General features: G+C 64.9%; 53 protein-coding genes and 1 tRNA gene (2 of these 54 cut by a window edge). 35 read left to right on the top strand and 19 right to left on the bottom strand.

Translation table 11 applies throughout. The annotated features are described in order from the left end of the window. Positions 1-279, top strand: the end of a protein-coding gene (locus K3148_RS02450) for a hypothetical protein (protein ID WP_221425757.1). The gene continues 603 nt to the left of window position 1, outside the view; 279 of the gene's 882 nt are visible here — the last part of the coding sequence; its start codon lies beyond the left edge, outside the window; it ends in the stop codon at positions 277-279. Here K3148_RS02450 and K3148_RS02455 read toward each other — a convergent pair. Then, positions 276-1,217: a glutaminase gene (locus tag K3148_RS02455; RefSeq protein ID WP_221425758.1), complete on the bottom strand. Its 942-nt coding sequence runs from the start codon at positions 1,215-1,217 to the stop codon at positions 276-278. The genes K3148_RS02450 and K3148_RS02455 overlap by 4 nt on opposite strands. A gap of 94 nt (positions 1,218-1,311) precedes the next feature. On the opposite strand from K3148_RS02455, the gene K3148_RS02460 reads away from it, so the two are divergent. Next, positions 1,312-1,387: transfer RNA gene (locus tag K3148_RS02460), tRNA-Thr, on the top strand. 81 nt (positions 1,388-1,468) lie between these two features. Here K3148_RS02460 and K3148_RS02465 read toward each other — a convergent pair. Together K3148_RS02465 and K3148_RS02470 are read right to left on the bottom strand one after the other, a co-directional pair. Next, on the bottom strand, positions 1,469-1,729 hold the full coding sequence (locus tag K3148_RS02465) for a hypothetical protein (RefSeq protein ID WP_221425759.1): 261 nt from the start codon (positions 1,727-1,729) through the stop codon (positions 1,469-1,471). A 46-nt stretch (positions 1,730-1,775) separates the two neighbouring features. Next, positions 1,776-2,402 carry a TetR/AcrR family transcriptional regulator gene (locus K3148_RS02470; protein WP_221425760.1) on the bottom strand — a complete coding sequence of 209 codons (627 nt, stop codon included), beginning with the start codon at positions 2,400-2,402 and terminating at the stop codon, positions 1,776-1,778. A 113-nt stretch (positions 2,403-2,515) separates the two neighbouring features. Here K3148_RS02470 and K3148_RS02475 point away from each other — a divergent pair, with 113 nt between their 5' ends. After that, positions 2,516-4,843, top strand: a complete 2,328-nt coding sequence (locus tag K3148_RS02475; protein ID WP_221425761.1) for a TonB-dependent receptor — start codon at positions 2,516-2,518, stop codon at positions 4,841-4,843. Between the two features lie 59 nt (positions 4,844-4,902). Here the strand turns inward: K3148_RS02475 and K3148_RS02480 are convergent, their stop codons facing one another. Then, a complete protein-coding gene (locus K3148_RS02480) occupies positions 4,903-6,207 on the bottom strand; it encodes a sulfotransferase family protein (RefSeq protein ID WP_247711619.1) in 1,305 nt (434 codons plus the stop codon). A 131-nt stretch (positions 6,208-6,338) separates the two neighbouring features. Here K3148_RS02480 and serS point away from each other — a divergent pair, with 131 nt between their 5' ends. Genes serS through K3148_RS02495 form a run of 3 tightly spaced genes read left to right on the top strand, consistent with a single transcriptional unit; the run spans position 6,339 to position 9,551 of the window. Next, a complete protein-coding gene (serS, locus tag K3148_RS02485) occupies positions 6,339-7,619 on the top strand; it encodes a serine--tRNA ligase (RefSeq protein WP_221425762.1) in 1,281 nt (426 codons plus the stop codon). Further along, positions 7,616-8,380: a 5'/3'-nucleotidase SurE gene (gene surE / locus K3148_RS02490; RefSeq protein WP_221425763.1), complete on the top strand. Its 765-nt coding sequence runs from the start codon at positions 7,616-7,618 to the stop codon at positions 8,378-8,380. Before serS ends, surE begins: the two co-directional genes overlap by 4 nt. A gap of 43 nt (positions 8,381-8,423) precedes the next feature. Then, positions 8,424-9,551 carry a potassium channel family protein gene (locus K3148_RS02495; RefSeq protein WP_221425764.1) on the top strand — a complete coding sequence of 376 codons (1,128 nt, stop codon included), beginning with the start codon at positions 8,424-8,426 and terminating at the stop codon, positions 9,549-9,551. 3 nt (positions 9,552-9,554) lie between these two features. On the opposite strand, the gene K3148_RS02500 is transcribed toward K3148_RS02495, so the two are convergent. Next, positions 9,555-9,923: a DUF1761 domain-containing protein gene (locus K3148_RS02500; protein WP_221425765.1), complete on the bottom strand. Its 369-nt coding sequence runs from the start codon at positions 9,921-9,923 to the stop codon at positions 9,555-9,557. A gap of 66 nt (positions 9,924-9,989) precedes the next feature. Between K3148_RS02500 and rimO the strand changes: the two genes are divergently transcribed. The 7 genes from rimO to eda all read left to right on the top strand — a co-directional run bounded on the left by rimO (position 9,990) and on the right by eda (position 19,945). Further along, entirely contained in the window at positions 9,990-11,366 is a 1,377-nt protein-coding gene (rimO, locus tag K3148_RS02505; RefSeq protein WP_221425766.1) for a 30S ribosomal protein S12 methylthiotransferase RimO, read from the top strand. 365 nt (positions 11,367-11,731) lie between these two features. After that, a complete protein-coding gene (locus tag K3148_RS02510; protein ID WP_221425767.1) occupies positions 11,732-13,951 on the top strand; it encodes an EAL domain-containing protein in 2,220 nt (739 codons plus the stop codon). 213 nt (positions 13,952-14,164) lie between these two features. Next, positions 14,165-14,962 carry a transglutaminase-like domain-containing protein gene (locus tag K3148_RS02515; protein WP_221425768.1) on the top strand — a complete coding sequence of 266 codons (798 nt, stop codon included), beginning with the start codon at positions 14,165-14,167 and terminating at the stop codon, positions 14,960-14,962. Between the two features lie 106 nt (positions 14,963-15,068). After that, positions 15,069-16,517, top strand: coding sequence for a glucose-6-phosphate dehydrogenase (zwf, locus tag K3148_RS02520; RefSeq protein ID WP_221425769.1), 1,449 nt, complete (start codon positions 15,069-15,071; stop codon positions 16,515-16,517). Beyond that, a complete protein-coding gene (gene edd / locus K3148_RS02525) occupies positions 16,510-18,324 on the top strand; it encodes a phosphogluconate dehydratase (protein WP_221425770.1) in 1,815 nt (604 codons plus the stop codon). Before zwf ends, edd begins: the two co-directional genes overlap by 8 nt. A gap of 35 nt (positions 18,325-18,359) precedes the next feature. Beyond that, a complete protein-coding gene (glk, locus tag K3148_RS02530) occupies positions 18,360-19,334 on the top strand; it encodes a glucokinase (protein ID WP_221425771.1) in 975 nt (324 codons plus the stop codon). After that, positions 19,331-19,945 carry a bifunctional 4-hydroxy-2-oxoglutarate aldolase/2-dehydro-3-deoxy-phosphogluconate aldolase gene (gene eda / locus K3148_RS02535; RefSeq protein ID WP_221425772.1) on the top strand — a complete coding sequence of 205 codons (615 nt, stop codon included), beginning with the start codon at positions 19,331-19,333 and terminating at the stop codon, positions 19,943-19,945. The genes glk and eda overlap by 4 nt, the downstream gene beginning before the upstream one ends. Here eda and tilS read toward each other — a convergent pair. The 5 genes from tilS to K3148_RS02560 all read right to left on the bottom strand — a co-directional run bounded on the left by tilS (position 19,942) and on the right by K3148_RS02560 (position 25,412). Beyond that, positions 19,942-20,919 (bottom strand): tRNA lysidine(34) synthetase TilS, encoded by a 978-nt coding sequence (tilS, locus tag K3148_RS02540; RefSeq protein WP_221425773.1) that lies wholly within the window; start codon positions 20,917-20,919, stop codon positions 19,942-19,944. The two genes, eda and tilS, sit on opposite strands and share 4 nt — an antisense overlap. A gap of 1 nt (position 20,920) precedes the next feature. Beyond that, positions 20,921-21,814, bottom strand: coding sequence for a tetratricopeptide repeat protein (locus K3148_RS02545; RefSeq protein ID WP_221425774.1), 894 nt, complete (start codon positions 21,812-21,814; stop codon positions 20,921-20,923). Between the two features lie 109 nt (positions 21,815-21,923). After that, the gene (locus K3148_RS02550) at positions 21,924-22,754 is read right to left on the bottom strand and encodes a helix-turn-helix domain-containing protein (RefSeq protein WP_221425775.1); all 831 of its coding nucleotides are present in this window, start codon (positions 22,752-22,754) and stop codon (positions 21,924-21,926) included. A gap of 142 nt (positions 22,755-22,896) precedes the next feature. Then, complete coding sequence (ptsP, locus tag K3148_RS02555) at positions 22,897-25,167, bottom strand: phosphoenolpyruvate--protein phosphotransferase (RefSeq protein ID WP_221425776.1); 2,271 nt, start codon at positions 25,165-25,167, stop codon at positions 22,897-22,899. A gap of 89 nt (positions 25,168-25,256) precedes the next feature. Then, complete coding sequence (locus K3148_RS02560; RefSeq protein ID WP_221425777.1) at positions 25,257-25,412, bottom strand: YdcH family protein; 156 nt, start codon at positions 25,410-25,412, stop codon at positions 25,257-25,259. A 150-nt stretch (positions 25,413-25,562) separates the two neighbouring features. Here K3148_RS02560 and K3148_RS02565 point away from each other — a divergent pair, with 150 nt between their 5' ends. Together K3148_RS02565 and K3148_RS02570 are read left to right on the top strand one after the other, a co-directional pair. Next, on the top strand, positions 25,563-25,769 hold the full coding sequence (locus tag K3148_RS02565) for a YdcH family protein (RefSeq protein WP_221425778.1): 207 nt from the start codon (positions 25,563-25,565) through the stop codon (positions 25,767-25,769). Positions 25,770-25,851: 82 nt separating this feature from the next. Then, a complete protein-coding gene (locus K3148_RS02570; protein WP_247711620.1) occupies positions 25,852-26,304 on the top strand; it encodes a DUF1465 family protein in 453 nt (150 codons plus the stop codon). Here K3148_RS02570 and glpK read toward each other — a convergent pair. Beyond that, a complete protein-coding gene (gene glpK, locus K3148_RS02575; protein WP_221425780.1) occupies positions 26,301-27,764 on the bottom strand; it encodes a glycerol kinase GlpK in 1,464 nt (487 codons plus the stop codon). The two genes, K3148_RS02570 and glpK, sit on opposite strands and share 4 nt — an antisense overlap. 48 nt (positions 27,765-27,812) lie before the next feature. Between glpK and K3148_RS02580 the strand changes: the two genes are divergently transcribed. From K3148_RS02580 to K3148_RS02605, 6 genes are all read left to right on the top strand, one after another. Further along, positions 27,813-28,688, top strand: a complete 876-nt coding sequence (locus tag K3148_RS02580; protein ID WP_221425781.1) for an MBL fold metallo-hydrolase — start codon at positions 27,813-27,815, stop codon at positions 28,686-28,688. Then, positions 28,673-29,359: a DUF4230 domain-containing protein gene (locus tag K3148_RS02585; RefSeq protein WP_221425782.1), complete on the top strand. Its 687-nt coding sequence runs from the start codon at positions 28,673-28,675 to the stop codon at positions 29,357-29,359. The genes K3148_RS02580 and K3148_RS02585 overlap by 16 nt, the downstream gene beginning before the upstream one ends. Positions 29,360-29,455: 96 nt before the next feature. Then, entirely contained in the window at positions 29,456-30,235 is a 780-nt protein-coding gene (locus tag K3148_RS02590; RefSeq protein ID WP_221425783.1) for a hypothetical protein, read from the top strand. A gap of 81 nt (positions 30,236-30,316) precedes the next feature. Then, positions 30,317-31,303, top strand: coding sequence for a quinolinate synthase NadA (nadA, locus tag K3148_RS02595; protein WP_221425784.1), 987 nt, complete (start codon positions 30,317-30,319; stop codon positions 31,301-31,303). Between the two features lie 52 nt (positions 31,304-31,355). Next, positions 31,356-32,672 (top strand): DUF2254 family protein, encoded by a 1,317-nt coding sequence (locus tag K3148_RS02600; protein WP_221425785.1) that lies wholly within the window; start codon positions 31,356-31,358, stop codon positions 32,670-32,672. Beyond that, positions 32,669-33,991 (top strand): DUF2254 domain-containing protein, encoded by a 1,323-nt coding sequence (locus K3148_RS02605; RefSeq protein WP_221425786.1) that lies wholly within the window; start codon positions 32,669-32,671, stop codon positions 33,989-33,991. Before K3148_RS02600 ends, K3148_RS02605 begins: the two co-directional genes overlap by 4 nt. Here the strand turns inward: K3148_RS02605 and K3148_RS02610 are convergent. Further along, positions 33,972-34,892 carry a DMT family transporter gene (locus K3148_RS02610; protein WP_221425787.1) on the bottom strand — a complete coding sequence of 307 codons (921 nt, stop codon included), beginning with the start codon at positions 34,890-34,892 and terminating at the stop codon, positions 33,972-33,974. The two genes, K3148_RS02605 and K3148_RS02610, sit on opposite strands and share 20 nt — an antisense overlap. Before the next feature lie 49 nt (positions 34,893-34,941). On the opposite strand from K3148_RS02610, the gene K3148_RS02615 reads away from it, so the two are divergent. Beyond that, positions 34,942-36,054 (top strand): alkene reductase, encoded by a 1,113-nt coding sequence (locus K3148_RS02615; protein ID WP_221425788.1) that lies wholly within the window; start codon positions 34,942-34,944, stop codon positions 36,052-36,054. A gap of 50 nt (positions 36,055-36,104) precedes the next feature. Beyond that, on the top strand, positions 36,105-36,980 hold the full coding sequence (locus K3148_RS02620; protein WP_221425789.1) for an HpcH/HpaI aldolase/citrate lyase family protein: 876 nt from the start codon (positions 36,105-36,107) through the stop codon (positions 36,978-36,980). A 9-nt stretch (positions 36,981-36,989) separates the two neighbouring features. On the opposite strand, the gene K3148_RS02625 is transcribed toward K3148_RS02620, so the two are convergent. Together K3148_RS02625 and lipB are read right to left on the bottom strand one after the other, a co-directional pair. After that, positions 36,990-37,304, bottom strand: a complete 315-nt coding sequence (locus tag K3148_RS02625) for a hypothetical protein (RefSeq protein ID WP_221425790.1) — start codon at positions 37,302-37,304, stop codon at positions 36,990-36,992. Continuing rightward, on the bottom strand, positions 37,301-37,972 hold the full coding sequence (gene lipB, locus K3148_RS02630; RefSeq protein ID WP_221425791.1) for a lipoyl(octanoyl) transferase LipB: 672 nt from the start codon (positions 37,970-37,972) through the stop codon (positions 37,301-37,303). Before lipB ends, K3148_RS02625 begins: the two co-directional genes overlap by 4 nt. 45 nt (positions 37,973-38,017) lie before the next feature. Between lipB and K3148_RS02635 the strand changes: the two genes are divergently transcribed. Further along, positions 38,018-38,851 carry a hypothetical protein gene (locus K3148_RS02635; RefSeq protein ID WP_221425792.1) on the top strand — a complete coding sequence of 278 codons (834 nt, stop codon included), beginning with the start codon at positions 38,018-38,020 and terminating at the stop codon, positions 38,849-38,851. Here the strand turns inward: K3148_RS02635 and K3148_RS02640 are convergent. Beyond that, positions 38,848-39,450, bottom strand: coding sequence for a class I SAM-dependent methyltransferase (locus K3148_RS02640; protein WP_221426594.1), 603 nt, complete (start codon positions 39,448-39,450; stop codon positions 38,848-38,850). The two genes, K3148_RS02635 and K3148_RS02640, sit on opposite strands and share 4 nt — an antisense overlap. Before the next feature lie 137 nt (positions 39,451-39,587). Between K3148_RS02640 and K3148_RS02645 the strand changes: the two genes are divergently transcribed. Then, the gene (locus K3148_RS02645) at positions 39,588-40,940 is read left to right on the top strand and encodes an MFS transporter (protein WP_221425793.1); all 1,353 of its coding nucleotides are present in this window, start codon (positions 39,588-39,590) and stop codon (positions 40,938-40,940) included. Here the strand turns inward: K3148_RS02645 and arsC are convergent. Beyond that, positions 40,937-41,281, bottom strand: a complete 345-nt coding sequence (gene arsC / locus K3148_RS02650; RefSeq protein ID WP_221425794.1) for an arsenate reductase (glutaredoxin) — start codon at positions 41,279-41,281, stop codon at positions 40,937-40,939. The genes K3148_RS02645 and arsC overlap by 4 nt on opposite strands. Before the next feature lie 166 nt (positions 41,282-41,447). Between arsC and K3148_RS02655 the strand changes: the two genes are divergently transcribed. Then, on the top strand, positions 41,448-43,556 hold the full coding sequence (locus tag K3148_RS02655) for a TonB-dependent receptor (protein ID WP_221425795.1): 2,109 nt from the start codon (positions 41,448-41,450) through the stop codon (positions 43,554-43,556). A 63-nt stretch (positions 43,557-43,619) separates the two neighbouring features. Here K3148_RS02655 and K3148_RS02660 read toward each other — a convergent pair whose 3' ends face one another. Beyond that, on the bottom strand, positions 43,620-44,177 hold the full coding sequence (locus K3148_RS02660) for a (2Fe-2S)-binding protein (protein ID WP_221425796.1): 558 nt from the start codon (positions 44,175-44,177) through the stop codon (positions 43,620-43,622). A gap of 41 nt (positions 44,178-44,218) precedes the next feature. Continuing rightward, complete coding sequence (locus K3148_RS02665; RefSeq protein ID WP_221425797.1) at positions 44,219-44,983, bottom strand: class II aldolase/adducin family protein; 765 nt, start codon at positions 44,981-44,983, stop codon at positions 44,219-44,221. A gap of 124 nt (positions 44,984-45,107) precedes the next feature. On the opposite strand from K3148_RS02665, the gene K3148_RS02670 reads away from it, so the two are divergent. The 9 genes from K3148_RS02670 to K3148_RS02710 all read left to right on the top strand — a co-directional run bounded on the left by K3148_RS02670 (position 45,108) and on the right by K3148_RS02710 (position 56,618). Beyond that, entirely contained in the window at positions 45,108-46,475 is a 1,368-nt protein-coding gene (locus K3148_RS02670) for an MATE family efflux transporter (RefSeq protein WP_221425798.1), read from the top strand. A gap of 49 nt (positions 46,476-46,524) precedes the next feature. Beyond that, the gene (locus K3148_RS02675; protein ID WP_221425799.1) at positions 46,525-48,915 is read left to right on the top strand and encodes a chemotaxis protein CheA; all 2,391 of its coding nucleotides are present in this window, start codon (positions 46,525-46,527) and stop codon (positions 48,913-48,915) included. Continuing rightward, positions 48,912-49,346, top strand: a complete 435-nt coding sequence (locus tag K3148_RS02680; RefSeq protein ID WP_221425800.1) for a chemotaxis protein CheW — start codon at positions 48,912-48,914, stop codon at positions 49,344-49,346. The genes K3148_RS02675 and K3148_RS02680 overlap by 4 nt, the downstream gene beginning before the upstream one ends. A 56-nt stretch (positions 49,347-49,402) precedes the next feature. Then, positions 49,403-49,768: a response regulator gene (locus tag K3148_RS02685; protein ID WP_006834477.1), complete on the top strand. Its 366-nt coding sequence runs from the start codon at positions 49,403-49,405 to the stop codon at positions 49,766-49,768. Positions 49,769-49,859: 91 nt separating this feature from the next. Beyond that, positions 49,860-50,882 (top strand): chemotaxis-specific protein-glutamate methyltransferase CheB, encoded by a 1,023-nt coding sequence (gene cheB, locus K3148_RS02690; RefSeq protein WP_221425801.1) that lies wholly within the window; start codon positions 49,860-49,862, stop codon positions 50,880-50,882. Then, positions 50,873-51,745, top strand: coding sequence for a CheR family methyltransferase (locus tag K3148_RS02695; protein WP_221425802.1), 873 nt, complete (start codon positions 50,873-50,875; stop codon positions 51,743-51,745). Before cheB ends, K3148_RS02695 begins: the two co-directional genes overlap by 10 nt. Positions 51,746-51,903: 158 nt before the next feature. Then, entirely contained in the window at positions 51,904-53,442 is a 1,539-nt protein-coding gene (locus tag K3148_RS02700; protein WP_247711622.1) for a putative bifunctional diguanylate cyclase/phosphodiesterase, read from the top strand. Next, entirely contained in the window at positions 53,439-55,217 is a 1,779-nt protein-coding gene (locus tag K3148_RS13835) for a methyl-accepting chemotaxis protein (protein ID WP_247711623.1), read from the top strand. Before K3148_RS02700 ends, K3148_RS13835 begins: the two co-directional genes overlap by 4 nt. 57 nt (positions 55,218-55,274) lie before the next feature. Further along, positions 55,275-56,618 (top strand): methyl-accepting chemotaxis protein, encoded by a 1,344-nt coding sequence (locus K3148_RS02710; RefSeq protein WP_221425803.1) that lies wholly within the window; start codon positions 55,275-55,277, stop codon positions 56,616-56,618. 57 nt (positions 56,619-56,675) lie between these two features. Here K3148_RS02710 and K3148_RS02715 read toward each other — a convergent pair whose 3' ends face one another. Further along, positions 56,676-56,753: the 3' end of an amidohydrolase family protein gene (locus tag K3148_RS02715; protein WP_221425804.1), read on the bottom strand. Its footprint extends 3,261 nt past the window's final position; 78 of the gene's 3,339 nt are visible here — the last part of the coding sequence; the start codon falls outside the window, past its right edge; the stop codon is at positions 56,676-56,678.

Here is a 56,753-nt window from a genome sequence, read left to right on the forward strand (position 1 = left end):
TCGGTCGTGGTCGAAATCTACACAAGCCTCGCCGCGCTGGAGGCTGGACGGAGCGCGGCCAAGGCGAAAATGCGCAGCTACGAAGCTCTCAACGAAGCCCTGGCGGCCCTTGGCTCTCCGCCGGTCGAGCGAACAGGAGCGGTCGACGACCACGCCACCGACGCCCTTCTCACCGCCGCCTGGCTTCGCAAGGTCGCGCACGATCCCGAGCGCTGGTCGCCCGAGGGGCTCACGCCCGACATCGCGCGCACGGAAGGATGGACCTTCGGCGCGCTCTAGATTTCGGGCAATTTCCCGCTGAACACCGACCACCCCGTGCGCCGCGCGATCTGGGCGAGTGCCTTGGCGCCCAGCAGGCTCGTGCCAGCGCGGTTGAGGCCCGGCGACCAGACCGCGATCGCCGCCCTGCCAGGTACGCTGGCGAGAATGCCCCCGCCCACGCCCGACTTGCCCGGAAAGCCGACTTCGAAGGCGAACTGGCCCGAATTGTCGTAATGGCCGCACAGCAGCATCAGCGCGTTGATCCTCCGCGCACGGCTGGCGCTGCACATTTGCTGGCCGGTGACCGGGTCCGTTCCGTCAAAGGCGAGGAAGAGCGCGCTTTCGGCCAGCTGGCGGCAGCTCATGGCGAGAGCGCACTGGCGGAAATAGACGGAGAGGACATCCTCCACAGGGTTCAGCAGCCGCCCGAAATCGGCGAGAAACCAAGCAAGGCTGCGATTGCGCGAACCGGTCTCGCTTTCGCTGCGCGCCACTTCGGGATCGAAGCGGATCGTCTCGTCGCGGCCCATGCGCTTCAGGCGTGCGAGCAAGTCCTCCACCGCCTCGTCGGGCGAGCGGTCGCCGATGAAGCGATCGGTCGTCACGATGGCACCGGAATTGATGAAAGGATTGCGCGGGATGCCCTTCTCCCGCTCCAGCTGGACGATGGAATTGAAAGCGTTGCCCGAAGGTTCGCGGCCCACCGCATCCCACAGGGCCGGCCCTTCGCGCTCCAGGGCGAGCGCAAGCGCGAAGACCTTGGAAATCGACTGTATCGAAAACGCCTCGTCGGCGTTGCCAGCGCAGAAGACCTCGCCATCGCTGGTCGCCAGCGCGATGCCGAACTTGTTCGGGTCGACCAGCGCCAGCGCCGGGATATAACGCGCAGGATTGCCGCTGCCGCGCTCATCGGCCAGCTCCGTCCAGGTTTCGGAAACGATTGCGCCCAGATCCATAGCGGACGGCGATAGGCGTCTGGACGGCGCGCTGCAATCGGGCTGGACGCGCGAGGCATTTTCCGCCAGAGGCGCCGCACCGTTCCGAAGGTACGCCGGCTTAGCTCAGTTGGTAGAGCAGTTGATTTGTAATCATCAGGTCAGGGGTTCGACTCCTCTAGCCGGCACCAATTCCCCCCACGAAAAAGCGGCCCTCCAGAAGGAGAGCCGCTGAAAATTCCGGGCCGTCTTGGCAGACGGCCATGCGACGATTAGGCTGCAGCGCGGGTTTCCGTTTTCTGCGGAAGCGGCTCGCCGGTCACGATGGACTCGCCGCGCTGCGAACGCTCGTAAATCTTCTTTGCGACATAGCTTCCTGCACCAACGGCGAGCATGGCGGGAAGGCTCATCCGGCGAAGAACCGAAGCCGCCACGACGCCAAGCGCCGCACCGCCAGCACCGCCGATGCCGAAACCGTCAACCTTCTTTGCGAGTTTGTCGCCTGCGTAGGCGCCGATAATCTTGCCGATCATAGAAATTCTCCTTTGCCCTAACAACGGCTTGGAGCGGCAAGCGTTCCTAATCGCGGGCCGGGCCGATGCCTTGCTGTAGCAGGCGATTGGCGAGCCTCGCCACCTCGTCCGGGCCGGGATCGGCCTCGTCCGCCCAGATGGCGTAGCGTAGGCCGAGGAAGACGTTCATGCCCATCAGCGCCCAGGCTTCGACCTCACCGAGCCCGGCGCGCATCGCGCCTTCTTCGCCGCCTGAAGCAAGGCGACCCGCGATACGCTCGGCGATCGTTTCGTAATGGGTGCGATAGCTCAAGGGATCGACGAATTCGGCTTCGTCGATGATGCGATAGACTTCCTTGTTGTGTGCGGCGAACCGCAAGAAGGCCTCGAGCGCGGCCCGCTCGATGGTGAGCGCGTCCATATCGGGTTCGATCGCCTCGCGCGCGGCCACTTTGACCGCCTCGCTCATGTCGGCGACGAGCGCGCGGAAGATCGCGTCCTTGCTGTCGAAATAGGTGTAGAACGTACCCAGAGCCACGCCCGCACGCCGCGTGATCGAGCTGATCGAGGCTTCGTGAAACCCGTGATCGCCGAATTCGCGCGCCGCCGCGTCGAGCAGCTTGCGCATCGTCTTGCGCCCCCTTTCGGTGCGCGGCGTCTTCACGTCCTCTGGCGCGGTCGCGTCCATTCCCATCCCCTCTTGAACTCATGGCTAAGCGAAATCCGCAGGCCGATGCAAGAACAAACTTGAAAGGTGGTTCAGTTTTCAATATTGAGGGCACGAGAGAGATATTGGGAGGGAGTTTCATGAAGTTTCGCACCATGCGTCCGGCCGCTGTTCTTTTGGCGGGCACTGCCGGCCTGGCTTTTGCAGCGCCTGCCGCAGCGCAGTCCTCGCAGGACATCGATTCCGATACCGAGCTGAGCGAGGACGCCTCGCCTGCGGATGATGGCACCATCGTCGTCACCGCGCGCCGCCGGGTCGAGCGCCTGACCGACGTGCCGATCGCCGTCACCGCTCTTTCGGGTGAGGAACTGATCCGCGGCGGCACGCTGGAACTGACCGAAGTGGCGGATGAGGTCCCCAACCTCACGCTCGAAGTCAGCCGCGGCACCAACACCACCCTTACCGCCTTCATTCGCGGCGTGGGGCAGCAGGATCCGGTCGCCGGGTTCGAGGCGGGTGTCGGCCTTTACGTCGACGACGTCTATCTCAACCGCCCGCAGGCCGCCGTGCTCGATGTCTACGATGTCGAGCGGATCGAGGTGCTGCGCGGCCCGCAAGGCACGCTCTATGGCCGCAACACCATCGGCGGCGCGATCAAGTACGTGACCGCACGCCTGCCCGATGAGACGCGGGTGAAGGTGCGCGGGACCTATGGCTCCTATGACCAGGCCGACCTCGTCGTCTCCGCCTCGACCCCGATCAGCGATAGCTTCCGCGTCGGCGTCAGTGGCGCGCGCCTCTCGCGCGGCGGCTATGGCGACAATCTCACGTTGGGCACGGAGAATTACAACAAGGACGTCTGGGCCGGTCGCGGCACGCTGGAGTTTGACAGCGGCCCGCTCTTCGTGCGCCTCTCGGGCGATTATGTGAAGGACAACAGCGAGGCGCGCCAAGGCGGCCGCCTGCTCGATGGCCGCTTCTCCGGAGCGCCCGTGCTCGACAATCCCTACGACACGCGCGCGGGTCTCGACGTGGTGGATCAGGAAGTCGAAGCCTATGGCGGCGCGCTCCAGATCGCTTACGAACTCAGCGACACGCTGACCCTGAAATCGATCACCGGCTACCGCGAGGACGCGTCTACCACCCCGATCGATTTCGACAGCCTGCCCGCAGCCGATCTCGACGTGCCTGCCATCTATGAAAACGACCAATTCAGCCAGGAACTGCAGCTGCTGGTCGAGGGCGACCGCCTGTCGGGCGTGCTCGGCGCCTATTATCTCGACGCCAACGCCTACACCGCCTTCGACGTGGCGCTGTTCACCACCGGCGACCTCATCGGCCTGCCGGGCCTCAACGCCCAGACGCTGGGCGATGTGGCGACCGAGACCTGGTCGGTCTTCGGCGACTTCACCTATGACCTGACCGACCAGCTCAGCCTGTCGCTGGGCGGCCGCTACACCTGGGATACGCGCAACAGCCGCATCCTGCGTACCACCTTCATCGGCGGCTTCTCCGACCTGTTCGACGGCGACGGCACACCATTCCTGGTGACCAGCGATTTCGAGGGCGAGGCGAATTACAAGGAGTTCACCCCGCGCGCCTCGATCGCGTTCAAGCCGAACGTGGATCACACGCTCTATCTGTCCTACTCGAAGGGTTTCAAGGGAGGCGGCTTCGACCCGCGTGGCCAGAGCACCCAGGCGCCCGATCTGGATGGCAACGGCGAGGTTAGCTACGCCGAAGAGTACGAATTCCTCAACTTCCGCCCGGAGACCGTGGACAGCTATGAACTGGGCTGGAAGGCCAGTCTGCTCGACAACCGCCTCACCATCGCGCTGGCCGGCTTCATCGGCCAGTACAAAGACGTGCAGATCCCCGGTTCGATCGGCTTCGACAGCGATGGCGATGGGGTCAACGACAGTTTCGCCGGAACTACTTCCAACGCAGCGAGCGCTGACCTCAACGGCCTCGAATTCGAAGGCAACGCGCTGGTGGCACGCGACTTTGCCGGCGCCGGCAGCCGCATCGGTTTCAACTGGTCGCTCGGCTATCTCGATGCGAGTTTCAACGAATACGTCGACAAATTCGGCAACGACGTCGCCGACGAACGCGTGATCCAGAACACGCCCGAATTCACCGTCCACACCGGCATCAACATCGGCGTTCCGGTCGGTGGCGGCGTGCTCGACTTCCTCGGCTCGATCACCATGCGTTCGGACAGCAGCCAGTTCGAAGTGCCCGGGCCGCTCGACCAGACCGCTTACGAACTGGTCGACCTTGGGCTCGTTTACACCGACGACAGCGAGCGTTTTGCCATCGGCATCCACGCAAAGAACGTCTTCGACCAGCGCTATATCGTGGCCGGTTACGACTTCGTGACCGGCACCCCGCTTGGCCTCGAAGGCAATCTGACCGGCTTTTATGGCGATCCGCGCCGAGTCTTCGTGACCGGCGAGGTAAAATTCTAACTCACCCTCCAGAGTGAGCTAGGGGGCGGCGGCCGGGACGACCGGTTCGCCGCCTTTTGCTATCCGGCCGCGATCGGCGGACGCGTCACGCCAACCGCGTTGGCGGTGGGGATACGGTAAGTGGAGATGTAGTCGGCGAAGCGTTCGTAGACCTCGCCCTCCTCCAGCCCGAACTCGGCCAGCGAATAGCTGTGCGGCACGCGTTTCGAGGCTGCTGACCGGTCGAGATAGTCCTGCATCGCCGGCAGGGCGGGCGCGATGTCGAGGCCGAGGAAGCGGTAGATGCGCTCCATCGACCCGCGCCAGTCATTGTCCATCGCGTCGTATTGCACATCGATCATCTGTGACTTTTGAATGGCATCGCGGGCCTGCCGCATCCGCTCCACCATCAGCTCGCTCTTGCGCAGCCATTCGCGCCCGTGCGCCTTCGGATCCACATCGTCGGCGTAGATGATCGTCTGGTTCCAGGCGAGCGAGGCGGTGCTGCCGACCACCGATTTGGGATCGCGGTGCGTGAAGATCAGCCGCGCATCGGGGAAGACTTCGAGCAGCGCGGGCAGGTCGAGCATATGCTGCGGCGTCTTGAGGACCCAGGGCCTCAGCGAGCTTTCCTGCTGCGACCAGCCGATGAGCCGCAGGAGGTCGGCCATGTGGCGATAAGCGGACACGGCGCTTTCCTGTTCGCACCAGCGCGCGAAGGTCGGCACGCGCCACTGGGCCTCGAACTTCATGCCGTAGAAGCTGGCGGCGATAAGGCCGAGTTCCTCTTCAGGCTCATAAGGCCCGGTCGGGTGGATCGACAGCGTGCGCGGATTGGCGAGGCGCGCTACCTTCAGAATACGCTTCGCCAGCACGGGGCGGAAATCCTCGCGCTTGCCTTCCAGCACCTCTTCGAAATCGGGGCGCGGCACCGGGCTGATCGTCTCGAAGCTGCGCAGATTGGCGAAGCGCTGGTCGGCCGAGAGCAGGCGATGAAGCCGCGTCGTGCCCGAGCGCATCGGCCCCACGATCACCACCGGATTGCGGATCGGGCGCGCGAGTATCTCCGGGTGACGGTCGAACCACATTTGCGCATATAGCCTGTCACGCAGCAGGTGGTGGAATTGCTTCATGGCGGAAAAATCGCCCGCGGCGTTGAGGCCCGCCTCCTCCTTCGCCGATTGCAGCAGGACGTCCAGAGCCTCGACGAACCAGCGGTCCCCGAAGTTGTCGAGACCATAAGCGCGGGCGACTTCCTCCATCAGGACATCGCGGTCGAAGCAGGCCTTGTCGACCATGCCGACCTTGCGCCCCAGCCTGATCCCGGCGTCGACCATATCGATGAAACGGCTGCGGCGCGGCGGCGTAAGTGACTGGTCTGGCAAGTGTCTTGGCCCCTTTGGTTGCTCTCGACTGGCGCGCAGGCGCCATAGCCACTCCAACCGTTGCGGGCACAATAGGTGCCTCGAAATTTCCACACTGGAAAAGACCAGCGCCAAACGGCATAGCGCGCCCCATGCACGATATCGCCTTCATCCGAGCCAATCCCGAAGCCTTCGACGCCGCGCTGAAACGCCGCGGGGCAGAGCCCATCGCCGACCGGATTGTCGCCCTCGACGCCAAGAAGCGCGAGGCGCAGACCCGCGTTCAGGAAGCGCAGAGCCGCCGCAACGAAGCTTCCAAGGCAATCGGCCAGGCCATGGGCCAGGGCGACAAGGACAAGGCCGAGGCGCTGAAGGCCGAAGTCGCCGAGATCAAGGCGAGCATGCCCGCGTGGGAGGAGGCGGAACAGAAGGCCGGTGCGGAACTGACCGACCTCCTCGCCCGCCTGCCCAATATGCCTGCCGACGACGTTCCGGACGGCGCGGACGAGAACGACAATGTCGAGGTTTCGGCATGGGGCGAGAAGCGCGACTTTGCCTTCGAGCCCAAAGAACACGCCGATATCGGCCCTGCTCTGGGGATGGACTTCGAAACGGGCGCTTCGCTTTCGGGCGCCCGCTTCACCTTCCTGCGCGGCGACATCGCCCGCCTCCACCGCGCGCTCGCCCAGTTCATGCTCGACACCCAGACGCGCGAGAACGGCTATACCGAGTGCAATCCGCCGGTGCTGGTGAACGACGAGGCCATGTACGGCACCGACAAGCTGCCCAAGTTCGCCGAGGACAGCTTCCAGACCACCGATGGCCGCTGGCTGGTTCCGACCTCGGAGGTGCCGCTCACCGCTTCGGTCGCCGGACAGATCCTCGATGAACCCGTCGAGCCTATTCGCCTTACCGCCCACACGCTCTGCTTCCGCAGCGAGGCAGGCTCGGCAGGGCGCGATACGCGCGGATTCATTCGCCAGCACCAGTTCGAGAAGGTCGAACTCGTCAGCATCTGCCGCCCCGAAGACAGCGAGGCCGAGCACGAACGCATGACAGCTTGCGCCGAGGGCATCCTGCAGGCGCTCGGCCTGCCTTATCGCAAGGTTCTGCTGTGCGTCGGCGACATGGGCTTCGGCGCGAAGAAGACTTACGACCTCGAGGTCTGGCTCCCTGGACAGGGCGCCTATCGCGAAATCAGCTCCTGCTCGAACACGGGCGAATTCCAGGCGCGTCGCATGAACGCGCGCTATCGCCCCGAAGGCGAGAAGAAGACCCGCTTCGTCCACACGCTCAACGGATCGGGCCTCGCCGTGGGCCGCACGCTGGTGGCGGTGATGGAGAATTATCAGCAGGAAGACGGCAGCGTCACCGTGCCTCATGTTCTCGCTCCCTATATGGGCGGCGTTGCAAAGCTGGAGCCGCAGGCGTGAAAATCCTCCTCACCAACGACGACGGCGTCCACGCCCCCGGCCTCGACGTGCTGGAGGCGATTGCGCGGCAGTTTTCCGACGACATCTGGATTTGCGCGCCCGACGAGGAACAGTCGGGCATGGGCCACGCGCTGACCCTCACCCGTCCGGTGCGCTTGAGGAAGCACGGGGAGCGGCGCTTCTCGGTGACCGGCACGCCGACCGATTCCGTGACTATGGGCCTGAGGCAGGTGATGGACGGCGCGCCCGACCTGATCCTGTCGGGCGTCAACCGCGGCGCGAATCTCGGCGACGACATCACCTATTCGGGCACCGTGTCCGCCGCCATCGAAGGCGCGCTGGCCGGCATCCGCTCGATCGCGATGAGCCAGGTCATCGGGCGCGACGATGCGGGGCACGATATGTCCTTCGCTGCGGCCGAGGCGTGGGGCGCGAAGGTCCTCGCCCCGCTGCTGGAGGCCCCGTTGCCCGACCGCACACTGGTCAACATCAACTTCCCCCCGCGCGCTGCCGACCAGATCAAGGGCATCCGCGCCGTGGCACAGGGCTTCCACGATTATTCGCGCGGCACGGTGGTCGAGGGACGCGATCCGCGCGGCTTCAAATACTTCTGGTTCGGCCTGCAGGCGATCGAGCACACGCCCGACCACGGCACCGACCTCGAAGCGATTGCAGACGGTTACGTCTCGGTCACTCCGCTCCAGCTCGACCTGACCCATCACGCCTCGCTGAAGGCCCTGGGGGAACGCTACGGCGCTTGAAGGTGCTTGACCGCCCCCGCACGCTCGCCCACTTGAGGGTGGGATGAGCGAGAGAAAGCAACTCGATCGAATTGCGCCGGGCGAAGGCGGGACGCGTGTCTATCGCGGCCCGCGGTTCCAGCCCCTGCGGCGAGCGACCAAGATCCCTGTCTGGGGAGACCTCGGCATCCGCCTGGGCCTTGCGCTTTTCCTGATCGCCCTCGTGGTAATGATTCACTGGTGGGATCGCGAAGGTCTGGTCGACAATCTCGACGGCGAGGTCAGCTTCCTCGACGTGATCTATTTCACCATGATTTCGATCACCACCACCGGCTTCGGCGACATCGCCCCGATCTCCGACCGTGCGCGCCTTGTCGAGGCTGTCATCGTGACGCCGGTCCGTTTCGCCGTCCTGTTCATCTTCGTGGGCACGGCCTACAACTTCCTCATCAAGCGCAGCTGGGAAAAATTCCGCATGGCCCGTATTCAGGAACAACTCTGCAACCACATCGTGGTCCTCGGCTACGGCATTTCCGGTAGCGAGGCCGTGGCCGAACTCATCGAACGCGGGACCGATCCCAGCACCATCGTGGTCATCGACCCCAGCGAGGAACGGCTTCACGCCGCTGAATCGCTCGGATGCAATGTCATGGCCGCCGACGCGACGCGCGACGAGACCCTGAAAGCGGTGCGGATCGGAGAAGCGCAGAACGTCCTGATTTCGGCTGGACGCGACGATACCACCATCCTCATCACCCTGACCGTGCGCGCGCTGGCACCGCACGTTCCCATCAGCGTGGTGGTGCGCGCGGACGACAACGAATCGCTTGCCCGCCAGGCCGGTGCGAACAACGTCATCAACCCGGTGCGCTTTACCGGTCTCTTGCTCGCCGGCAGCGCCAAGGGCGAGCATATCGCGGAATATCTGGCCGACCTCGCCAGCGTGTCCGGCCGCGTCCAGCTTGTCGAGCGCGAAGTGACGGCGGACGAGTGCGGCTGCGCGATCAGCGAGCTGACGACCGGAGGCCGAGGCCTGCGCGTCTACCGCAACGGCCGTGCCATCGGCTTCTGGGAAGACGAGTGCCAGAACCTGCAGGAAGGCGACATCATCGTCGAAATCATCGCCACGCCCAATGGCGAGAGCAAGGGCGACGGGCACGTGAAGGATGACACCATCCGGCAGGGTGCCTGAGGTTTAGCCGAGCAACAGGAACACGCCGCCCATCGCCAGATAGGCGGCGAGCCAGTAACCCCAGTCGAACAGAGCCTTGCCGATCGGTTCTTCGCGCCTGACCGCTGCGATAAAGAGCGCCGGTCCGATGAAGGTCAGCGCCAGCCCGCCCGCCATCATGAAGTAGAGCCACCACTTCGCATCGAGCGTGGCCGTTCCGACCCGGGCGAACATGTGGCCGAGCATGGCGGCGCTCGCAAACAACAGCAGGCCTGCCATGATATGCAGGAGATATGGCGGGCGCGGAGTAGCTGCCCTGCCATAGAAGGTCACGCCCAGCAGCGCGGCGACACTCCAGGCGGCCACCACCGCGATCCAGTTTACAGGTCCCATGCGGTCCCTCCTAGCGCGAGCCGCCCAGTTCGTGTAGGGGCGCGCGCAAATCCCACGGACATTGACATGAACACCCCCACCACCCCGATCCCCGACCAGAAGAAGGTCGGCATGGTTTCCCTCGGCTGCCCCAAGGCGCTGGTCGACAGCGAACGCATCCTCACGCGCCTGCGCGCCGATGGCTATGCGATGAGCCCCGATTACGCCGGCGCGGACGTGGTGCTGGTGAACACCTGCGGCTTCCTCGATTCGGCCAAGGAAGAAAGCCTGCAGGCGATCGGTGAGGCCATTGCCGAAAACGGCCGCGTGATCGTAACCGGCTGCATGGGCGAGGAAGCCGATGCCATCCGCGCCGCGCATCCCAGCGTCCTCGCCGTGACCGGCGCGCACCAATACGAGGCCGTCGTCGAAGCCGTACACGAGCACGCCCCGCCAAGCCAGGGTCCGTATATCGACCTTATCCCTCAGCCGGACGTGAAACTGACGCCGCGGCACTACAGCTATCTGAAGATTTCCGAGGGCTGTAACCACTCCTGCGCCTTCTGCATCATCCCGGACCTGCGCGGGAAGCTCGCCAGCCGCCGGATCGATGCGGTCCTGCGCGAAGCGGAGAAGCTGGTCGCCGCCGGCACGAAGGAACTGCTGGTCATCAGCCAGGACACCAGCGCCTATGGTGTCGACACACGGCACGAGAGCAAGCCGTGGAAGGGCCGCGAAGTGCGCGCGCACATGACCGATCTCGCGCGCGAACTGGGCCAGCTCGACATCGGTGGCGGTATGCCGCCGTGGGTGCGGCTGCACTACGTCTACCCCTATCCGCATGTCGACGCGGTGATCCCGCTGATGGCCGAAGGGCTGCTGACGCCCTATCTCGACATTCCCTTCCAGCACGCCAGCCCAAAGGTCCTGCGCGCGATGAAACGCCCGGCGAACGAGGCCAAGGTGCTCGAACGCCTCAAGGGCTGGCGCGAGATCTGCCCCGAGATCGCGATCCGCTCCAGCTTCGTGGTCGGCTTCCCGGGCGAGACCGAAGACGATTTCAAGTATCTGCTCGACTGGCTGGAAGAAGCCCAGCTCGACCGCGTCGGCGCGTTCCGCTTCGAACCGGTCGAAGGCGCGCAGGCCAATCACCTGCCCGATCCCGTGCCGGAAGAGATCAAGGAAGAACGTTACGCCCGCGTCATGGAAGTGACCGAGCGGATCAGCGCCGCCAAGCTGCAGGCGAAGGTCGGTCGTTCGATCCCCGTCATCATCGACGAAGTGGGCGAGCCGGACGAGGATGGCGATATCGGCGCGACCGGTCGCAGCCAGGCCGACGCGCCCGAAATCGACGGTGCGGTTTACCTGCGAAACGTGCCCGGAACGCTCGAAACCGGCGATATCGTGACCGTTGAAGTCGAGGATGCCGACGCCCACGACCTTTACGGTGTCGTCGCGGGCTGACCGCTGCCTACCTACCCCTTAACCAAAGCGATTGAACCTTTGGAAAGTTTGGTAAGGGACTGTTTAAAATAGGATATTCCCGCCACCCTAAGGGGATGCCGCGGGGCCATGCTTAACGATCCTTCATCCTATTTCCTACTACGCGATTAACTACTGTTGCGCGCCGATTTCCATGGGTGCGCGAAAAAATCGGCCCCCGCGTCAAAACATTCTTAAACTTAATCGGGGCATAGGGAAGCGCGATGAATATCGTCCGCACCCTGGACCGCGCCTCTGCGCCCTCTGCCAAGTCGGTTTCCGGCTTGCCCCTTGGTGCGGCGAGTCGATTGAAGCATCTGCTTTTCAGTGTCGCATTCGTCTTTGCCTTGTTCGTAATCAGCATACTCGACCCCGTCGACCAGTTCAGCTGGATTGCCCAGTCGCGCATTGCGACCCACAAACCGTCGGGCGATATCGTCTTCGTGGCCGCAGAACGGGATCTGGCCGATCCGGATCTTCCCGGACGTCGTCAGCAGCTTGCCTCCGCCTTGGAAAAGCTCGACCAAGAAGGTGTCGGGCGCGTCTATGTCGACATCGCCTTCCCGCTTGCATCGACCGAAGCGGCGGACGCGCAGCTAGCGCAGGCAATTGCCGACCTTGGACCGCGCGCTACTCTGGTCGACAGGATCGAACAGAACGGAAGCTCTCCCGAACGTATCATAACGACCTCCCCCGCCATTGCGGGCGATGCGAAGCGTGTCGTTTCACGCAGCTCTGACAATTGGCTGGGATTTAGCTGGACCAAGGAGTACGCCGAGAACGTAAAGGGGCGCAGGCTCCCGACCCTCGCTGCATCGATCGCTGGTATCGAGGACACCCGGGGCGGCACTTTCCAGATCGACTACGCCTTCGATTCGAGCGCGATCACCTCCGTCGAACTGTCCGACCTTGTTGCAGGCAACCATGTAGCGGGTTTCGCGGGGCGGACCGTCGTTATCGGCGAGGCTGCAGGCCTTTCGGATCGTCAGCAGCGTGTCCCGGGCGATTACTCGGTCCCGCGTTCCTATGTCGCGATTTATGGCGCGGAAACATTGAAGGCTGGCCGGACAGGTTTCATCAGCGCCCTTCCGGCCCTTGCCGTTTTCACCCTGACCTTCGCACTGCTGCTCGCTTTCGCCAATTCGCAAAAGCGTCGCCGTGTGGCCTATGCGTTTGTCTTGAGCTCCCTCCCCCTGACCATCTATCTGGGTAGCGTTGCCGGTGTTCGGGTCGAGCTGTCCTATTGCGCGGCAGCGCTCATCGCCTACGCCTTCCTGCGCTCGCGCGCTCGCTGGAAGGACCGCATGGCGCTGGTCGACAACGAGACCGGTTTGCCGAAGCTGCGCGCACTCGAAGTCAAGACAGCGCAGGACATCCATGTGCGTGGCCATCTCGTGGTGGCCCGAATTCACGGCTATGAACATGTCTTCAAGACGCTGCCTCGCGCACACCGGGCGCAATACATCCTCAAGCTCGTTGATCGCCTGCGCGCCACCGATGGCGATCTGACGATCTACGCCGAAGGGCATCATCTCGCTTGGCATTGCAAGGAAGAGGATGGCGATCGCCTTGCCGAGCATCTCGAAGGCCTGCGCGCGATGTTCGCGGCACCGCTCAACGTTGCCGGCTCCTCGATCGACGTCGGCATCAGCTTTGGTGTCGCCAAGCTCGACGGCGATCCGGCGGCGCGTCTCGCTGCAGCGGTCGCGGCCGCCGAGGAAAGCTCCGAAGCTCTCCAGCCGATCAAGATCGCCGAAAGCAGTTCGCGCTTCGACGAGCTGTGGGACATTTCGCTGCGCGCCCGCATCGACGAAGCGATGGAAGCGGGCGAGATCTTCTGCGTTTACCAGCCCAAGATCGACACGCGGAACGGCAATATGACCGGGGTCGAGGCGCTTGTGCGTTGGCAGGACCCGGCGCGCGGCTTTATCCCACCTATGCACTTCATCGCCCAGTGCGAGAAGGCCGGGCGTATGGACGCGCTGACCGAATTCGTCTTCGAACACGCCTGCGCGGCGGGACGCCTGATGCACTTCCGCGGACGCTCGATCACCATGTCGGTGAATATCTCGGCCACGCTGCTGTCCGACATGAAAATCGTCGGAATGGTTCGCAACGTCCTCCAGGCCACCGGTTTCGACCCGCGTTTCCTCATCCTCGAAGTTACGGAAACCTCGCGCATCGGGAACCTCGAGACGGCGGAGATGGTCCTCAACGAGTTGAAGGCGCTCGGCACCCGCATCTCGATGGATGACTTCGGCGTCGGTGAGACCAATTTCGAAACCTTTTTCGAGCTTCCTTTCGACGAAGTGAAGATCGACCGGCTGTTCGTGGCCAACATCACCAAAAGCGCCAAGGCCAAGGCTATCGTGACCAGTGTCGTCCAGATGGGCCGCGATGCGCGAATCGGGGTCGTTGCGGAAGGCGCAGAGGATGCCGAGACGCTGAAATTGTTAACGGAAATCGGGTGTACGCACGTCCAAGGTTATATCCTTGCCCGCCCCATGGGTTTGGATAACCTCATGAAATTCAATGAGTTCGGAGAAAGTGGCGCGCGCGAAGCATAGTTAATGCTTTACAAACATGTATGGTTAACAGAAGGTTACTTCCTGTCCGTCAACAGGAGGCGATTATGTGGAACATCTGGAAGTGGCTCATGGGCTAATTGCCCAGCCAGAATAATCTTCACAAAAGGGCTCCGGTTTCGGGGCCCTTTTTCGTTTGCGGTGGGGTGCCCCCATTAGCGCGAAACAGAGCTCTCGCTGCTGCGTTAGGGCGGTATGACCATTTCCATAGAAGCGCGCTTTTCTTTTTCTCTTCCGCGCAAGACGGACCTGCTTCTTCAATTCGAAGCGGCGAGGATCCCGGAACAGCTTGTCCGTTCGGCCGATACCCAGCTCACCGAGTCCGAACATTGCGCCTGGGTCCCTGCCCAGGATGACATTGGCGAGCGCATCTGGATCCGGGCCGAGGGGGACTTCGAAGTCGCCTATCGGGCGGAAGTTGAACTCCAACGCCAGCTCGCCGACCTGTCGTCTCTCACCCGCCTCGCCCCGCATGACATGCCAGGCGAAGCGGTGCAGTACCTCTTCGACAGCCGCTATTGCGCGGCCGACCGCTTCCAGACCTTTGTCGAGGACGAGTTCGGCGGCACCGACGGGGGCGAGCGGATCGTCGCCATCCGTGAATGGATGGGCCGCAAACTCGCCTACACGCCGGGCGCTTCGGGCCCGCAAACGACCGCGCTCGACACCTTCGTCGAGCGGCGCGGTATCTGCCGCGATTACGCCCATGTCATGGTGGCGCTGGCGCGCGCCAGCACCATCCCCGCGCGCTATGTCGCCTGCTACGCGCCAGGCGTCGACCCGCCCGATTTCCACGCCGTCGCCGAAGTCTTCCTCAACGATCCCGAAACCGAGGGCGGCGGCACCTGGCAGCTGGTCGATGCGACCGGCATGGCCGATCCGGCGCAGACGGTGAAGATCGGCGTCGGGCGCGACGCGGCCGATGTCAGCTTCCTGACCAGCTTCGGGATGAATGAATTTGGCGACAAGACCGTGTCGGTCACCGCCTCGTGACCGCGCCCATCCATAGCCTCATGAATAGCAATGCGGCGCTCTGGCCTATCGCTACCCTCGCTGATAACGCCCCGCCAATGGGAGGAAAGATGCCGGTGGACACTGCATGCCAGAGGTAAAGTTCGAAGCCGACCGCCTGCTCCTTTTCGGAGCGACCGGCGATCTGTCGCAGCGGATGCTGCTGCCCTCGCTCTGCGCTCTCCACGCCGACGGCCTGCTCGATCCGGACCTGCGTATCGTTGCCACGGCGCGCTCGGAGATGAGCACGAAGGAGTTCCGCCAGTTCGCGCGCGAGGCGCTGGAAAAGCACCTGCCGAAGAACCGGCGCGGCCCGACCGCGGATTTCCTGAACAAGCTGAGCTATGTCCCCGTCGATGCGACCACGCCTGCCGGTTATGACGAGCTTGCGAAGGAAGTGGGTGAGTACAAGGGCCTCGCGATCTTCCTGTCGACCGCGCCGAGCCTGTTCGAGCCGACCATCGCTGGCCTCAAGCGCGCGGGCCTGACCAACGGCAACGCACGCATCGCGCTCGAAAAGCCGCTCGGCACCGATCTGGCCTCCAGCTGCGAGATCAACGACGCGGTCGCCAAAGCCTTCAGCGAAGACCGCATCTTCCGCATCGATCACTACCTCGGCAAGGAAACGGTCCAGAACCTCCTCGCCCTGCGGTTCGCCAATATCCTGCTCGAGCCGGTGTGGAATTCCAATTACGTGGACCACGTCCAGATCACCGTCGCCGAGACGGTCGGGCTGGAAAGCCGGGTCGCCTATTACGACGACAGCGGCGCGCTGCGCGACATGGTCCAGAACCACATGCTCCAGCTCCTCGCGCTGGTGGCGATGGAGCCGCCGACCAGTTTCGACGCCACTGCCGTGCGCGACGAGAAGGTCAAGGTCCTGCGCGCGCTGCGTCCAGCCCAGTCGAACGAGGTCGTTACGGGCCAGTACCGCGCCGGAGCCGTCGATGGGAAAAGCGTGCCCGGCTACGACGAGGAACTGGGCAAGGACAGCGACACCGAAACCTATGTCGCGCTCAAAGCCCATGTCGATAACTGGCGCTGGCGCGGCGTGCCCTTCTACCTGCGCCACGGCAAGCGGATGCCGCGCCGGGTCACGGAAATCGTGATCCAGTTCAAATGCATCCCGCACTCGATCTTCGAAGGGCGCGGCGCCAAGACCGAACCCAACCGCATGGTGATCGAAATCCAGCCGGAAGAAAATATCCAGCTGACGATGATGGCCAAGGTCCCGGGCCTTGGCAGCGACGGGTTGCGCCTGCGCCCCGTGCCGCTCGACATTGCCATGCCCGATGCCTTCTCCGACGTGGTCCGCCGAATCGCCTACGAGCGCCTGCTGCTCGACCTCATCCATGGCGACCAGACGCTGTTCGTCCGGCGCGACGAGGTGGAGGCCCAGTGGGACTTCATCGACCACATCCGCGCGCTGTGGGCGGAAAACGGAACGCAACCCAAGACCTATGCCGCGGGCACATGGGGACCCAGCGCCGCCGTGGCGCTTGCCGAACGCGACGGGGTGACCTGGCACGATGACTAAGCCGCTTAACGATACCATCCACCGCGTGACCGAGCGGGTGATTGCGAACTCCAGACCGAGCCGCAGCGCCTATCTCGACCTGATGGACCGCGAAGGCGACCGGCAGGTCAATCGCGGTACTTTGTCCTGCTCCAATCTCGCCCATGCCTATGCCGGGGCCGAGGAAGACCAGCAGGCGATCATGGCCGCACGCGGACCTAACCTCGGCATCGTCACCGCCTACAACGACATGCTCTCGGCGCATCAGCCCTATTACCGCTATCCCGAGCGGATGAAGATCTGGGCGCGCGAAGTGGGCGCCACCGTGCAGGTTGCGGGCGCCACGCCGGCCATGTGCGACGGGGTGACGCAGGGCGAGGACGGCATGGAACTGTCGCTCTTCAGCCGCGACACCATCGCGCTTTCGACTGTCGTTGCGCTGAGCCACGCCATGTATGACGGCGTTGCCCTGCTCGGTATCTGCGACAAGATCGTGCCGGGCCTGCTGATGGGCGCGCTGCGCTTCGGGCACCTGCCCGCGATCTTTGTGCCCTCGGGCCCGATGGGGACCGGTATTTCGAACAAGGAAAAGCAGCGCACACGCCAGCTCTATGCCGAGGGCAAGGTAGGGCGGGAGGAACTGCTGGCGAGCGAGATGGGCAGCTACCACTCGCCCGGCACCTGCACCTTCTACGGGACTGCCAATTCGAACCAGATGATGATGGAGATGATGGGCCTCCACATCCCCGGCGCGGCTTTCGTGCCGCCGGGCGCGAAACTGCGGCAGGAACTGAGCCGCAAGGCGACCCATCGACTGACCGAGATCGGCAAGTCGGGCGAAGACTTCCGCCCGCTGGGCCGCGTGGTCGACGAAAAGGCGATCATCAACGCCGCCATCGGCCTCCTCGCCACGGGCGGTTCGACCAATCACGCGATCCATATCCCGGCGATGGCGCGCGCGGCGGGTATTCGTTTCGACTGGACCGACCTTGCTGAACTTTCCAGCGCCGTTCCCCTGGTTGCGCGCGTCTATCCCAACGGCTCGGGCGACGTGAACCATTTCCACGATGCCGGCGGCATGGGTTATGTTATCGGCACGCTGCTCGACGAGGGGCTGGCGCATGGCGACATCCTGACCGTCTGGGCCGGCGGCTTCGAAGCCTACTCCAATGAGCCGGGCATGGATGGCGACGCGCTGACCTGGCGCGATCCCGGTCCCTCCGGCGATCCCGAGATGCTCCGCCCTGCTTCCGATCCTTTCCAGAGCGATGGCGGCATGCGGCTCGTGCAGGGCAATCTGGGACGCGCCTGCTTCAAGTCTTCCGCTGTCGAGCGCGAGCGCTGGACGATCGAAGCGCCGTGCCGGATCTTCGAGGACCAGCCGAGCGTCAACGAAGCCTTCAAGAAGGGCGAACTCGACCGCGATGTGGTCGTGGTGGTCCGCTACCAGGGGCCGCGCGCCAACGGCATGCCCGAACTCCACAAGCTTACCCCCGCCCTCGGCGTGCTGCAGGACCGCGGTTACCGCGTCGCGCTCGTGACCGATGGGCGCATGTCCGGCGCGAGCGGCAAGGTTCCGGCCGCGATCCACTGCACGCCCGAAGCTTTGGGCGGCGGGCCGCTGGCAAAGCTGCGCGACGGCGACATTGTCCGCGTCTGCGCCGAGACCGGTACGCTTTCTACCACCGCCGATCTCGCCAGCCGCGAACCGGCGCCCAAACCGCAGGCCGACAGCGGTATGGGCCGCGAACTTTTCGCCATGTTCCGCAGCAACGCCGACGGCGCCGAACAGGGCGCCTCGTCGATGCTGGCCATGGCAGGACTATAAGCAATGACGAGGCTCGCAAAGAGCCCGAGGGGAGAATGATGGAACTCGTAAGCGTCGATATCGGCGGCACGCACGCGCGCTTCTCGATTGCGACCATCCACGAGGATGGCACGATCACGCTGGATGAGCCGGAGACGATCCACACCAAGGATCACGCCAGCTTTCAGACCGCGTGGGAGGATTATCGCGACCGCAAGGGCGGCAGCCTGCCCTCGCGCGTGGCCATGGCGATTGCCGGGCCCGTGGGCGGCGAGGTCATCCGCTTCACCAACAACCCGTGGATCATCCGTCCGGCGCTGGTGAAGGAAAAGCTCGGCGTCGAGAGCTATTGTATCGTCAACGATTTCGAAGCGGTCGCCCATGCGGTGGCGCGCGTCGGAGACGACCAGTTCATCCACCTGACCGGCCCCGACAAGCCGCTCGCCCCGACTGGCCGCCTCAGCGTGCTCGGCCCCGGCACCGGGCTTGGCGTCGCGCATCTCTATCGCGAGCCCGACGGCACTTATCGCGTGTCGGCGACCGAGGGCGGGCACATCGATTTCGCCCCGCTCGACAGCATCGAGGACGCGATCCTTGCGCGCCTACGCAAGCGCCACAATCGCGTCTCCATCGAGCGCGTGGTGTCCGGCCCGGCGATCTCCGACATCTACCAGACGCTCGCCGCGATGGAGGGCAAGCCGGTCGCCGAAGAGGACGATATCGCCATCTGGACGCGCGGGCAGGAGGGCAGCGACAGCCTCGCCGCCGCCGCTGTCGACCGTTTCTGCCTTTCGCTTGGCAGCGTGGCGGGCGACATCGCGCTGGCGCAGGGTGGCTTCGGCGGCGTCGTGATCGCGGGCGGCCTTGGCTACCGCATTCGCGAGACGCTGGTGAAGTCGGGCTTTGCCGAGCGTTTCAAGGCCAAGGGCCGCTTCCAGGAGCTGATGGCGTCGATCCCCGTCAAGCTCATCACCCATCCGCAACCGGGCCTGTTCGGCGCGGCTGCCGCCTATGCGAGGGAACACGCATGACCCATATCGCCGACATCATGCAGACCGCGCCGGTCATCCCGGTGATCGTGGTCGACGAGGTGGAACACGCCGTGCCGCTGGCCCGCGCCCTTGTGGCAGGCGGACTGCGCGTGCTCGAGGTCACTTTGCGCACCCCTGCCGCGCTCGACGCCATCCGCGCCATGAAAGAGGTCAACGGGGCCATTGTCGGCGCGGGCACCGTGACCAACCAGGAAGAGCTGGCCGCGGCAATCGATGCGGGGAGCGAATTCATCGTCTCGCCCGGCCTCACCGAGCCGCTCGGCAAGGCGGCGATCCGCGAGGGCATCCCCTTCCTGCCCGGCATCGCCAACGCCGGCGACATCATGCGCGGCCTCGATCTCGGCCTTACCCATTTCAAGTTTTTCCCCGCCATGGCCGCGGGCGGGCTGCCGGCCCTCAAAGCGCTCGCCGCGCCCTTCGGCCAGTGCCGCTTCTGCCCGACCGGCGGGATCACGCTGGAGAACGCACCCGACTGGCTCGGTTTCGATCCGGTTCTGTGCGTCGGCGGCAGCTGGGTTGCGCCGCGTGGTGCGGTGGATGAGGCAGCGGTCGAGAAAGTCGCGCGCGAGGCGGCAGCGCTCGGCGGTTAACCCGTCCTTCGCGGATTTTCGGGAGCGAAGGTCCAGACGACATCGTCACCGTCGAGGTTGCGGGCTTGAATCCCGCCAATGTTTACCGCGCGATCGTCGAGCAGTTCGTCCACCATGCGCCGCGCTTCGCTGCGGGTCAGCGTGGCGCCAAGATCCTCGCAGAACAGCTTCACCACTTCGGCAAGGAAGACAGGGCGATGGACGCCTGAGCGCGCAAATGGGCGATAGCGATGGGGCGCGCCGTCCTCGTCCTGCGCCCTTCCCCATTCCTCCAGCGCCATGCCGTCGATGTCGTCCTGCATCTCGGCGAGATAGCGGGCCGATGCGGCCAGTCCCTCGACATCGATGAAGTCGGCCTGGGCCAGCCCCTTGCGCATACGCACGCGGTCGAAGCTCTCGTCGAGGTTGGAGGGGTCGGCGGCGACGGGAAAGCCGCTGGTTCGCGCGATGTCCTCCAGCGCCGAGCGACGCCATGTCAGCAGCGGGCGCAGCACAATTAGATCGCCCTCGCCCAGCGACGTCGCCGACCGCACCCCGGCAAGCCCCGATAGCCCGCTGCTGCGGTTGGCGCGCATCAGGAAGGTCTCGGCCTGATCGTCCGCGTGATGAGCGGTCGCGATATATTCGACCGAGCGCCGCTCCGCCCATTCAGCCAGCGCTTCGTAGCGCGCGCGCCGGGCCTCGGCCTGCAGATTGCCGGGCGGCACGGTCACGGCGAGCGTCTCGTGCGGCACGCCCAGCGCTTCGCAAATCCGCGCAGCGTCCTGCGCCTCTTTAGCGCTTTCGGCGCGCAATCCATGGTCGACCGTGGCCGCCTCTACGCGCCCGGGCAGCGCCTCTGCCGCTAAGAGCAGAAGGGCGAGACTGTCCGGCCCGCCCGAGAAGGCGATGCCCAGTCTCTCGCCCCCTTCGAGCGTCCAGACGCGCGCGAGGTCCTGCCGGAACCGCTCTAACAGTTCCGGCGAGAGCGCCATCTTAGTTGCAGGTGACCTTGCTGCGCGCAGTCGCGTACTGGCCCGACAGGCGGCCGGTGGCGAGCGCCGGATAGGTCTCGCCGAATTCCGACAGGGCGATGCAGGCGCGGCCCGTGTCCTTCAGGGCGATCATCGCTTCGGCGAGGAACAGCAGGCTGTCCCCGGCGCGCGCGCCGTTCTTGTCGGCCTGGTAATTGCGCAGGAACCACGGCGCTGCCTCGGTCGGCTTACCGTCGTCGAGATAGGCGCGGCCGAGCAGGTTGCGGCCGTAGCTCACGCGCGAATGGTTGGGGTGCTGTTCCACGAACAGGGTCAGCTGCTGCTGCGCCTCGGGGAAGAAGCCGGCGTCCCACAGGCGGAAGCCGTAGGAATATTCGTCATCCCCGGCATCACCCGTAGCGGGCTTGGTGATCGCCTGGACAGCCGCGACACGCGCCGGGTCGGGCTTGGCTGCGGGTTCGGGCTCGGGCGTGGTCGTCGTGCCGCTCGTAGCAGGCGCGGGTGTGGGTTCCGGAGCAGGAGCGTTGGCGGCCTCAAGCGCCTCCACCCGTTCTTCGAGCAGGCGCATGGCGTTGGTGCCCACCTCGTACTGCGCGGTCAGCCGTTGCAATTGCATCTCCAGCGCATCGAGGCGCGCGAGGATATCGGTGACCGCCGTGGTCGAGGTCACGGCCGGCTGGGCCGGATTGGCAGTAGCTGCGGGAGCCGTAATCTGCGGTTCGAAGTAGCGTCCGTCGCCGCCCGGGAAGACCTTGCGCTGCAGGGCGCGAACTTCGGCTTCCAGCTTGCGGATGCGCGTTTCGTCATTGTCCTGCGCCACTGCGGGGATGGAAGTGGCGATAAGGGCCATGGCGATCCCGCCGAGGCCGAAGGCGCGTGCGCTGCGTGCGATCATGATAGGTGCGTGCTCCCGTTTGGAGAATTCATACTGACAGAAATGGCCTAGCCCCGCGAAGCTGTCGAGGGGATGAAGGCGGATATCCGCCGCTGGCTATAGGCGCAGATCAGGTCTCGCTGGGCGTGGCGGCTGCCACCGGAGCGGCCTCGGGCTCGTCACGGGCGAGCAGCGCTTCGGCCGTCACCGGGACATCCTTCACCACCGTGTCTTCCTCGGTCAGCTTGGGAACGCTGCGGCCGCCGATGGTGATGGCGAGCGCATAGGGCCGCCCGGTCCAGATCTGCGGGCCGTCGGCATCTTCGGGAATGGTGAAGCTGTCGCCTTCGGCCATCTGCGCTTCGAAGAGGCGCGTGCCACTGGCGTCGTAGAACTTGACCCAGGTATCGTCCATTTCGCTGGTGAAGACGACAGGGCCGCCGGTGGGCTGCGGCGCGGGCGTTGCGGCCTGCTGGGGCGTCTCGTTCGCAGCGACCTGCGCTTCGGGGTCTTCCAGCGGTGCGGGCCCGAGGCCGGGCGCGAAATAGCTCGAATAGAAAGCATAGACGCCGCCGAGCAGGATCACGGCCGCCAGCACGGCGAACCAGGCGAGGCCGCGCCCCGGCACGCGAGCAGGGTCGCCAGGCTCGAACTTGGTCGGCTTTTCGACCGCGTTGGGATCGCCTTCAGCCAGTTCCTCGCGCACGTGGTCAAGCACGTCCTTTTCGTCGAGGCCGAGCGTGCGAGCGTAGGTGCGGGTGAAGCCGATTGCGTAGGTTCGCGAAGGAAGCGCGGAGAAATTGCCCGCCTCGATCGTCTCCAGGTGACGCTTGGGAATGCGCGTTTCGGCAGCGACCTGATCGATGTCGAGACCCTTGGCCTCACGCGCCTCGCGCAGGCGATCACCCACGCGCTGTTTGGGCGCGGACGCGTTTTCGACGATGCCGTCTTCTTCTTCCATGCGAATCCCGAATACCTGAAACCCCGCGGGTGTTCCCGCTCCGACTGGGTTTGTTGAGAAAGACGCTCGCCGCGCTTGTCAACCGGTTCGCCCCCTTGCCATCCGGGGGAAACCGACGAATTGCGCGGCAAAAGAGACGAAATCAGTCGAGATCGATGTCGTTCTTGTCCGCCCATTCCGTCAGCGCACGGCGCATGTCGAGCGGCGGGCTCATCAGCCATTGCTGCATCTGGGTCTTGAGATCGGGCAGATAGACCTTGCGCACCAGCTCCTTGATCGGCCCGACGGCGGCCGGCGTGATCGAAAAGCGCGTGTAGCCGAGCCCCATCAGCGCCAGCGCCTCCAGCCTGCGACCGCCCATCTCGCCGCAGACGCCGACGCGGACCTGACTGCCGACCACTTGCTTCGAAATGCGCGCCATGAAGCGCAAGATCGCCGGGCTGAGCCAGTCGTACCGCTCGGCCAGCTTAGGGTTCGCGCGGTCGGCGGCGAAGAGGAACTGGGTCAGGTCGTTGGTGCCGATCGAGAGGAAGGACACGCGCGGCAACAGCAGGTCGAGCACCTCGGCAAGCGAGGGGACTTCGAGCATGCAGCCGTATTCGATCGTCTCGGGCATGAGCTTGCGCCGGTCGCGCAGCCAATCGGCCTGCTCCTCGAAAATCGCCTTGGCGGCGTCGAATTCCCACGGCTCGGACACCATCGGGAACATGACCGAAAGCTTGCGGCCCGCCGCCGCTTCCAACAATGCGCGCGCCTGCGCCTTGAGCAGCCCTTCGCGTTCGAGCGAGAGTCGCAGCGCGCGCCAGCCCATGGCAGGGTTCTCGTCCTTTTCCGCCGTGTCGTTGGCAAGATAGGGCACCGCCTTGTCGCCGCCGATATCGACCGTGCGGAAGACCACCGGCTTGCCATCGGCGGCATCGAGCACATCGCGATAGAGCCGCTGCTGGCGCTCGCGTGCTGGCAGGGTGGAGGAAACGAGGAACTGGAACTCGGTCCTGAAGAGGCCGATCCCGTCGGCACCGGTCAGCTGCAGCGCGCTGACATCGTCGCGTAGCCCTGCGTTCATCATGACCGTGATCCGCGTGCCATCGCGGGTGAAGGGTTCGACGTCGCGCAGCTCGGCATAGGCAGCGGCGCGTTCCTTGCTCTTGGCGAAGCGCGCGTCAAAGGCCTCGAGCAGGGGCTGAGAGGGACGCAAGGTGACGGTGCCCTTGTCGGCATCGACCAGCACCGCGTCGCCTTCGGACACGCGGGAGCGGACCCGCTCGACCCGGCCCAGCACGGGGATGCCCATGGCGCGCGCCACGATCACCACATGGGCGGTGAGCGAGCCTTCTTCCAGCACCACGCCCTTGAGGCGCCGCCGGTCGTATTCGAGCAGTTCGGCCGGGCCGAGATTGCGCGCAAACAGGATGGTGTCGCGCCGCAGCCCCTGGCTGGCCGCCGTGCCGAGCTGGCCGGAGACGATGCGCAGCAGGCGGTTCGACAGATCCTCCAGATCGTGCATCCGGTCGGCCAGCAAAGGATCGTCGATCTCGCGCATGCGCATGCGGGTGCGCTGCTGCACACGCTCGATGGCGGCTTCGGCCGTCAGACCGCTGTCGATCGCCTCGTTGATGCGGCGGCTCCAGCCTTCGTCATAGGCGAACATCTTGTAGGTCTCGAGCACTTCGACATGCTCACCGCCCTTGCCGAATTCCGGTTCGCGACCCATCGCATCGATCTGGTCGCGCATCTTGTCGAAGGCGCGGTAGACGCGCTGGCGTTCGGCTTCGATATCCTCGGCCACGACCTGGTCGATCTCGATCCGCGGCTGGTGGAACACGGCCTGCCCCTCGGCCAGACCCTTCACCAGCGTCAGCCCTTCGAGCACTTCGCACTCGGTCGAGACCTCGTCGAGATCGATCGCTTCCTGGTCGTCGACAAGTTCCTTGTGGGCAATGAGTTCGCTGAGCACCATGGCAGTGGTCTGCAGCGCCTCGATCTCGACATCCTCATAGCGGCGCGGTTCGACGTGCTGCACGCAGAGCACGCCCACGGACCGCTCGCGATAGACGATGGGCACGCCGGCAAAGGAGTGGAACTTTTCTTCGCCCGTTTCGGGGCGGTAGAGGAAGTCGGGATGCGCCTTGGCCTCGGCGAGGTTCAGCGTTTCGATATTCTTGGCGATGGTGCCGGTCAGGCCTTCGCCCACGCCCATGCGGGTGACGTGGACCGCCTCTGGATTGAGGCCATGAGTCGCGTAAAGCTCCAGCTCGCCATCGCGCAGCAGGTAGATCGAGCACACCTCGCTCGTCAGGCTGTCGGCAATGATGTCGACCACGCGATCGAGCTTGTGCTGGGCGTGATGGCGTCCGGCCATGACCTCGTGCAGGCGCGTGAGGATCTGGCGGGCGGAAGCGGCAGCTGACATGGTGGCCAGCTATAGCAAAAAGTAAGGGCAGCGGAAGCGGGGCGGACGAGGCAATTCTATCCGCCCCGCTAGCGCTATCGCGTGCAGCCCTAGTGAGCGGCTATTTCTTCCTTCAGCCTGAGCTTCTGCTTCTTGAGCTGCTGGATCATCGCGATGTCGGGCGAAGGCCTTGCCTGTTCGCTGTGCAACCGGGCTTCGAGCCCTGCATGCTTGGCCTTGAGTGCGGCGACATGGGATGATTGCATAGGTGAGCTCCTTCTTACGGTTTCGACCCCGTTTGAAGCGACTCGTGCATCGCAGCACGCGCCGCCTTTCAGCATCAAACCATAGCTTGGCGAATTTACAAACCCCCGTAGAAACGCCATGCGACAAAGCGAGATTCGGGGACGACGACGGTGAACGAGCAGGAACTTCGCAAGCGCTTGGAATCGCTGAAGAGCGAGCACCGCGACCTCGACGTCGCGATTGCGGCGCTGAGCGATGCGGGCGATGGCGGTTTCGTCGACCAGCTGCAAATCGCGCGCCTGAAAAAACGCAAGTTGCAACTGAAGGACCGGATTTCGGCGATCGAGGACAATCTCATCCCCGACATCATCGCCTGACCACCGTTTCATCACGGGACACCGCATTCACAAGGCTTAGGCCTTGCGGAGCCTTTGCGGTAACTTCACGTTCTCTATGGATATGGACCGCACGATTCACGAACAGGTCGTCGAAGACCTCTATGCCGAAGCGCTTTCGCTGGCGGACGAGGCGCGCGCCGTATTCGACCTGCGCGATGAGGCGAGCCATGGCAACACGCCCGACGAAGTGCGCATCGCGCTGTCGATCGAGGGGCTGCGCACCACCACGCGGGTAATGCATGTGCTTGCTTGGCTGCTCAACCAGCGCGCCTATCACGCGGGCGAGCTGACCAAGCTGCAATTGCTGCGCCACGGGACCTTGGGCGAGGAGCGCCCCTCCGACCCGGCCAACATGGAAAAGCTGGAGCTCGCCACCCGCGCGTTGATTCGCGACACCGAACGGCTGCATGCCCGGGTTGCGCGGCTCGACGAAGAACAGCGCCAGATCGAAAACGCCAAAGACCCGGTCAGCGATATGCAGGGCCGCATCGCGCAGGCTTTCGCCGGACGTTAAGCGACCGAGAGCGCGCGGGCGTAGCGCGCCAGCCGGTCCTTCCTCACTTCTTCCGCCATATCCGGGGTAAATACCCGCATTTCGCCGCGCATGGCCTGCGCGGCTTCTTCCAGCGTGGCGTAAATCCCCGCGCCGACGCTGGCGCAAATGGCTGCGCCCAGCGCGGTGGTCTCGACGAAATCGGGACGCTCGACTTCGAGGTCCAGAATGTCGGCGAGGTCCTGCGCCATCCAGTCGTTGGCGCTCATCCCGCCATCGATCTTGAGGCTGGTCCACGCCGCGCCATCACCGGCAAAGGCCGTCGCCAGGTCGTGCGTCTGGTGCGCCATGGCCTCCAGCGCTGCGCGGGCGATCTGCGCCCGTCCGCTGGCGAAGCTGAGGCCCGAGATCACCCCGCGCGCATCGGGCTTCCAATGCGGCGCGCCGAGGCCGGCCAGCGCGGGCACGATCACCACTTCGCCGCTGTCCTCGATGGAGCGGGCCAGCTTCTCCGTCTCCGCCGCGCTTCCTATAAGGCCGAGCTGGTCGCGCAGATACTGGACGAGGCTACCGGCCACGAAGCAGGCGCCCTCCAGCGCGTAGGTCCGCTCGCCGCCCGACTGGTGCAGCACCGTGCCGAGCAGGCGATGGTCGGAGCGCGGGATGTCCTGCCCCTTGTTGGTCAGGACGAAGGCCCCGGTGCCATAGGTCGCCTTGGTCTCCCCGAAGGAGAGGCAGCCCTGCCCGATGGTGGCCGATTGCTGGTCGCCTACGAGGCCGCAAATCGGGATCGACCGCCCGAGCCACTCGGCCCCGCAGTCGGCGAGATGGCCATGCGTGTCGACAACCTCGGGCAGGCTCGCGACCGGCACGCCGAAGAGTTCGCACAGCCCTTCGTCAAACTGCGCGCCGTCGAGCGCGAGCAACAACGTGCGGCTGGCGTTGCTGGCGTCGCTGACATGCGCACCGCCCGACAGCTTGTAGACCAGCCAGCTCTCGACCGTGCCGAAAGCGAGCCGCCCGTCGTCCGACGCGCGCTTCACGCCCTCGTCGTGGTCGAGCAGCCAGCGCATTTTCGTGCCGGAGAAATAGGGATCGAGCAGCAGGCCGGTGCGCGTCTGCACCTCGGCCTCGTGGCCTTCGTCCTTCAACTGCGCGCAGAAATCGGCCGTGCGCCGGTCCTGCCACACGATCGCGCGCGCCAGCGGCTCGCCTGTTTTGCGGTCCCATGCGACCACGGTTTCGCGCTGGTTGGTGATCCCAATGGCGGCGATGGCCTCGGCGCCTTCGCCCACCGCCTCGCGCATGCAGCGGAGCGTCTTCTCCCAAATCTCGACCGCGTCGTGCTCGACCCAGCCGGGCTTGGGATAGTGCTGCGTCAGTTCCGCCTGCGCGACGCGTTCCATGCGTCCCGCTGCATCGAAAACCATCGCCCGTGTCGAAGTCGTCCCCGCGTCGAGGACCAGAATTTTCTCTCCCATGCGCCCCTCCCTATCGACAAGCCGCGCCATTCGCTACAGGCTTGCCGCATGGCAGGCCCTCCCCCCAAACCCTGGCCCACGGGCGAAGCGATGCAGCTGGAACCGCTGGTGCGGCGCGTTCTGGCGCCCAACCCCTCGCCCTATACCTATACCGGCACGCAGAGTTACATCGTCGGTATCGGCGATGGCTGCGCGGTGATCGATCCCGGCCCGGACGAAAAGGAGCACCTGCTCGCGCTCGATGCGGCTATTGGCGAGGAACACGTCTGCGCGATCATGTGCACGCACACCCATCGCGACCATTCGCCTGCTGCCAAGACTCTTGCGGCACGCACCGGCGCGCCCGTCGTCGGCTGCGCGCCCCTTGTGCTCGACGATAGCGGTCCCCGCGCCGATGCCAGTTTCGACCGGACCTACGAACCAGACCGGGTGATGGAGGATGGCGAGGCGATGACCGGCCCCGGCTGGACGCTGCGCGCCGTCGCGACGCCGGGCCATGTCTCGAACCATTTGTGCTTCGCCCTCGAAGAGAGCGGCGCGGTCTTTACCGGCGACCATGTGATGGGCTGGTCGACCAGCGTGGTTGTCCCGCCCGATGGCGACATGGCGGACTATATGGCCAGCCTCGAAAAGCTCTACGCGCGCGAGCAGGACACGGTCTATTACCCGGCCCATGGCGAGGCGATCCACAAGCCGCGCCAGCTGGTGCGCGGCATGATCGGCCACCGCCGCCAGCGCGAGAACCAGATCCTGCGCCACCTTGCCGAAGGCCCGCACGAGGCAGCCGATTTCGTGCCCAAGATGTACAAGGGTCTCGACGAGCGCCTGCACGGCGCGGCAAAAATGTCGGTCACCGCCCATCTTATCGATCTGGAACGCCGCGGCATCGTGCGGCGTTCTGGCGATGTATGGCAGATGATCTGAACGAACCCGCGAACCACACCCACTCGAAGGCGGAGCGCAGCCCCTCGCTCGCCCGCGTGCAGGCGGTGCCGTGGCTGATCGCCATCGTGCTCTTCGCGCTGGCCGCATGGCTCGGCTGGCGCGCCTTCATCTACAAGGAGGAAGGCGATCCGGTGGCCAGCGCCATGCTGGCTTTCGAAAAGCAGAACTCGCTCACTGTCTTTTCCAGCCGCTTCGAGGTGGTTGCCGAAAGCGTCGATAGGCGCGGGGTGCTGAACATCGATTTGCTCGAAAGCCGCCAGGCCTCGGTCATCCCGGCGACGGTCGAATACCGGCTCGACCTCAGCAGCATGGACCGCGACCGCTTCGATTGGGACGAGGAGAGCGAGACGCTGGGCGTGGTCCTTCCCGCCCTCAAGATCTCGCGCCCCAATCTCGACGAAGGCGCGGCCAAGACCTTTACCGAAGGCACCTATGTCAGCCGCGATGCGAGCGCGGACCTCGCCCGCAACAATTCGCAGCAGGCCGAACGCAAGGCCGCTGCCTTTGCCAAGAACCCGCAAGTGCTCGCCATGGCGCGCGAGGCGGCTAAGGAGGCGGTGCGGCAGAACCTGGCCATCCCGCTGCAGGTGGCGGGGTATGGCGATGTCACCGTCGAGGTGCGGTTCGATGGGGAAGCCGCGCCCGAATAGCGGCGGCCGATATTGACCTTCTCGCTCCGGCGCGGAATAGTCCGACCATAACAAAAGACATGATGGTCGCTCGTTCCTGAGGGGGAGTTTACGAGTATGGCTACTGCCGCCGCTGCGCCGCACGACACCGCAATCCGCGGAAACACGCGCTTTTTCACCGTCATGGCCTTCGTGATGAGCTTCATCATCGTGGCCGGTTTCGTGGTCAATCTGGCCTTCGCACGCTCGAGCTTCGACGTGCCCTGGCCCTATCATGTCCACGGCATCATCTTCATGTCCTGGCTCGGCATCTATTGCGGCCAGCATGTCACTGCCTCGACCGGAAACTGGTCGCTCCACGCCAAGTTCGGCAAGATCGCCTATCTCTGGGTTCCGCTGATGGTGATCTTCGGGACGACCATCATGATCGTCGTCGCGCGGCGCACGGGCGGCCCGTTCTTCTTCCACGTCAGCGAATTTTTGTGGAGCAACACCATGCTCGTGTGGCTGTTCGGCGGGCTCACCTTCTGGGCGCTGTCCCGCCGCCGCTACACCGGCTGGCACCGGCGGCTGATGCTGTGCGGCATGGCGATCCTGACCGGCCCGGGCCTCGGACGCCTGCTGCCCCTGCCGCTGATGATCCCCAATTCCTGGCTCATCACGACCATCGTCACGATGCTTTTCCCGGTGATCGGGATGATCGTCGACAAGCGCAAGCTGGGCCGCGTCCACCCGGCCTACTGGTGGGGCCTCGGCCTATACATCGCGGTCTTCACCGTCTCGATGCTGATTGCCTTTTCCTCGTTCGGCATTGCCGTGACCGAGCAGATAATTGCCGGAACGCCGGGGGCAGAGCGCCCGATGGAGGCCTTCCTGCCGCCCGGCTTCACCATGTAATAGGGGCCGAGGCAAGGAACCCCCTCGCCTCGCCACCCGTTCCGTCTATAAGCGCCTCAAAGCAATCAGACGGGACCGAATATGACCGCCGAAACCAGCCTTCCGACCGGTGACGACCTGCTCGCCGAGATCGACCGTCTCCGCAAGGAGAAGAACGCGATCATCCTCGCGCACTACTACCAGAGCGCGCAGATCCAGGACCTTGCCGATTTCGTCGGCGACAGCCTCGAACTGAGCCGCAAGGCGGCCGAGACCGATGCCGATGTGATCGCCTTTTGCGGCGTCAAATTCATGGCCGACACGGCCAAGATCCTGAGCCCCGAAAAGATCGTCGTCCTGCCCGACATGGACGCCGGCTGCAGCCTCGAAGACAGCTGCCCTCCCGAAAAATTCGCCGCGTTCCGGGAAGCGCATCCCGATCACATCGCGCTGACCTACATCAACTGCTCGACCGAGGTGAAGGCGCTCAGCGACATCATCGTCACCTCCTCCAGCGCCGAGACGATCATCAGCCAGATCCCCGAAGACCAAAAGATCATCTTCGGCCCCGACCGGCATCTTGGCGGCTACATGAGCCGCAAATTCGGCCGTGACATGCTGCTCTGGCCGGGCGTGTGCATCGTGCACGAGGCTTTCAGCGAAACCGAGCTCCTGAAGCTGAAACAGCAGCACCCCGACGCCCCGATCGCCGCGCATCCCGAATGTCCGCCGACCATCGTCGATCATGCCGATTACGTCGGCTCGACCAGCGGCATCTTGCAGTTCGCCCAGACCTTCGAAGGCGACACGCTGATCGTGGCGACCGAGCCGCACATCATCCACCAGATGGAAAAGGCGCTGCCCGAAAAGACCTTCATCGGCGCCCCCGGCGCGGACGGCAACTGCAGCTGCAACATCTGCCCCTACATGGCGCTCAACACGCTGGAAAAGCTCTACAAATGCCTCGACACGCTGGAGCCGCGCATCGAGATAGAGGAAGGCCTGCGGTTGAAAGCCAAGCAGAGCCTCGACCGCATGCTGGAAATGGCTAGCGGCACCATCGGCAAGGGCGATCTGGGCAAAGTCTAGGCAACCCTTCCCCACCCCGCGCGTTACCCCCCTATCCGCAATCGCAGGGGTAATGCGCGCTTTGGCTGCAACGGGGCCACTCAAGGGAATTCGCGACTGGGTGATTCACCGGCTGGTGGCCAATTACTGGTCGCTGCCGATGGTCGCCGTGATCGCCGCGCCGCTGGTTGGCGCGGCTGTGCTGTGGGCTGACCGCGCCTTTGCCGGGCGCTGGCTGTTCGAGCAGGGGATTACCCCCATGGTCGCGGGCGATACGGCGCAGGACCTCGCCATCGCCATCGTCGGCATCAACGCCGCATTCCTCACGCTCTACTGGTCGGTCACGCTGATCGTGCTGACGCTGGCCACGGGCAATCTCGGCGTGCGGCTGGTGGATCGCTGGCTCGACAAGGGGCTGGTGCGCCTGTCGATGGCGGGCCTTACCTTCTGCCTCGTTTTCTCGATCATCGTGCTGATGCGCGTCGATCCCGAGGCTCCGCTATCACAACTGCCGCATTTCGCGCTGACCGCGATGCTCGCCCTCGAACTGGTCAATATCGCCATGCTGGGCGTCGCCATCCACGATCTCGGGCGCACCATGTTCGTCGACCGCTCGATCGCGCATCTCGGCACCGATGCGGGGAGCGTGGCGATCCCGATCGTCGAGAGGGAGCCGTTTGCGGGCGAGTGGCAGGTGACCATCCCCTCCAAACGCGAAGGCTATATCGAAGGCATCGACTTGGCCGCCATCGCGAAGGAGCTGGGCAACGACCAAGGGGCCGTGCGGTTTTGCGCGGCACCCGGTCAACATGTTTTGGAAGGCGAACCGCTGGTGCGATTTGCCACAGCAAACCCGGACGAGGACTGCATCTACAAGGCCATTCCGATCGGCGAATTCCGCTCCTCCGTTCAGTCCACCGTCTATCAGGTGCGCCTGCTGGTTGAGGTCGCCGCGCGGGCGCTTTCGCCCGGCATCAACGATTTTTACTCTGCCATCGCCTGCGCCGACCAGCTCGCCGCCGCCATCTCTGGCAACGCCAGCCTTTGGGTGGAGGACGGGAAGGTCGCCGCCTGGGAGGAAGCGCCGCGCTTCGAACTACCTGGGCAGGACTTTCGCGGCCTCTTCGGCGCCCCGCTCAAGGCTTTCCGGCAGGCGGCAGCCGACTATCCTTCGGTCTCGATCCGCATGATCGACAATTACGCCCGGCTCTGCGCGCTGATGGCGGAGCAGGATTGCCCCGCCGGCCTGCTGCGTTACCTGCGGCAATGCGCTGAGGAATTGCGCGATCACGCCATGGCGAACGCCGAGCAGGAGATCGACCGGCGCGACATCGCCGACGCGTTTTCGCGGTTCGACCAACCATCCTCCAGTCTGAAGAGTGTTGCATGACCGCACGTCTTAAAGCGATCTGGCTGAGCGTGAATGCCAGCTACTGGTTCCTGCCCGCGCTGTTTTCGCTGGCCGCGCTGCTGCTGGCGAGCCTGACGATCTATCTCGACCGCAGCGGCTGGGCCGATTTCCTCAACGACGTCACCTGGCTCCAGCCCGCTCGGCCCGACGGGGCGAGCAATATGCTCACGGTTATTGCGGGGACCATGATGGGTGTTGCCTCGACTGTGTTTTCCATCACCATTGCCGCTGTCGCATATGCCAGCGGGAATTACGGCCCGCGGCTGCTGACCAATTTCATGGAGGATCGCGGCAACCAGTTCAGCCTGGCGACCTTCATCGGCACTTTCGTCTATTCGATTACCGTCCTGCGCACCGTGCGCGCCGAGGACGAGCGCCCGTCGAATGTCGAGGATGCGGTCGCCTCGGCCCTTCCCGGTTTCGTGCCGCAACTGTCCCTGCTGGTCGCCTTCGGGCTGATGCTGCTGAGCGTGGCGGTGCTGGTCTATTTCCTCAACCACATCCCCTCCTCGATCCGGGTGAACACCGTGCTCAAGGGCATCGGCGCTCGCCTGCTCAAGGAGATCAAGGAGCTGTTCCCGGACGAGAACGGCGGCACGCGCCCCCATTCCGCGCCGGAAGGCACGCCGATCTTCGCGCACGATACGGGCTACATCCAGGCAATCGCCTTCGCCAATCTGGAGCGACTTGCGAAGAAAGAAAACGGGAAGCTGAAGCTGGCCGTGCGGACCGGCGATTTCGTCCATCCCGAAGTCACCATAGCTTACTGGGCCGACATGGACGTAACCGCGGATTGCCCCGACGACGAGGTACGTGCCGGATTCACACTCGGCAGCATGCGCACGCCGAGCCAGGACATGCAGTTCCTGATCGACGAACTGGCGGAGATCGGCCTGCGCGCCCTGTCGCCCGGCATCAACGATCCCTTCACCGCCGTCACCGCCGTTCACTGGCTGGGCGCCGCGACAGCCGAGCTTGCGCGGCGGGATCTGACGCGCAGCTATGCCAGCGAGGACGAGGAGCCGCATCTCATCCTGCTCGAAGATGATTTCGCGCATTTCGTCGCGCGAGGTTTCGGTGCGATGCGCAGCGGGGTGGCGACCAACCGGATTGCCGCGCTGGTGACATTCGATGCGCTGGTCGACGCGACCTCAACACTGGATGACGAGAGCCGCCGCGCCATCATCAAGCAAGAAGGCGACCTCTTGGCCCGCCAAGCGCGCGAACATCTCGTCGGCCCCGAACTCGAAGCCGTCGAAGCGCGCTACCAGCAGTTCCTTATCCGGGTCGAGCGTTAGGTACGCGCGCAGGCGGCGCCGTGCGCGCCAACAGCAGCGCCGCGGCCAGGAGCGCCATGCCGAGCACGTCCAATGGCACCAGCATCTCGCCGAAAACGAACCAGCCAACCGTGGCCGCCACGGCAGGCTGGGTCAGCAGGGCCATGCCGATGATCAGCGGCGGGAAGTGCTTGAGCGAATAGACCAGTAGCCCTTGCCCGATGAACTGGCTCGACAGCGCCAGCAGTAGCACCGGCGTCCAGCCCGCCTCACCCGGCCACACCGGCTCGCCCGCCGCGACTGCCATGCCGAGCAGCAGCGGCGAAGCGACGAGGCACACCAGCAGCAGCACGCTCCACTGCCCCAGCACGCCGCGCGCCTTTTGGGCTGGCAGCAGGTAAAAAGCGTAGCAGAGCCCGGCGAAGAGGCAGAAGAGATCGCCAATGAAGGTCGCGGTGGAGATTTCCAAGCTCCGCCCCAGCAGGATCGCTGCTCCGGCAAGCGCGGCGAGCACGCCCGCGCCTTCGCGGATGGAGGGCGCACGGCGCAGGGCGATGAGGCCCCACAGCATCAGGATCACGCTCCCCGAATTGCCGAACAGCACCGCGTTGCCGAGCCTCGTCTGCTCGATCCCGACATGCCAGCTGGCGATGTCGAGCGCGAAGAACACGCCCGCCACGACAGCCAGCAGCGCCAGCCGCCTGTCGAGCGGTCCGGGCGTGCGGCCTCGCCACGCGAGGAAGGCAATCAGCGGGATCGGAAGGAACAGCCGCCAGAAACCGGCCGACACCGGCCCCGTGTCGGCAAGCCGCACCAGCCAGGGCCCGAGCGCCAGCGCGACATTGCCAGCGATCAGCGCGGCAAAGTGCCAGGCGCTGGCCTGAAAGCCATTCTTGTCCGCCGCGGTGCTTGTCTCGCCCATGACCGCCCCCTAGCTCTTGAGCCACACAAGGCAAAGGAAACCACCTTCCATGCACGAAAAACTGTTCGAACCGCTCACCCTCGGCGCCATCGAGGCGAAGAACCGGATCTTCATGGCCCCGCTCACCCGTGGCCGCTCGACCCAGCCCGGCTCGGTCCCGAACGAGATGATGGCGACCTATTACCGCCAGCGCGCCGGTGCCGGCCTGATCATTTCCGAAGCCACCGGCATCAGCGTCGAAGGCCTTGGCTGGCCCGCCGCGCCGGGGATTTGGAGCGATGCGCAGACCGAAGGCTGGAAGCCGGTGACCGAAGCCGTTCACGAGGAAGGCGGCAAGATCGTCCTCCAGATGTGGCACATGGGCCGCCTCGTCCATCCCGATTTCCTCGGCGGCAATCCGCCGGTCTCGGCCAGCGCCACCAAGGCTCCCGGCCACGCGCATACCTTCGAAGGCCGCAAGGATTACGAACAGGCGCGCGAGCTTTCGACCGACGAGATCGCCCGCGTGGTCGAGGATTATCGCCACGCGGCCGAAAACGCCAAGAAGGCCGGTTTCGACGGCGTGCAGCTGCACGGCGCGAATGGCTATCTGGTCGACCAGTTCCTGCGCGACAGCACGAACTTGCGCGAAGACGACTACGGCGGCAGCCCCGAAAACCGCACGCGCTTCCTGCGCGAAGTCCTGACCGCGCTGGTCGATGTCTGGGGCGCGGACCGCGTGGGCGTGCGCCTCTCGCCCAATGGCGAAACGCAAGGCTGCGACGACAGCGACCCGCCCGCCATCTTCGGCGCAGCGGCGAAAGTGGTCGAGGACCTCGGCCTCGCCTTCCTCGAACTGCGCGAACCCGGACCCGAAGGCACCTTCGGTTCGACCGAAGTGCCCAAGCAGAGCCCGCTGATCCGCAAGACCTATTCGGGTCCGCTGATCCTCAACAGCGACTACACGCCCGAACAGGCCGTGGCCGATATCGAGGCCGACCGCTGCGATGCGGTGAGCTGGGGCCGCGATTTCATCTCCAACCCCGACCTGCCCGAACGCTTCCGTCTGGGCGCACCGCTGCAACCCAATGTAAACGTGCCGCAAAGCTGGTACCTGCCCGGCCCCGAAGGCTACATCGATTACCCGATGCTAACCAACACCGCCGATATTGCGGCGGGATGATTCGCGCCTGAATTGCGGGCGCGTGCATCCGGCGTGAGGAGATGGATCGCATGCGCTCGTGGCTTTTGGTCCCGGCGGACAAGGAAAGGGCCCTTCAGGACGCCGCGCTGGGCGGGGCGGACGTGGTCGTGCTCGACATGGCGCGCGCCGCCAGCGAGGAGGCCAAGCTCCACACGCGGCTGGCCACGCGCAACTGGCTGATGTCGCACCGCGAGCAGGTCACCGCCTCGCGCAAGATGGCGCGCTGGGTGCGCGTGGGGCCGATGGCCAGCCCGCAATGGCGCAGCGATCTCGAGGCGGCGCTGGAAGGCGCGCCGGACGGCGTGCTGCTAGCCGAATGCACCAATGTCGAGGAGGTAAAGAACCTCGCCGCCGCGCTCTATGAAATCGAGGGCCGTATAGGCCTGCGCGCCAACACCACGCGGATCGTGCCCGAACTGGGCTCCAACCCGGTAGCAGCGCTGGCCCTGCGCGCCTTTGCCGAGGAACTGCATCCGCGTGTGTCGGGCCTCGCCTGGGATTCGACGGCGCTTGCCCGATCGCTGGGCGCGCGGCGGATGCGCGGGCCCGGTGGCCTGTGGACCGATCCGCTCGCCATGGTCCGCGCGCAGGTTCTCCTGGCGGCCCATGCGCAGGGGCTGGACGTGCTCGAAGCCCCGTTCCGCGACCGGCGCGACGATGAAGGCGCCGCCCGCGCCTATTCCGCCGCGCGCGCGGACGGCTTTACCGGGATGCTCGCCATCCATCCCTCGCAGGTCGAGGGGATCAACGCAGCCTTCGCACCGACCTCGGAAGAGATCGCCGAAGCGCGCGAGATCGTGGGCCTGTTCGCGCTCGCACACGAAGGCAGCCAGGTCGCGTTCCGTGGCCGTTTCATCGGGGCGAAGGAACTGGCGAAGGCCAAGGCGCTGCTCGGCGAGGATTGAGCGAAAGGCTCAGGTTTCGGGCGACTGGTCGTCCAGCTGCGGCTGGGGCGGTTCCATCACCGGCTCCTCGGCAGGTTCTGCCGGAGCGGGTGCCGGAGCAGCCGGCGCGCTTCCTCCGGTGGACGAGGCTGCTTCTTCGTCTCCCCCCTGCGAAGGCGATTGCGACGTCACGGTGTCGAGCGGGAGCATATCGTCGCTGATCGAACCGCCCAGCACTTCGCCGCGCGCGTCGAGATTCTCGTCGGTCTCCGATGGCGTCTCGGACGTATCGCCGCAGGCGGCCAGCGCAAGACAGGTCGAGGCGAGGAGCAGGAAGCGGATCATGGCAGTTGGCAGGCCTTTCCTTCGAGCGCGGCGAGGAAATCGCCCGCGCGGTTCATCAACGCCTTATCGAACTCGGACGGCGCGATGTCGAGGCCGAGCTTGGCAAGGCTCGTCACGCCGAATTCCTCGATGCCGCAGGGCACGATCCCTGCGAAATGCGAGAGGTCGGGATCGATGTTCACGCTGAAGCCGTGCATCGTCACCCAGCGCCGCACGCGCACGCCGATCGCGCCGATTTTCGCCTCGCGCCCGTCCACGTCGCGCGTCCAGATGCCGATCCGTCCCTCGCTGCGCCAGCTTTTCACGCCGAGATCGCCCAGCGTGGCGATGACCCAGCCTTCCACCGAATGGACGAAACAGCGCACGTCTCGCCCGCGCTCCTTGAGGTCCAGCATGAGATAACCGATCCGCTGGCCCGGCCCGTGATAGGTGTACCGCCCGCCGCGGCCTGCTTCGACCACTTCGAAACGCGGGTCGAGCAGTTCGGCGCCGTCCGCGCTGGTCCCAGCGGTGTAGACCGGGGGATGCTCGAGCAGCCAGACCTGCTCTTTCGCTTCGCCGGCAGAAATGGCGCGGTTGCGCGCATCCATGGCCTCCAGCGCCTCGCGATAGGGGATCTGCCCCTCCTCGCGGCGGTATTCGATGGTTTCGGGGAGTTCAGCGGTCATCGGCGATTGCGTGGCGATTGTGAGTGCGCTTATCAAGGCCCAACGATGAGGGAAGCCACGATAAAATTCGATCTCGACACCGGCTGGCGCGATGTAAAGCGCCTCGCTTCGGAGAACCGCACGCTGCTGACGGCCATCGCGGGGATCTTCATCTTCGTACCCTTCGCCGCGGCCCTGATCCTGTTGCCGAGCATCGCCGAAATTCCGCAACCGCCGGAAGGCGCGGACATGGCCACCGTGTCGAAAGCGATGTCCGCTTTCTACGCCGAGACCTGGTGGATGCTGGTCATCCTCCTCGCGATCATAACGATCGGGCAACTGGCCATGCTGGCGCTCGTCGAACGCAAGCCGAGCCCGACGGTCGGCGAAGCGATCGGGGTGGCGGGCAAGGCGCTTTTCCCCGCCCTGCTGACGCTCTTCATGCAGTCGCTCGGCGTCCAGCTGGTCATGGCGCTTGTCGCCGGGGCGGCGGCGCTGCTGGGCCTTGGCGCTCTCGCCTTCTTCGGCTTGCTCGCGGCGTTCGTGCTGGGTTGGTATCTGTCGGCGCGGTTCTCGCTCATCCTGCCGATCATGGCGGCCGAGGGGCAATTGAACCCCATCGCCGTGCTCGGGACCTCGTGGCGACGCACCAGCGGCAACGGCGGACGGCTGCTTGCCTTCTATGTGCTGGTCGCCATCGCGCTGGCGATCTGCGGCCTGGTCGCGCTGATGCTCACGGCGGTCGTGCTGGCGCTGTTCGGGCAGACGGTGGCACAGAGCGGCGGCGTGATCGTGTCCGCCGCGCTGATCGCGATTGCCGTGGTGATCTTCACCCTCGTGCTGGCGGCAGCGCACCGCCAGCTCCTGCGCCTCGAGCGGGGGCGGAACCCGGAAGCCTAGGTGGCGGGTACCTTCGGTTCCTTCCAGCCCCAGAAGAGCTGGCAGGGCAGGACGTTGAGCGGTTCGAAACCGCTTTCGATCCGCTCGAAATTGCGCGCCATGTAATCGCGCGCCTTAGCCGAGAACTGGTAGACGAGGAACGCGCCGCCCGGACGGATCACGCGATAGGTCGCATCGGCGATGGCCGGCCCCACGCCTTCGGGCAGGGTAGAGAACGGCAGGCCGGAAAGCACATAATCGGCGTGCTCGTGGCCATGCGCCTTGACGATCGCCTCCACATCGGCGGCCGAGCCGTGGACCGCGCTGAAGCGGCTGTCACGGAAATGCTTCTTGAGATAGTCGATATAGAGCGGGTTGGTGTCGATCACGATCAGCTGCCCGTCCCGCGGCAAGCGGTCGAGCACCGCCTGGCAGAAGGTGCCGACGCCCGGCCCGTATTCGACGAAGACCTTGCATTCGTCCCACTTCACCCGTTCCAGCATTTTGCGGATGGTGAAGCGCGAGGAGGGGATGATCGAGCCGACCATGCGCGGCTCGTCGAGGAAGCCCTTGAAGAAGACGCCCCACTGGCCGAACAACCGCGCCGCGCGCTGCTTCATCGTGCGGCGCTCGATCGCACCCAACCCTTGTTGACCGGACAAGCCATTTCCTCTCGCTGACCCTAAAACAGGTCGCAGGGTGTGGCAGCAGCCCACGGCCATTGCAAGCGCACGGGCACAGGCCTAGCGGGTTATCCATGGCCGATATCGATCCCAAAGCTGCCGTTACGGCACCGCCGCCCGCCCGGCCTAAGAGTATCTCGCGCGAGCGGATGGTGCTGCTGTTCGCGGTGATGCTGACCACGGCGGCAGGCAATACGGCGATGCAGTCGGTCATGCCCTCGATCGGCACAGCGCTCGATATCGACGACGTCTGGATCAGCCTTGCCTACAGCTGGTCGGCGCTGCTCTGGGTGGTGTGCGCACCGATCTGGGCCGAGCGGTCCGACCGGCGCGGGCGCAAGGCGATGATGGCGGTGGGCCTTGTCGGTTTCATCGCCTCGATGGCGCTGTGCGGCGTTGCGCTGTGGATGGGCCTTGTCGGCATACTCGGCGGGACGGCGGCGCTGATCGCCTTTGCCATTGCGCGCAGCCTCTATGGCGGTTTCGGTAGCGCGGCGCCGCCGGCGGTGCAAGCCTATGTCGCCAGCCGCACCCCGCGGGCCGAGCGGACGCAGGCGCTCTCACTGATCGCCTCCAGTTTCGGCCTCGGCACGGTCATCGGCCCGGCGCTGGCGCCGCTCATGGTGCTGCCCTTTGTCGGACTGACCGGACCCTTCATCATCTTCGCGCTGATCGGCTTCGCCACGCTGATGGCGCTGCGCCTGCGCCTGCCCAATGACGAGCCGCAATTCCCCGCACGCGGCCAGACCTACGATGCGCCCTATGCGGGTGGGGGCTCGCAATCTTCCCATGCCGAAGATGACGAGGACGAGGAAGAAGTCGAACCGCACAAGCTGCGCTGGTTCGAACCGCGCCTTCGCCCCTGGGTCACGGTGGGCCTGATCGGAGGGCACGCGCAGGCGATGGTGCTGGGGATCATCGGCTTTCTCGTGCTCGACCGGCTCGGGCTGCGGGCCACCCCGGCCGAGGGCACAGGGCCGGTCGGCCTCGTCCTGATGTGCGGGGCGATCGCCACCCTGCTCGCGCAATGGGGCCTGATCCCGCGGCTCGACCTGGGTCCGCGCGCGGCCACGCTGTCCGGCATCACGATTGCAGGCGCGGGCGTCGCCTATCTGGGCGTGGCCGACAACCTCCACGCCATTGCGCTGGCTTACGCCATCGCCTCTCTGGGCTTTGGCCTGTTCCGCCCCGGCAGCACGGCGGGCACCTCGCTGGCGGTGACGCGGGCGGAACAGGGGCAGGCGTCTGGCATCACGGCGAGCGTTGCGGGCGCGAGCTTCATCTACGCGCCCGCGCTCGGCGTCTGGCTCTATGGCCATTCCGACTGGCTCGGCTTCGGCCTCATTGTGGCGCTGTGCCTTGCCGTCGTGCTCTACGGATGGCGCGCGCTGCAACGCGACAGCACGCTCACCCGCGAACGCCGCTAGAGGATTTCGAGCACCGTATCCTGCGGACGGCAGAGGCGCGCGCCCTTGTCGGTTTCCACCAGCGGCCGTTCGATCAGGATCGGGTCGGCGACCATGGCCGCGAGCACCTCTTCCGCGCTCGCATCGGGCAGGCCGCGCTCCACCGCATCGGTCCCGCGAATACGAAGCCCTTCGTTCGGCGTGATCCCGGCGTCCTTGTAAAGCTGCGCGAGCTTTTCCGCGGTCGGCGGGTCCTTCAGATACTCGACCACCTCGACATCCACCTTCGACAGATTTTCTAGGATGGCGAGCGTCTTGCGCGAGGTGCCGCACTTGGGATTGTGCCAGATCGTGGCCTTCATATCGGGTCTCCTTTGCCGTACCCGCTAATCGACCCTTGCGATGAGAGAAAGCCTCTCTTGCGATTTTTTCATGCGCCAAATGCAGATTCGGGGTTGAAACTGCGAATGGTTCTCAATAGCAGGCGCTCAGCAATTGATAATCATTCGCAAGAACAGAAAGCCGTTTATGAAGCCCTTCACCCGTGCCGCTCTCCTGCTCGCCGGAACCGCCATTTCAGCTCCCGCTATGGCCAGCACCGCGAGCGCCGACGGCCAGCCCGAGCGCGACTACCTGCCCACCGACATCGTCGTGAAGGGCGAGCGTGCGGACGATTACGGCACCGACGACGGTTCCACCGCCACCAAGACGCCGACCCCGCTGATCGACGTGCCGCAGGCGGTCAGCTTCATCACCGAGGACCAGCTCGAAGACCAGGCCGTTCACCAGCTCGGCGACGCGCTGCGCTATGTCCCCGGCATCAGCATGGAAACCGGCGAAGGCCACCGCGACGAGGTCTTCATCCGCGGCCAGGAATCGACCGCCGACTTCTACATCGACGGCCTGCGCGACGACGCGCAATATTATCGCTCGCTCTACAACATCGAGCGCGTCGAAGTCCTGAAGGGCGCCAACGCGCTCATCTTCGGACGCGGGGCCGGTGGCGGCGCGATCAACCGTGTGGCCAAGCGCGCCGAGTTCCAGTCCGCCATCAGCGGCGAAGCTTCGGTCGACAGCTTCGGCGCCTTCGCCCTCCTTGCCGATGTGAACCAGCCGGTTTCCGACAGCCTCGCGCTGCGCCTCAACGCGACCTACGAGGAATTCGACAACGACCGCGATTTCTACGAAGGTCGCTTCATCGGCGTCTCGCCCACGCTGACTGCCGCCCTGGGCACGGACACCACGCTCTACGCCAGCTACACCTACGACAATGACGAGCGCGTCACCGATCGCGGCGTACCGTCGCTGAACGGCGGCCCGCTGACCGGCTACGACAGCACCTTCTTCGGCGATCCGGATTTCAACTTCGCCGAATCCGAAGTCCACATCGGGCGCGTCCGCATCGAGCACGATTTCAACGGCGGCCTTTCGGCCAACGCCAGCGTGCAATACGCCGATTACGACAAGGTTTACGCCAATATCCTGCCGAGCCGCATTCCCGACGACATGCCGGGCTTCGTCCAGCTTGGCGGCTATCGCGACTATACCGATCGCGAAAACCTGATCGGCCAGGCGAACCTCGTCTGGGAAGCCGACTTCGGCAATATCGGTTCGACCCTCCTCGTCGGCATGGAAGCAAGCAGCCAAGACACGCAGAACGGCCGCGACACGGTCAGCTTCGACGATGGCGATCCCGATACGTTCGACGGCCTGACGCCGCTGGCAGAGGAAATCTTCGTTCCCGCCTACACCATCACCACCGGCGCCCGGTCGCGCGACAGCCAGCTGTCCACCCTGTCCTTCTACGCGCAGGAACAGCTGCAGATCGGCGAATACATCGAACTGGTCGGCGGCATCCGCTGGGACCGCTTCGACCTCGAAACGTTCAATGTGGTTTCGGGCGAAGAAGGCGACCGGGTGGACGAGAAGTTCAGCCCGCGCGCCGGCCTGATCATCAAGCCGACGCCCGATCTCTCGCTCTACGCCAGCTATGCGGAAAGCTTCCTGCCGCAGGCCGGCGACCAGTTCCTGCTCCTGCCCGAAGCGGACACGGCGTTCGAGCCGGAGAAGTTCACGAGCTATGAACTCGGCGCGAAGTGGGCCCCGCTCGACAACGTCCTCGTCAGCGCGGCGATCTTCCGTCTCGAACGCAGCAACATCCAGTCGAAGAACGAGCTCGACGAAGTCGTGCTGGCCGGCAAGAGCCGCGCCGAAGGTTTCGAGATCGGAGCGGTCGGCGAAGTGACCGATTTCTGGAAGGCCAACCTCGGCTACACCTATCTCGACGGCGAACTGCTGAACGACAACGATTTCGGCGCGGCGGGCCAGCGCCTGCAACAGCTGCCGCGTCATTCGATCAGCGCGTGGAACCGCTTCGACTTCACCGACAACATCGGTGTCGGCCTCGGCGTGATCCACCAGTCGGAGCAATTCGCCAGCTTCTCGAACGATGTCGTCCTGCCCGCCTACTGGCGCGTCGACGCCGCGGCCTTTTACACGGTCAGCGATCGCCTCAGCCTGCAGGTGAATATCGAGAACCTGTTCGACGAGACCTATTACCCGAGCGCCCATGGCGACAACAACATCCAGCCCGCCGACCCGTTCAGCGCGCGCTTCGGGGTTCGCTTCGAGCTCTGATCTGCCGGAATGACAGGCAAAGCGAAACGGCGGCCGGCAACGGTCGCCGTTTTGCGTTTACGGTCAGTCGCGTTCGGGTGCGGCAGGCGGCGCGCTGAGCGCGGGCACTTCGGCCGCGGCATCCTCGGCGCTGATACCCGGCGACGGAGCGGCGCTGATCCTCTCCTGCCTACGCGCCACCCGGCCCGCGCGCTGGATGGCCCGCACCAACCGCGGATAGACGCCGCAGCGGCAGATGTTCGGGATGGCCGCCTTGATCTCGGCCTCGCTCGCGCCGGGATTGCGGTCGATCAGCGCGGCGGCGGCCATCACGATGCCCGGCGTGCAGAACCCGCACTGGATCGCCTGTTCGGCCACCATCGCCTGCTGCACCGGGTGGGTGCGGTCGCCCGACAGCCCCTCGATCGTCTTGATGAAGCGCCCCTCCGCCTCCGCAATGGTTACTAGGCAAGAACGCAGCGGTTCGCCGTCGATATGGACAACGCAGGCCCCGCAATCGCCATTGCCGCAGCCGTATTTCGTGCCGGTCAGATTGGCAGCGTCGCGCAGCGCCCATAGCAGGGGCGTTTCGGGGTCCATCAGGAATTCGATGGGACGTTCGTTGACCGTCATGCGCGACATGGCGGCGCTTTCGCTTCAATGCGCGGGAATGTCGAGAGGGCTTAGCTCTTCCAGCTTTCGTCGATCTTCGACACGCGGCGCTTCCACGCCTCGAAATCGAACAGGCCGGCCCCGCCCTGTGTCTGCATGGTGGACAGGTCGCGCTGGTGCACGTCGACCACCTCCTGCTTGACGATGTTGGGCTCGCCCTGGCTCAGCGTGGCGACCTGGATTTCGCAGGCGCGCTGGAGCGCCCACATCTTCACGAACATGCCGGGGATGGTCTTGTCCATCACCACGGGCCCGTGGTTGCGCAGCATCAGGATCGAGTGATTGCCGAGGTTCTCGACCAGCCGGTCACCCTCTTCGGGGCGTACCGTGACGCCTTCGAAATCGTGATAGCCGATCTGGCCTTGGAAATTGCAGGCGTAGAAATTGGTCGGCAGCAGCCCGTCCTTGTGGCTGCACACCGCCATGGTGGCGGTGGTGTGGACGTGGCAGATGGCGGTCGCCTTCTCGCCCAGATGCTTGTGGAAGTGCGCATGCTGGGTGAAGCCGGCCTTGTTCACCATATATTGCGACTGGCCTACATTGTTGCCCTCGACATCGATCTTCACAAGGTTCGAGGCGGTCACTTCATCGTAGAGCAGGCCGAACGGGTTGATCAGGAACGTGTCCTTTTCGCCCGGCACCGCCACGGAGATGTGGTTGTATATGCTCTCGCCCCAGCCGAGATGTTCGAAGATGCGATAGCAGGCAGCCAGATCCTGGCGGACCTTCCATTCTTCCTCGCTGCATTCGAACTTGGGCTTCATCTGGGTTGCCATGGCGAACTCTCCTGTCGGTCTCTCTTTGCAACCTCTATCGCATGAGGAGGCCGTGTGCGGCAAGCGCCTCGCCCGTCAATCGGCGCTTCCCAACCGCGCCCTGCCCCGCTAGCGCGCTGAAGCAATGAGCGAGACGGCCAAACTCACGCGCGGGAGCATCCGCCGCCATCTCGTGACGCAGACGCTGCCGATGATCGTCGGCGTGGCCGCAATCATGTCGGTCGGGCTGATCGACGCCTATTTCATCGGCCAGCTGGGATCGGCGGAACTGGCCGCCGTCAGCTTCATCTTCCCCATCATCATCGCGCTCTCCAGTCTCGGTGTCGGCGTCATGGTCGGGATCAATTCCGTCATCTCGCGGGCGCTGGGCGAAGGCGATGTAGAGCGGGCCGAGCGGCGGGCGAATTTCGGCGCGATCTTCGCGCTGGCCGCCGGACTGGTCCTCGGCCTGACACTGTTCCTGCTGCTCGACCCGCTGTTCCGCCTGATGCAGGCGAGCGACGAGCTGATGCCGCTCATCACCGAGTATATGCGGCCCTTCTCGCTCGGTATGCCGGTGCTACTCCTGCAGATGGGGCTGAGCGGCGTGCTGCGCGGACAGGGCGAGGCACGCTATGTCTCGCTGATCTCGATCACCTATTCGGTGGTGAACTGGATACTCGACCCGATCCTGATCACCGGCGCGCTGGGTTTCGAGGGCTTCGGCGTGGCGGGCGCGGCCTATGCCTCGATCATCGGCTATGGCGTCGCCTGCGTGGTGGCGCTTGTCTTCATAAATCGCGCGCAGCTGGCGATCCATCCCTCGCTCATCCGCCAATGCGACATCGCCGCTTCGGGTGGCGCGATCCTCAAGGTGGCTGGCCCCGCAGCCTTCTCCAACGCCATCAACCCCATCGGGCTTTCCGTGCTGACCGCCCTGCTCGCCAGCCAGGGCGAGGCGGCGATTGCAGGCTTCGGCGCGGCCGGACGTTTGCAAAGCTTCGCGGTCGTCCCCTTGCTCGGCCTGTCGGGATCGATCGGGGCGATCATCGGGCAGAACTGGGGCGCAAACCGCGCCGACCGCGCGCGCCGGGCAATGTACTGGGCAGGCCTGTTCTGCATCGTCTACGGCCTCGCCATCGCCTTGGTGCTGTTCGCTTTCGGGACATGGTTCGCCGACTTCTTCACCGACGATCCGGAAGTCATCGAGGAATTCTCGCGCTACCTCGCCATCTCGGTCTGGGGCTATGCCGGCTTCGGCCTGCTGATCGTGGGCAACGGCGCATTGAACGCGGTCGACCGCGCGCCTTACGCCCTGGCGCAGAGCGCGGCGCGCGTGTTCCTCGTTATGCTGCCCTTTGCCTGGATCCTCCGCGCAAGCTGGGGCGCGGAAGCGATTTACGGGGCCGAACTGGTCGCCAATCTGGCCGGCGGGGCGCTGGCTGCCTATGTCGTTTGGCGCGTGCTCGGTGGCTCTCGGAAAAACTCCTTACCGCTTCCAACGAAACGTTAACCATCCTCGTGCATAGCGGACCCCGATAAGAACTGGGGGTCCAAGACCAATGGATGAATTGCTGGCCGATTTCGTCGCGGAAACGCGCGAAATGCTCGAGCAGAGCGGTAGCGAGCTGGTCGCATGGGAAGCCGATCCGTCGGACAAGAAGCGCATCGATACGATCTTCCGCTTCGTCCACACGGTGAAGGGAAACTGCGGCTTTTTCGACTTTCCGAGACTGGAGCAGCTTAGCCACGCCGCCGAAGACGCGCTGGCGGAATGCCGCGCCGGGCGCCGTGAACCCGACAATGCGCTGGTGACGGCGGTGCTCGCCATCATCGACCGCATTTCGGAAATGACCGACGCCATCGAAGCGGGCGAGGAATTCCCCGAAGGCGGCGACGAGGCGCTGATCGCAGCCCTGAGCCCGGACGCCGAAGTCGAAGTCCAGAGCGATATCGAGATCGCCGAAGAGCCTTCCGCGCCTGCTCCCGCCAACGACGAGGGCGAAACCGCCGCTGCCAAGGCCCCGCGCCAGACCGTCCAGCGTTCGATCCGCCTGCCGGTCGACCTGCTCGACGAGGTGATGAAGGGCGTGTCCGACATGGTGCTGGCGCGCAACGACCTTGCCCGCCGCCTGCGCGAAGCCGGTGAACAGCCGACCATCGACGGCCCCTTCGAACGCCTTTCCGCCATCCTTGCCGATGTGCGCAATTCGATCACCCGCATGCGCATGCAGCGGCTCGAACACCTCTTCTCCTCGCTCCCGCGCCTCGTGCGCGACCTGTCGAACGAACTCGGCAAGCAGGTGATGGTCGATTTCGAGGGCAGCGAGGTCGAACTCGACCGCGAGATGATCGAGATGGTCCGCGACCCGCTGACCCACATTATCCGCAACGCCATCGACCACGGCATCGAAACCCCCGCCACCCGCCTCAAGGCGGGCAAGCGCGAGATCGGGCTGCTGAAATTCGCCGCGCGCCAGTCGGGCAACCAGATCAGCCTCGTCATCACTGACGATGGCAACGGCATCAACGTGGACAAGGTCGCCGAAAAGGCGATCGCCAACGGCCTCTATTCGCGTTCCGAAATCGACAAGATGTCGGACAAGCAGAAAGAGAACCTCATCTTCGAACCCGGCCTGTCGACCGCCGACCAGGTAAGCTCGATCTCCGGTCGCGGCGTCGGCATGGACGTGGTGCGCTCCAACATCGAACGCGTCGGCGGCTCGATCGAGGTGTCGAGCAAGCTTGGCGAAGGAACCAGCTTCCACCTCCAGCTGCCGCTCACGCTGTCGATCATCGCCGCTCTGACGGTGGGTTCGGGCGACCAGCGCTACGCCATTCCGCGCAGCTACGTGGAAGAGATCGTCTTCGGCAATTCGAGCCATGTCGAGTTCGCGCAGGCCGGCGACCGCCGCCTCGTGACCTTCCGCGGCCAGCGTGTGCCCTGCCTTGCACTGGGCGAAGTGCTCGGCGGCGAAGCCAACGAAACCTGCCGTTGGGAAGACAAGACGCTGATCCTGGTGCGCCTTGCCAGCGACGACGTCTTCGCCCTCGCCGTCGACCGCGTGTTCGATCACGAGGACGTGGTGGTCAAACCCATCGCGCCCGCCATCATGGAAACGCGCCTTTACGCAGGCACCACCCTGCTCGACGATGGCCGCCCGATGATGCTCATCGACCTGCCCTCCATCGCCCAGATGCGCGGCATGGTCGGCGGCGTACGCACCAAGACGGTCGGTATCGAGAAAGAAGAACGTGCCGAAAAGAGCAAGGCCGTGCCGGTCATGCTGTTCGCCGGGCTCGACGGCCGCCACCGCGCCGTGCGCCTCGAACTGGTTCGCCGCATCGACACGATTTCGCGCGACGCGATCGATATCGAGGGCGACCGCGCCCAGGCGGTCATCGATGGCGAGATCATGACGCTGGCCGGACACGACACCGGCCCGCTGCCCGAGGAACGCTGCCGCCTGCTGCGCCTTTCGGATGGCGAGCACGAGCTGGTCTATGCGGTCAAGGAAGTGCTCGACGCCGCCGACATCACCGACGATGTCGTGCCGAGCGAAGCGGACACCGCTATCGAGGGCGTCACGCTTATCGGCGGAAAGCCGATCCCGCTGCTCGACGGCCACGCGGTCTTCGCCCGCTACCGTGCGACCCGCAAGATCGACCACACGCTAACCTGCCGCATCCCGGAAGGCAGCGAATGGGCGCGCACCATTCTCGAACCCTTGGTGCAGGCCGCCGGCTATCGCATCGCGGGCGAGGATGACGAGGTCGAAGCCGATCTCGCCATTGCGCTCGCCGAAGACGCAGCCCCGATCACGGGCGGCGCACGCGAAACCATTCGCCTGCGCCCCGAGCCCGAAGATGCGGGTGACGACACCATTTACCGCTACGACCGCGACGCGCTGCTCGCCGCGCTCAAGCGCATCCGCACCGGGAGGGCGGCATGAACGAACTTCTTCTGATGTGCACCATCGCCGGACGCCGTGCGGCGATCCCCGCGATCGAGGTCCAGTCGGTGATCGAGGTGGAGAATATCACCCCCATCCCCGGCACGCCCGATTTCATCCTCGGCCTGACGGCCCTGCGCAGCCAGGCGCTGACGGTCATCGACTGTTCGCTGGCGCTGGGCCTCGAGGAGACCGCCGAGCATTCGGAACGCCGCGCCGCCGTGGTCGAGATCGAAGGTCACCTCTACGCGCTGCTCGTCGAAGAAGCGCATGACGTCGGCGAAGCGCGCAGCGAACCGGTCGCGGTTCCGGGCGGCTTCGGCGAAGGCTGGCAGCGCGCCGCGCGCGGCATGGTGGAGACCGACGGCGGCCCGACGCTGCTGGTCGATATCGGACAACTCATCTCAGGGCCTCTTCGCGAGGCAGCTTAAGCGATTGGTTACCGCCTGCCAGTATAAGGGGCAGGCAAGTGAAGGGATCACGAGAAATGAAAACCTGTCTTATCGTCGATGATTCGCGCGTTATCCGGAAGGTGTCGCGCCATATCCTCGAAACCCTCGGCTTTACGGTCGACGAAGCCGAAAACGGCCAGGAAGGCCTGAACAAGTGCCTCGAGAGCATGCCCGAAGTGGTCCTGCTCGACTGGAACATGCCGGTCATGACCGGGATCGAGTTCATCCACGAACTGCGCAAGCACGAAGGCGGCGACAAGCCCAAGGTCGTGTTCTGCACCACCGAAAACGACGTCGCGCACATCCGCGAGGCGATTAGCGCCGGCGCCGACGAATACGTCATGAAGCCGTTCGATCACGAAACGCTCCAGATCAAGCTCCAGCTCGTCGGCATGGCCTGATTTAAAGAGGAACGGATTCGTGGTGACCGCCCTTAGATCTCTGAAAGCGGCGCCGCCGAATCCAACGCCCGCGCCGGGTAGCGTGCGGGTGATGCTGATTGACGATTCGTTGACTGTGCGCACGATCTTCTCGCGCATGATCGAACGTCAGGACGACATGACCATCGTCGCCAGCGCCAGCACGGCCGAACGCGGCCTGATGGAGCTGGGCAGCCACCGGACAGACGTGATCCTGCTCGACCTCGAAATGCCCGGCATGGGCGGTCTCGAGGCGCTGCCCAAGCTGCTCAAGGCCTCGCCCGATAGCAAGGTGCTGGTCATTTCCTCGCTGACCGCCGAAGGCGCGGAAGCGACGGTGGAGGCGCTGCGCATGGGCGCGGCCGACACCATGCTGAAGCCGCGTCCGGGCGGCTTCAACGACGAATACCGTGAGCAACTACTGGGCAAGATCCGTGCGCTGAAGGGCCTCGCCCCGCACGAACAGCCCAGGCGCGCCACGCCGCGCCCCGCCCAGCGCCGCGCCGGCAAGCGCCCGCAGGTCCTCGCCATCGGGGCATCGACCGGCGGCATCCACGCCCTCAACCTCTTCCTGCGGCAGATCCCGAAGAATTTCGACCTGCCGATCCTCATCACCCAGCACCTTCCCGCCAGCTTCATCCCGGTCTTTGCCAAGCAGATGGAAATGGCCGCGAACCGCGAGGCGGTGCTGGCGGACGAGGATGTCGAGATCGGCCGCGGCCAGATCGTGATTGCGCCGGGCCATGGCCATATGGTCGTGCGCAAGAAGGGCACCCGCCATGTGACGGGCCTTGCCTACCAGCCGGTCAAGAGCGGCTGCACACCGTCCGTCGATCCCATGTTCGAGACGCTGGCCGAAGCCTATGACGGCCATGTTGCCGGTGTCCTCCTGTCGGGCATGGGCCGCGACGGGACCGAGGGCGCCGACGCCATCATCAACGCCGGCGGCTCCATGTACGCCCAGAGCGCGGACACCTGCGCCGTCTGGGGAATGCCGCGCGATATCACCGAACGCGGCCTTGCCTCCGCCGTTCTCCCTCCCGCGGAACTCGCGGACAAGGTCCTTGCAAGCGTGGGAGCGGACGCATGGCGCTAGAAGACGCATCGCACAACATCATCGCGGAGCTGCTGCAGCAGCGCACTGGCCAGACCCTGACCGAAAGCCGTCGCTGGCGCATTTCGACCGCGCTTTCGGGCCTGTTCCGCGAATTCGGCATCGAGAATGTCGACCAGCTCGCCTGCATGCTCGAACGCCCGGGCGAACATCGCCTGGCGACCCGCGTGGTCGAGGCGCTGCTCAACAACGAGACTTATTTCTTCCGCGACCACGCCTATTTCTCCACGCTGGCGAACACGGTCCTGCCGGAACTGGCTAAGCGCCGGGCAAGCACGCGCAAAATCTCGATCTGGTCGGCCGCCTGCTCGACCGGGCAGGAAGTGCTCAGCCTTGCGATGACCTTCCTCGAACAGCCGGGCCGCTGGCAGGACTGGACGATCGAGATCCTTGGCACCGATGTGTCGGGCAAGGCGATCGAGCAGGCGAAGACCGGAACCTTTTCGCAGTTCGAGATCCAGCGCGGCATTTCGGTCGCGCAGATGCTGAAGTTCTTCTCCGAAACGCCCAAGGGCTGGAAGGTGGCCGATAAGGTCATGGCGATGACGCGCTTCGAACAGCGCAACATCCTCGATTACCCGCCCGCGCCCGGTCGGTTCGACCTGGTGCTGTGTCGCAATTGCCTGCTTTATTTCGACCCCGATACGCGCCGCAGCGCGTTCGAAAGACTGGCTACCGGCACGGCTGCCGACGGCTTCCTGATGCTGGGCGCAGGCGAAACGGTGGTCGGCCAGACCGATCGTTTCGAACCGGCCCCTTTCGGATCGGCCATGTACACACCTAAAGCGGCGAGTGGCGTCAGTTCGATCCTCGACGGGACCCTGCCCCGCGCCGCCAACGCCTGAGCCGCTCCCCTTCTTGAACAGCTGGAATCCGTCGCTCGCGCGGCGACCCGACCTCGTGCTTTCCCGCCAAGGTAAATTTCGGGTTTACCGTTAATTAGCGAATGCGCGTTACCGCTTGCGAGGTTCGGATGGAATTGGCCATCGAGGGAGATTCTCGCGTGCGTTCACATACGGAAATGGCTCAGCAAAGCACCCGCGTGATGATTTTCGCGCCGCTTGCTGCCCTTGGCGGGATCGTCAGCGTCACGGCCATCCTCGCTCTCTTCGGTCCGCAGTTCGGCGTGGGCTCCATGAAGGCGGTGATCGGCGGCGGCTTTGTTGCCCTGCTCGCCAGCATCGGCGGCTTCGCGGTCATGGGCATCAGGCACCTCAAGAAGCTCGAGCGCCTTTCGAATAGCGACGCCCTGACCCTCCTTCCCAACCGCCGCGCCCTGCACCGCGACATCACCGAAATGATGTCGCCCGATCAGGAGGTCGCACTCGCCATAGTCGATCTCGATGGCTTCAAGATCATCAACGACCATTACGGCCACATCCTCGGCGACGCGACGATCAAGGAGATCGCCCGCATCATCCGCGACATCTGCGGGGAAGAGGCCGATCTCTATCGCCTCGGCGGGGACGAATACGCCGTCCTGATGCATGGCGAGCTCGCCGGCACGCTGCTCGAAGGCCATTGCCGCCGGATTATCGAGCGGCTCGCCAAGTCGATCAAGGTCGACAACCGCCGCCTTACGCTGGGCGCCAGCATCGGCCTTGCCCGCAACGCGCCGGGGCAGGAAGTCACCTCGTCGGAACTGCTGCGCCGCGCCGATGTGGCGATGTACGCCTCCAAGCGAGGCGGCAAGATGCGCTGCACCTGGTTCAACGAAGCCTTCGACCGCAGCCGCGAACAGATCAAGCAGCTCGACGACGAACTGCGCCAGGCGCTCTCGCTCGGCGAGTTCCGCATGCATTACCAGCCGCTGGTCGACAGCACGACGCGCAAGGTCGTCTCGGTCGAGAGCCTGCTGCGTTGGGAACGCCCCGACGGCAAGTCCATCGGACCCAACACCTTCATACCGGTCGCCGAGGAATCGGGCCTGATCAATCCCATCGGCCTTTGGGTCCTGCGCCAGGCCTGCTGCGACGCGCTGGAATGGGAAGGCGTGACCCTCTCGGTCAACATTTCCGCCGCCCAGCTGCGCAATCCGGAATTTCCGATCCAGCTCGGCCACATCCTCGAGGAAACCGGCTTCGATCCCGAACGCCTCGAACTCGAAGTGACCGAGACCTGCCTCGTGCTCGACCCGGTGGTTGCCGAGCGCAGCCTCAACCTCATCCGCGGCTTTGGCGTCAGCGTCGCGCTGGACGATTTCGGCACAGGCTACGCCTCGATAGGCTTCCTGCGCCAGTTCCGCTTCGAGAAACTGAAGCTCGACCGCAGCCTCGTGGTGCAGGCAAGCGAGGACGATTCCAGCCGCGCCATGATGCTTTCCAGCATCACCATGGCCCGCGCGATGAAGATGGAAGTCACCGCCGAGGGCGTGGAAACCGAAGAACAGGCCGACATGGTCCGCGCTGCCGGGTGCGACCAGATCCAGGGCTGGCTCTATTTCAAGGCCATGCCGGCTGACCAGATCAAACAGCATCTCGGGCAGGAAATCCTGTCGTCCGAGAGTTCCGAAGACGATGACCGGGGGGTCAAGGTAGCATGAACGCATTTTCGCACGATTTCGGCGCGGCCGAAGTCGACACCAGCAAATACTATTCCGACGAGATCGCCGAAGACCGCGCGATCCTGGCCGACATCGGTGCGGGAAGCGAAGGCCTGCGCGGCAAGTTCGCCGACCTTTCCATCGGCAGCAAGCTGAGCCTCGTCGCCTTTGCGAACATTGGTGCGGTGGTTGCGATCCTCATGTCGATCGTTCTGGGCGGATGGCTGGCGATCGAATTGCGCAAGGAGCGCATGCAGATCTCCGAGCTCATCGTGCTCTCGACCGAGCTCACATCCGGAGCCGACGCGGCACAACTGCAAATCCAGCGCTATGCCCTTTACGGCGATACCACGTCACTTAACGCAGCTCGCGCTTCGTTGCAGGATGCGCGCCGCGACCTCAACGCCATCGCCACCCAGGTCAATGAGGTGGCTCCGGCCCAGGCGGCGGCCATCGCCGAACTGCGCGCGGGCCTCAACACCTTCAACGATCGCCTCGCCCAGCTGAAGGGCCAGAGCGATCTGACCACGCGCCTTGGCGTTGCCGAAGGCGCTCTTGTCGAAGGCGCTGAATTCAATGAACTGACCAAGCAGCTGAAGACCGCGCTCATCGAAACCGGTCAGGCAAGCGATTCGCGCGGCCAGTCAAACATTTTCATCCTCATGGTGGCCTTCTTCCTCGTCGCTATCGCCGGTATCGTGCTGATCGTTCTTTCCACCCGCATCATCGCGCGCGACATTTCCGGCACGGTAAGCGAACTGACCGATGCTTCGGAACGTCTCGCGACAGGGGACAAGTCCATTACAATTCCGGGTCTTGAACGGCGCGATGAACTGGGCGGCCTCGCCCGCTCGCTGCATGTCTTCCTGCGCGCCGCTTTCCGGTTCGAGAAGATGGCCGAGGAGAAGGAAGCGCTTCGTGCGGAGCGCGGGCAGGACCTCCAGCGCCTTGCCGCGCAGTTCGAAAGCACCGTGGGCGAAGTGGTCAACGGCGTCGCCGCAGCCTCCAGCCAGCTCAATTCAACCGCTGCCGCGATGGCGGCCAGCGCCGAACAGGCGACGCAGCAGACCGCCAATGTGAATTACGCCATGGAGCAGGCTTCGGGCGGCGTCACTGCGGCCGCAGCCGCCTCGGACGAATTCGCCATGTCGATTGGCGAGATCAGCCGCCAGGCCTCGCACTCGGCCGAACTCGCCCGCAAGGCTTCGGACGACGCGGAAGGCGCAGACGCGACCATCTCCGCCCTCGCCTCTTCGGCCGAACAGGTCGGCCAGATCGTCGAGCTGATCCAGTCGATTGCCCAGCGCACCAACTTGCTCGCGCTTAACGCAAGCATTGAAGCCGCGCGCGGCGGGGAAGCGGGTCGCGGCTTTGCCGTGGTGGCGAGCGAAGTGAAGGAACTTGCCGCCCAGACCAGCCGCGCGACCGAGGAAGTGGCCGAGCAGATCCAGGCCATGCAGGCCTCGACCGGCGCCAGCGTCAACGCGCTGCGCTCCATCGGCGACCAGATCAAGCAGCTGGAGACCACCGCTATCTCAATTGCCAGCGCGGTCGACCAGCAATCGGTCGCCGGACAGGATCTGGCGCGCAGCATCGATCTCGCCGCGCGTTCGACCGACGAAGTTTCCGGCAGCGTGGTGCAGGTGCGCGAAGCCAGCATCGCGACCGGTGCCGCCGCCAGCCAGGTGCTCGGCTCCGCCACCGCGCTCGAATCGCAAGCGGGCGTTCTGCGCCAGCAGGTGGAAGTATTCTTGCAGCATGTCCGGGCTGCCTGATTTGGTGACCATCAAGCGCCAGTAGAAAAGGCGCGGGTTTTTGGGGGAATAGGTGCCGTGAACGCTCATACGACAAGGATCGAAGAAGAGCTCAGCCAGGAGATCGCCGCCGTCGAAGGCGCCGAGATCGAAGATATTCGCCACACCGGCGGCTTGCATGGCTGGTTCATGGCAAAGAATATCGCTGCCAAATCGAAGATAGCTTCCGTTTTCACCCTGGGTGGCGTTCTGACGATTTCGGCCATCGCCGTCGTCGGACTCTCCAATCCCGAATTCGCGGGAACGGCGCGCACGCTCGTACTCGTTCTCGCCGCCGTGTCGGCTTTGGGAGCAATCCTCAGCCTGCGTTTCATCCTGCGCGATGTCATTGCGCCCTTCCAGCACGTGTCGACAGAAATGGCGCGGCTTTCGCAAGGGGCACGCGATATCGAAGTGGGCGACACCAGCCGCCCCGACGAGATCGGCGACCTTGCGCGAGCGTTGGCCGTTTTCGCCCGCTCCGGTCACAAGCTCGATGAACTCTTCGCCGGCCGCAAAGCCGCGTCCGAACAGCGCAAGCAGGAATTGATGCTGCTCGCAGACAGCTTCGAGAAGACCGTGGGCGACGTTGTCGGCGGCGTTGCCGCGGCCTCGAGCCAGCTCAACGCCACCGCCGGTTCGATGGCGGCCGCAGCGGAACAGGCTTCGGGTCAGGCCAACGATGTTAGCCGTGCCATGGAGCAGGCCTCGGGTGGCGTGACCGCAGCCGCAGCCGCATCGGACGAATTTGCCATGTCGATCGGCGAAATCAGCCGTCAGGCCTCGCACTCGGCCGAGCTCGCCCGCAAGGCCTCGGACGATGCGGAAGGTGCGGACGAGACCATCTCCGCCCTTGCCGCTTCGGCCGAACAGGTCGGCCAGATCGTCGAGCTTATCCAGTCGATTGCCCAGCGCACCAACCTTCTCGCCTTGAACGCCAGCATCGAAGCCGCGCGTGGCGGCGAAGCAGGCCGCGGCTTCGCCGTGGTGGCGAGCGAGGTGAAGGAACTCGCCGCGCAGACGAGCCGCGCGACCGAGGAAGTCGCCGAACAGATCCAGGCCATGCAGTCCTCGACCGGCGCCAGCGTCAGCGCGCTGCGCTCGATCGGCGACCAGATCAAGCAGCTGGAAACAACCGCTATCTCCATCGCCAGCGCGGTCGACCAGCAGTCTGTCGCCGGACAGGACCTCGCGCGCAGCATCGACCGCGCGGCGCATGGCACGGATGAAGTGTCCACGCACCTCGCCAGCATGCGCGACACCAGCATGGCCGCCGGCGCTGCCGCCAGCCAGGTGTTGTCCTCTTCCAGCGATCTCGAAGGCCAAGCGACGACCCTGCGCGACAAGGTCGACGAATTCCTGTTCCACATCCGCGCGGCCTAATCTCCCGCGCTTGCTAGCAAAGGGCGGCCCGGCGCATTGCCGGAGCCGCCCTTTTTCCTATTCCCACCAGTAAGGCAGGCGGCGGCTGTCGCCGGTCTCGACCTCGTGCATGGTACGCGCGTCGTAGAGACGGCC

Source organism: Qipengyuania aurantiaca (assembly GCF_019711375.1).
GTDB lineage: Bacteria > Pseudomonadota > Alphaproteobacteria > Sphingomonadales > Sphingomonadaceae > Qipengyuania > Qipengyuania aurantiaca.

Excerpts from the sequence above, each read along its gene's own strand:
- K3148_RS02695 (WP_221425802.1), top strand. The coding sequence starts at position 50,873 with ATGGCGCTAGAAGACGCATCGCACAACATCATCGCGGAGCTGCTGCAG.
- K3148_RS02600 (WP_221425785.1), top strand. The coding sequence starts at position 31,356 with ATGCGCGCTTTGGCTGCAACGGGGCCACTCAAGGGAATTCGCGACTGG.
- K3148_RS02465 (WP_221425759.1), bottom strand. The coding sequence starts at position 1,729 with ATGATCGGCAAGATTATCGGCGCCTACGCAGGCGACAAACTCGCAAAG.
- K3148_RS02610 (WP_221425787.1), bottom strand. The coding sequence starts at position 34,892 with ATGGGCGAGACAAGCACCGCGGCGGACAAGAATGGCTTTCAGGCCAGC.
- K3148_RS02570 (WP_247711620.1), top strand. The coding sequence starts at position 25,852 with ATGGACCGCACGATTCACGAACAGGTCGTCGAAGACCTCTATGCCGAA.
- eda (WP_221425772.1), top strand. The coding sequence starts at position 19,331 with ATGACCCATATCGCCGACATCATGCAGACCGCGCCGGTCATCCCGGTG.
- K3148_RS02550 (WP_221425775.1), bottom strand. The coding sequence starts at position 22,754 with ATGGAAGAAGAAGACGGCATCGTCGAAAACGCGTCCGCGCCCAAACAG.
- K3148_RS02545 (WP_221425774.1), bottom strand. The coding sequence starts at position 21,814 with ATGATCGCACGCAGCGCACGCGCCTTCGGCCTCGGCGGGATCGCCATG.
- K3148_RS02470 (WP_221425760.1), bottom strand. The coding sequence starts at position 2,402 with ATGGGAATGGACGCGACCGCGCCAGAGGACGTGAAGACGCCGCGCACC.
- K3148_RS02515 (WP_221425768.1), top strand. The coding sequence starts at position 14,165 with ATGACCATTTCCATAGAAGCGCGCTTTTCTTTTTCTCTTCCGCGCAAG.
- K3148_RS02625 (WP_221425790.1), bottom strand. The coding sequence starts at position 37,304 with ATGATCCGCTTCCTGCTCCTCGCCTCGACCTGTCTTGCGCTGGCCGCC.
- edd (WP_221425770.1), top strand. The coding sequence starts at position 16,510 with ATGACTAAGCCGCTTAACGATACCATCCACCGCGTGACCGAGCGGGTG.
- K3148_RS02655 (WP_221425795.1), top strand. The coding sequence starts at position 41,448 with ATGAAGCCCTTCACCCGTGCCGCTCTCCTGCTCGCCGGAACCGCCATT.
- K3148_RS02560 (WP_221425777.1), bottom strand. The coding sequence starts at position 25,412 with ATGCAATCATCCCATGTCGCCGCACTCAAGGCCAAGCATGCAGGGCTC.
- K3148_RS02670 (WP_221425798.1), top strand. The coding sequence starts at position 45,108 with ATGAGCGAGACGGCCAAACTCACGCGCGGGAGCATCCGCCGCCATCTC.
- serS (WP_221425762.1), top strand. The coding sequence starts at position 6,339 with ATGCACGATATCGCCTTCATCCGAGCCAATCCCGAAGCCTTCGACGCC.
- glpK (WP_221425780.1), bottom strand. The coding sequence starts at position 27,764 with ATGGGAGAGAAAATTCTGGTCCTCGACGCGGGGACGACTTCGACACGG.
- K3148_RS02660 (WP_221425796.1), bottom strand. The coding sequence starts at position 44,177 with ATGTCGCGCATGACGGTCAACGAACGTCCCATCGAATTCCTGATGGAC.
- K3148_RS02500 (WP_221425765.1), bottom strand. The coding sequence starts at position 9,923 with ATGGGACCTGTAAACTGGATCGCGGTGGTGGCCGCCTGGAGTGTCGCC.
- K3148_RS02680 (WP_221425800.1), top strand. The coding sequence starts at position 48,912 with ATGAACGAACTTCTTCTGATGTGCACCATCGCCGGACGCCGTGCGGCG.
- nadA (WP_221425784.1), top strand. The coding sequence starts at position 30,317 with ATGACCGCCGAAACCAGCCTTCCGACCGGTGACGACCTGCTCGCCGAG.
- glk (WP_221425771.1), top strand. The coding sequence starts at position 18,360 with ATGATGGAACTCGTAAGCGTCGATATCGGCGGCACGCACGCGCGCTTC.
- K3148_RS02645 (WP_221425793.1), top strand. The coding sequence starts at position 39,588 with ATGGCCGATATCGATCCCAAAGCTGCCGTTACGGCACCGCCGCCCGCC.
- K3148_RS02580 (WP_221425781.1), top strand. The coding sequence starts at position 27,813 with ATGGCAGGCCCTCCCCCCAAACCCTGGCCCACGGGCGAAGCGATGCAG.
- K3148_RS02590 (WP_221425783.1), top strand. The coding sequence starts at position 29,456 with ATGGCTACTGCCGCCGCTGCGCCGCACGACACCGCAATCCGCGGAAAC.
- cheB (WP_221425801.1), top strand. The coding sequence starts at position 49,860 with ATGCTGATTGACGATTCGTTGACTGTGCGCACGATCTTCTCGCGCATG.
- K3148_RS02640 (WP_221426594.1), bottom strand. The coding sequence starts at position 39,450 with ATGAAGCAGCGCGCGGCGCGGTTGTTCGGCCAGTGGGGCGTCTTCTTC.
- K3148_RS02475 (WP_221425761.1), top strand. The coding sequence starts at position 2,516 with ATGAAGTTTCGCACCATGCGTCCGGCCGCTGTTCTTTTGGCGGGCACT.
- K3148_RS02620 (WP_221425789.1), top strand. The coding sequence starts at position 36,105 with ATGCGCTCGTGGCTTTTGGTCCCGGCGGACAAGGAAAGGGCCCTTCAG.
- tilS (WP_221425773.1), bottom strand. The coding sequence starts at position 20,919 with ATGGCGCTCTCGCCGGAACTGTTAGAGCGGTTCCGGCAGGACCTCGCG.
- arsC (WP_221425794.1), bottom strand. The coding sequence starts at position 41,281 with ATGAAGGCCACGATCTGGCACAATCCCAAGTGCGGCACCTCGCGCAAG.
- K3148_RS02615 (WP_221425788.1), top strand. The coding sequence starts at position 34,942 with ATGCACGAAAAACTGTTCGAACCGCTCACCCTCGGCGCCATCGAGGCG.
- K3148_RS02585 (WP_221425782.1), top strand. The coding sequence starts at position 28,673 with ATGGCAGATGATCTGAACGAACCCGCGAACCACACCCACTCGAAGGCG.
- K3148_RS02455 (WP_221425758.1), bottom strand. The coding sequence starts at position 1,217 with ATGGATCTGGGCGCAATCGTTTCCGAAACCTGGACGGAGCTGGCCGAT.
- rimO (WP_221425766.1), top strand. The coding sequence starts at position 9,990 with ATGAACACCCCCACCACCCCGATCCCCGACCAGAAGAAGGTCGGCATG.
- ptsP (WP_221425776.1), bottom strand. The coding sequence starts at position 25,167 with ATGTCAGCTGCCGCTTCCGCCCGCCAGATCCTCACGCGCCTGCACGAG.
- K3148_RS02665 (WP_221425797.1), bottom strand. The coding sequence starts at position 44,983 with ATGGCAACCCAGATGAAGCCCAAGTTCGAATGCAGCGAGGAAGAATGG.
- K3148_RS02605 (WP_221425786.1), top strand. The coding sequence starts at position 32,669 with ATGACCGCACGTCTTAAAGCGATCTGGCTGAGCGTGAATGCCAGCTAC.
- K3148_RS02495 (WP_221425764.1), top strand. The coding sequence starts at position 8,424 with ATGAGCGAGAGAAAGCAACTCGATCGAATTGCGCCGGGCGAAGGCGGG.
- K3148_RS02685 (WP_006834477.1), top strand. The coding sequence starts at position 49,403 with ATGAAAACCTGTCTTATCGTCGATGATTCGCGCGTTATCCGGAAGGTG.
- lipB (WP_221425791.1), bottom strand. The coding sequence starts at position 37,972 with ATGACCGCTGAACTCCCCGAAACCATCGAATACCGCCGCGAGGAGGGG.
- K3148_RS02635 (WP_221425792.1), top strand. The coding sequence starts at position 38,018 with ATGAGGGAAGCCACGATAAAATTCGATCTCGACACCGGCTGGCGCGAT.
- zwf (WP_221425769.1), top strand. The coding sequence starts at position 15,069 with ATGCCAGAGGTAAAGTTCGAAGCCGACCGCCTGCTCCTTTTCGGAGCG.
- K3148_RS13835 (WP_247711623.1), top strand. The coding sequence starts at position 53,439 with ATGAACGCATTTTCGCACGATTTCGGCGCGGCCGAAGTCGACACCAGC.
- K3148_RS02675 (WP_221425799.1), top strand. The coding sequence starts at position 46,525 with ATGGATGAATTGCTGGCCGATTTCGTCGCGGAAACGCGCGAAATGCTC.